Genomic DNA, 56,696 nt, shown 5'->3' on the forward strand with positions numbered 1-56,696 from the left:
GTATAAAATCGTTTGGGCCGTCGATGGATCTATCTACATGGCTTTCTGCTGCAAGATGCATAACAGCATCAGGATGATGTTCAGTAAAAACTCGTTCCAGCTCGATGCGGTTGCAAATGTCTACTTGTGCAAATACATAGCGAGCAGAGTTGCTTATCTTTTTAAGACTTTCTAAGTTGCCTGCATAAGTAAGCTTATCAACATTGATAGCGCTATCATTAGTGTGATTAATGATATATCGAATTACCGCTGAGCCGATAAACCCTGCTCCACCTGTTACTAATATTTTCATAAAGCTAGTTTCTCATCCCACCCTCATATAACACTTCATGTTATCATAACATCATCATCCAAAATGGATAAGCACACATAAAAATTTTAGTGATTCTCCCGTCTCAGATGGACGGAGTGTTTATGCTCCAGAGCCATTGCAACCCTGAGCTTGGCGATCACCTCGATTGAGTCCCGCCGGTAAGCAATAGTGCAGTAAAATTCGTTCAAGTCAGCCCCAACACTAATTTTATCAGCATAAAAATATCTAATAAAAATACGCGTCATACCATTGCTAGCTCAATTTTTCTAACCCCCACTATTAATAGTATAAATAGCCTATCTCATATAATTACCAGCAGCAACTTATAAATATAAAACCACCTTCCAAACCAAACCAAACCAAACCAAACCAAACTAACTGTAATACGAAATGGCTATTTAAACTCACCTTTGAAAATGGAAAGAACAACCTTTTTATTTTCTTCCCCATCAAGCTTACTATCACTTAATGAATCAACCAATTGCTTCCATCTCTTTTTTTTGAACTTTGACAGCTTTCTAAAATGATTATCTATCCACAATACTCTTCCATCGTCGTCTATTAAAAAGTTATTCAAATGAAAATCTCTGTGAACATAGCCATATTTCGCCAGGGTAACTGCTTCATTAGCCAGCCTAATCAAAAAATCAACTTTATCATCTTTTGACAAAGAGCGAAAATACGACAAACCGGGGGTGGCCTTAATTTTATTCTCTACCATTATGAATGCAGAGAATTCATTGAAAAGAGATAAAGATACTCCCCAAGAGTATAATTTTGGTGTATTTAAACCTGCTAGCCTTGCTATCTTATACCCCTTAAATTCCCTTTTGGCATCTGAACCAAATATAAAAACCCTTCTTACAAAATCTCTGAAAAACCAACGAAGTAAATCTCTATTCGCCTTATATTTATCCCTTTCCAATTTAATCAAAAATCTTTTATCAGACGAGAGATATAATTCACTAGCAAGGCCAGAGTGATCTTTGTATATCGAGAAAGTCTCTTTACCGCTCCTACCAAACCTTGAAAAACAAAAAAAACTACAATCTAGCGAGCCGAGCTTTGCTTTAAAAAACATCAACCAACCTCAACACCAATAAAATACAAACAAAAATCATAACCTTAATGCCAAAGCTTTATAATGCTGCTTACAAAGCTATTGAATCGAACTAATTTACGATTAAAAAACCTCAAGACTGAAATTTTTAATGAACTGTCCACCGCCTCGCTTAACTCTCCTAAAGAGCAAACATAAAAGTCAAGCTTTGGGAACTTAATACGCAAACAGTTTATTAAGTCGTCATTGAAAGCACATTCATTCTCATCAGCTTCAGGCTTAAACACAAACACTACAGTTCTTCCGCTCATCACAATATTTAGAAACCGCTCGATTCTTTTATTATATTTATCCTTAACCACCTGAAACATATTTGAATCATGAAAATCATGAGGAAAGATCATCCCATATTTTTCACAATATGCTGTAACAACCAACTTATCTGATTCAACTACAGCCCCTCCCTCACCTTCAAATACAAGAGCTTTATGTGGCTCAGAATAAGTTATATTATCCAGCTCCATAAAACCCTCAAAATCATTTTTAATGATCTTTATAACGGAGTCATTTGGAGCAATGCACCAATCAAAAGGATATGCAGCTTTTCTTAGCCCTGTATATCTTAAGAAATGAGCCACATCGCAATTATATCCCAGCGATACAAACTCGCACTCATTTTCATGTAACATCCTTTTTAGCGTAGCAATATTTTTATCTGCCGTCATATTATTACCACAATTCATAGTTCAAAATTCAGATTATGATACTATATGAGCACTAACATCGATAGATAAGAGATTATGAAACTGCTGGTTATTGGCCCATCCTGGGTCGGAGACATGGTGATGTCCCAAAGTCTTTACATCACCCTGAAAAAGCAGCATCCCGGGGCCGAGCTGCATGTGATGGCTCCGGCCTGGTGCTGCGCCCTGCTGGAGCGTATGCCTGAGGTCGACAAGGCCATCGTTATGCCTCTGGGGCATGGCGACCTCAAGCTGACTGAGCGCTTTCGACTTGGCCGAGCGCTTGCCAAAGAAGGCTATAACTGGGCCATTATTCAGCCCAATTCGCTCAAGTCGGCGTTGATCCCGTTGTTTGCCGGCATCAAAAAGCGCACCGGCTGGAAGGGCGAGTCCCGCTACGGCCTGCTCAATGATCTGCGCAGCAATAAACGGAACTTTCCGCTGATGGTGGAGCGTTATAATGCTCTTGCCTATCCCAAAGCTCAAATGAACAGCCATCAGGATATCCCTGAGCTGCCCTGGCCGGCTTTTAGCGTAGATGAACGTAATCAGCAAGCGGCACTCAATGAGCTGGATCTGGGCATCAACAGACCAATACTCAGCCTGTGCCCCGGCGCTGAGTTTGGTCCTGCCAAGCGCTGGCCGGAACAATATTATGCTGAAGTAGCCAAACAGCAGATTGCGCAGGGCCGGCAAGTGTGGATTTTTGGTTCAGCCAAAGATGTGCCGGTGGCAGAAGCCATCAAGCACTGCCTGCCGCCCGAGCTTCAGCAGCATTGTCATGTACTGGCCGGTAAAACCTCACTGCATCAGGCCATTGATTTAATGGCGCTGAGTACTGCCGTGGTGTCCAATGACTCTGGCCTGATGCATATCGCAGCCGCCCTGCAGCGACCACTGGTAGGCGTGTATGGCTCTACTTCTCCCCAATACACGCCGCCACTGGCAGAAAAAGTAGCGGTAGTGCATACGGATATTGAATGCCGGCCCTGTTTTAAACGGGAATGCCCACTGGGTCATTTAAAATGCCTGAAAGAGCTGCCACCCCAGCGGGTAATTGATGCCCTTGCCAAGCTTAAAGACGATTAATCATGCTTTATCGCCTGCTCTACAACCTGCTTATTCACCTGTTCAGCCCGCTGCTGCTGGCGTTGCTGTACTGGCCGAAGAAAGGCAAGCCAGGCTTTGGCCGGCGCTGGCCGGAACATCTGGGGCTGGTAGCACCGGCCAGCTGCCACCGGCCGGTATGGCTGCATGCGGTCAGTGTGGGTGAAATGGTCGCGGCTACGCCGCTTATTCGGCAACTTAAGGCTGAACACCCGGAATTGCCAATACTGGTGACCACTACCACTCGCACCGGTGCCGATCAGGCAGCAAAGCTGGGTGATCTCATCGAACACCGCTATGCGCCGCTGGATTTCCCCTGGGCGGCGGCGTTGTTTTTACGGCGAATAAAGCCCAGAGCACTGCTGATTATGGAAACCGAGCTTTGGCCCAACTGGCTGACCGCCTGCGGCAGACACAAACTGCCGGTCATAGTGCTCAATGCACGGCTTTCTGAGAGATCTGCGGCAAGATACCGGCGTTTTCATGGTATTTTCCGGCTTTTGTCAAAAAACATCACTCACATTGCCTGCCAGTACCAGGCCGATGCCAATCGCTTTGCCGGACTGGGCATGCCGCAAAACAGGCTCAGCACCACCGGCTCCATCAAGTTTGATATCAGCTACGACGATAATGTGCGGGAACAGGGCAAAATGCTGCGGGCACAGCTGGGAGCACAGCGTCCGGTATGGATTGCCGCTTCCACCCATGAAGGAGAAGACGAGCAGCTGCTGAGTGCTCATCAAGCATTACTGCAGTCTCATCCTGATGCTCTGTTGATACTGGTGCCCCGCCATCCGCAGCGCTTTGAAAAGGTGGCTGCGCTGGTGCAACAGCAGGGTTTCAGGCTGCATCGCCGCACTCAGAAAGTGCCGGAAACAAACCCTCAAGTCTATCTGGGCGATACCATGGGCGAATTGCCAATGATGCTGGCCGCCGCCGATATCGCTTTTGTGGGTGGCAGCTTAATCAAGCGCGGTGGTCATAATTTGCTGGAGCCGGCAGCGCTGGGCAAGCCGGTGCTGACGGGGCCTTCTACCTTTAACTTCAGTGATATTACCCGCGAGCTGTTACAGGCAAAGGGCGTCAGTATCGTGAGCGACAGCCAGGAGCTGGCTAATGCACTGGCTCAGTTGTTTGAGCATGAACCACAATGCAGTAGCATGGGTAACGCAGCCCTGAAGGTGGTCAGAGCCAATCAGGGTGCGCTGACGCGCACTCTGTCTGTTATCCGCACTCAGTTACCCTTGTAATATCCCTTCAGCAGGGCTTTCCAGTCCTGCTCGTCCCAATGAAACTCCTGGTGCAGGCCCTGCTCTTTACGGAACGAACGCAGCAGCCGCTCCATATTTTCTTTGGCCCAGCTGCCGGGCTGGCGGAAATGGCATTTGTCAAAATCAATCAGCCAGCTTTTGTCATTATCATCCAGCAGTATGTTATGGCTGTTAAGATCCGCATGGTACAAGCCGGCATTGTGAAAGCGCCGGATGGTATAACCAATGCCCTGCCACTGCTCTGTACTGAGTTCCCGCTCTTTAAGAATGGCAACCAGGTCCTGCGCTCCTTCAATGCGGGTAAGAATAATATCGGCACGGTAAACAAAGTTAGAGCGGATCATGCGTGCAGCACAGGGCTGCGGCACCGGCAGCCCTTTACGATGCAGTTTGGCCAGCACGGTAAATTCCGCCATGGCCCGGCTTTTGGACTCGGCCACATGCAGAAAGGTATCTTCCATTACCCGGCCAATCATGCCGCCGCGATAGTAATGGCGCAGCACCTTTTGGCCCACTTCATCTTCCACAAACCAGGTGGTGTTGCGCCCTACCGACTTGCCACGAATGGCGTTTTGTTCACGCCAGTAGTCAATTTCAAAGAAGTCACGATGAAAATCACCAAAACATTCCGGATCGTACCAGATAATTTCGGAGCCATGCTCAATGCGTTCCATTACCATCCCCCCAGCGAAAAGCTGAATTTTACATGGCTGAAAAGGCTTTGCATAATGCTCGGTCCGGAATCTACAAGAGTTTCTTTATGGCAGTGTTTACCTCGGCACCCGAATCCTTGTGTTTGCTGCGTTTATCCGCCATTGGCGACTGCTGTCATGCGGTTGCGCTGGTGCAGGCCATTCAGCGCCAGTGGCCCCAGACCCGCATTACCTGGGTGACCGGCAAGGTGGAAGCCCGGCTGTTAAGTCAGCTGCATAATGTTGAAATTATTACTTTCAACAAAAGTGACGGCTGGCGGGCCTATACCACCCTGTGGCAACAACTGCGCGGCCGCCGCTTTGATGCCCTGCTGCACATGCAGGCAGCCATACGAGCCAGCATTGCCAGCATGGGCATTCGCGCCCGCTACCGGCTCGGGTTTGAGCGGGAGCGGGCCAAAGATGGCCAGTGGCTGTTTACCAATCTGAAGGTAGCGGCTGAAGGAGAGCATGTGGCCGACGGCTTTATGAGCTTTGGCAAGACGCTGGGAGTAACGGATACCAGGCCCCGGTGGAGCTGGCCTATTGCACCTGAAGCACAAACACTGGCTGCTAAACACCGGGATCAGCGTCCATTGCTGCTGATTTGCCCCGCTGCCAGCAAGGCCTACAAGAACTGGACCGCTGAGGGCTATGCCGCGCTGGCCGATCATGCTCATCACAAAGGGATGAAGGTCATACTGATTGGCAGCCCGGCCAGAATGGAGCAGGATCTGGCAGCGAACATTCAGCAACTAACGGCAAATATCGACGAAAATCTGGTTGGCCAAACCAGCCTGCCCGAGCTGATGGCACTGATTAACAGCGCCAGCCTGGTGGTGGCCCCGGATACCGGCCCTGCCCACATGGCCACCCTTACCGGCACGCCCGTGCTGGGGCTCTATGCCCATCATAACCCGGCCCGTACTGGCCCTTATTATTGCCGGGATTATGTGGTTAGTGTGTACAAAGAAGCCCTGCTGGCAGAAACCGGTAAAACGCCCGCCGAGCTGCCCTGGCGAACCCGGGTAAAGGACGAAAATGCCATGCAGCGCATTACCATTGAGCAGGTCACCGCACAGTTCGACCGCATCTGCCACGACTTTAATCTGTTACAGGAGCCGTCATGAACCGTCCTACTCTCGCCGCCGTGCTGATCGTTAAAAACGAGGCCAACAACCTGGCCGACTGCCTTGCCACTCTCAGCTGGGTGGATGAGATAGTGGTGATGGACTCGGGCAGCACAGACAATACTCAGGCGGTGGCAGAGGCTGCCGGTGCCCGCTTTTTTGTGAATGAGCAGTGGCCGGGCTTTGGCCCTCAGCGCCGGCTGGCTCAGAGCAAGGTGAATTCCGACTGGGTGCTGTGGATAGATGCGGACGAGCGGGTCACGCCTGAGCTGCGCCAAAGTATAGAGGCAGTGCTGAATAACCCTTCCAGCAATACGGTTTATTCCATTCCGCGGCTGTCCTGGGTGTTTGGCCGTTATATTCGTCACTGCGGCTGGTATCCCGACAGAGTGCTGCGGCTCTACCCCAAGGCGCTGACCGGCTATAACGACGCTCTGGTGCATGAAAAGGTGGAGACTGGCCCGGGCATACACACAGTGCCGCTGACCGGTGATCTGCTGCATTACACCTACCGTGATTTACAGCATTATCTGGTGAAATCCGCCGGTTATGCTGCCGCCTGGGCCGAGCAACGCCAGCAGCGGGGCAAAAAAAGTTCACTCACTCAGGGCCTGCTGCACGGCATTGGCTGCTTTATGAAAATGTACGTGATTAAGGCGGGTTTTCTTGATGGCAGGCAGGGCCTGCTGCTATGCCTGCTGTCGGCGCATTCCACCTTTGTGAAATACGCCGATCTGTGGATCAGGACAGAAACGACGCCGCCCAGGGAGTAACCTTTTCAGCCACGGCGTTCACATTCACACTGCTCATGTCTTCCGCTTCGGCCCCTGCCGGCGGATGAAAGGCCAGATGGCGGCCCTCGCTGTTCAGCGGCCGCCAGCGCAGTGGTGTGGCGGAGCGGCGCAGGGGAAAGAAGCCCACCGTAGGCACGTTCAGCGCAGCGGCAATATGCAACGGTCCGGTACTGCCGGCCACAAACAGCTGGCCACAGGCCAGCAGCCGGCAAAAATCAGGCAGTGGCAGGTCACTGGCTACCACAGTTCCCTCACTCGCCATGCCGGCCACCTCCCGGGCCAGCGCTTCTTCTCCCGGGCCGGCGGTCAGTACCACTTGCGCCACAGGAAAGTCCGCCTTCAGCCGGTTAATAAGTCCGGCATATTGCCCCGTACTCAGATTATTGGCCGAGCCGCCGCTGCCCGCATGCACCAACAGCCAGGGCTGCTCAGCGTTAATGCCAAGGCGCTCAGCCTGCTGCTTACGAAAACCGGCCAGATCAGCAGCGTCAAAGCTCAGATAAGGGGCGACCGGCTCCACCGGCGCAATGCCATTTTTAGCCAGAAAGGCGCGCACCAGATCCAGATTGTATTCATACTCCGGTTTGGCCGACTCGGAGCGACGCTGTTTTACCCTGTGGTTATACAGCAGCTGGGCCAGCTTGGTGGCCGGTGCCCAGCGCTGAGCAATGCCCGCCTGCCACATCAGCCTGGCGTTGCGAAAATTAGAAAAAAGACAGATAACAGCGTCGAACTTGCCGGCTATAAGCTGCTTGAGCAGAATGCTCTGTGCACTGGCATCACCACCCTTGCCCGGATCAACCAGCACATCATCAATATTGGGGCAGAGTGCCGCCAGCGGCTGAGTATAGCCCGGCACCAGAGCAGTAATATGGCAGTCGAGGGACGCCTTCAGCATGGCAAACGCCGGCCAGGCCAGCATAAAGTCGCCGATCTTGTCATTACGTACCACCAGTATTCGTTTCATTCCGCGCTCCCGCTTGCTCATTTGCTGGGGTATTCTACCTTAAAGTTTTTTCTCTGTTTTTGTTTATAAGGAACCGACATGAGCATCAGGGTCATTTACCCCGGCACTTTCGATCCCATTACCAACGGCCATCTGGACCTGATTGAACGGGCATCACAACTGTTTGACGAAGTGGTTGTGGGCGTGGCTTTCAGCCCGAGCAAACGGCCCATGTTTGAGCTGGACGAACGGGTGGCGCTGGTGCAGGAGGTGATTGCCCATGCACAGCTGAGCAATGTGACCGTGGCAGGCTTCTCCGGCCTGCTGGTGGACTTTGCCAGAGATCATAACGCCACCGTGCTGGTACGGGGCCTGCGGGCGGTATCGGACTTTGAGTATGAATTTCAGCTGGCCAACATGAACCGGCGGCTGATGCCGGAACTGGAAAGCGTGTTTCTCACCCCGGCCGAAGAAAATTCCTTTATCTCCTCCACACTGGTAAAGGAAGTGGCCATTCATGGCGGCGATATCAGCCAGTTCGTGCCCGATGCCGTGCGCAAGGCCATCGCGCAAAAGCTAGCCTAACCAAAACCAATAACTGTCGCGCTTGCCTTGCCGTGCATAGTCGTCGGCCAAAGCGCACTACTTCTCCGGCACGCCGTAAACCCTTCCATGGGGGCTCCGCTGCGCCATCCTTGGCGCAGAGGGCACGGCGAAGCAGATACCCTTTGCCCTCCTCCTTAATCAGACACAGAGTGGGCTACCAACTTTCGGCAGGCAACACAGTAGCTGAACGAAGCAGCAGTGGGGATTGCTGTAGCCGACCATCACATGCCATGGACGGCATGTGCCGAGCGCCCCAAGGATGGGCTTGAAGCGTGTCGGCGGAATGCAACCGCACTGATGCTTCTTGTTGCACTTGTCCAATAGGTTAACGCTGGCAGCGCCCGCAAAACACAGTGCTGCGGCCATTCATGCGGATTTCTTTGAGCAGGCTGCCGCAGTGCACGCAGGGCTGCTCAGCCCGGCCGTATACCTGCAACTCCTGCACAAAATAGCCGGGCTTGCCGTCACTGCCGGTAAAGTCTTTTAACGTGGTGCCGCCCTGGCCGATAGCGCGGGCCAGTACGGTTTTAATTTCTTCCGTCAGTTTCACATAACGTGCCCGGCTGATACTGCCCGCTTCCCGCTGAGGGTGGATACCCGCCGCAAACAATGACTCATTAGCATAGATATTCCCTACCCCCACCACAGTATGGTTATCCATAATAAACTGCTTAACGGCCGTTTTGCGGCCTCGGCTGCGGGTAAACAAATGATCATGGTTAAAATCATCGGTGAGCGGCTCCGGGCCCAGCTTCGCCAGCAGCGGGTGTTGTTCTGAAGGCTCGCGGGTCCACAACAGGCAGCCAAAGCGGCGCGGATCGTTCAGCCGCAGCAGCTTGCCGTTGGCAAACTCAATATCGACATGATCGTGCTTTCCCGCTGGGGTGCCATGGGGCAGCACCCGCAGGTTGCCGGACATGCCCAGATGCAGAATGGCGGTGCCCCAGTCGGTTTCCAGCAACAAATATTTAGCCCGGCGGCGTATGCCGGTCACGGTGAGACCGGCCAGTTCCTGTATCTCTGCCGGCACCGGCCAGCGCAGGCTGGCATTACGCACCACCACCCGCATCACAGATTCCCCCAGCAGATGCGGGGTAATGCCCAGACGACTCACTTCCACTTCCGGTAACTCCGGCATCACTGTCTCCTTCAGGTAACCCGGCGGCAGTATAGCCGGTGCTGCGGGCATAAAAAAACCCGGCCGAAGCCGGGTTTTTAAGAGGGTAAAATCTTACTTGATTTTGCCTTCTTTGTAGATCACATGCTGGCGAACAACGGGATCAAACTTTTTGATTTCCATTTTTTCGGGCATGTTGCGCTTGTTCTTGGTAGTGGTATAGAAGTGACCAGTACCAGCGCTGGAGTTCAGGCGGATTTTCTCGCGAATACCTTTAGCAGCCATGAGTTATCTCCTTAGACCTTTTCGCCACGGGCACGCAGGTCAGCCAGGACACTGTCGATACCTTTCTTGTCGATAATACGCATACCCTTGGTGGTGATGCGCAGTTTTACAAAACGCTTTTCGCTCTCAACCCAGAAACGGTGAGTTTGCAGGTTGGGCAGGAAGCGACGCTTGGTGGCGTTATTCGCGTGAGAGCGGTTGTTACCAACAGCTGGCCGCTTACCAGTTACTTGGCATACTTTAGACATGTCAGTCTTCTCCAAAACTTACTTTTGCTCGAGCAATGATACCCCGATTGGCCGTCTTTCGGGGCAAAATAAGGCGGCAATTTATACAGCAAATTCAGCTCGAGATCAACAACAAGCCAAACGCGCGGCAATTAAAGCCAGCCACGTTCGGCAAAAGATACGGTTTCGCCATCGCCGACGACCAAATGGTCCAGCACGCGAATATCCAGCAGCCCCAGGGCGGCCTGTATACGCTCGGTGATCATGCGATCCGCCCGGCTGGGCTCGGCCACTCCGGACGGGTGATTATGCACCAAAATCACAGCGGCAGCACCCCGTTTCAGCGCCAGGGCGACGATTTCTCGCGGATAGACTGCCGCGGCATCCAGCGTGCCATAAAATAACTCGTTAAATTCAATCACTCTGTGCTGATTATCCAGCAACAGCAGCGCAAACACTTCCCGGGGCTGATCCCTCAGCTTGAGCTGCAGAAACTCCCGGGTTAAATCGGGGCTGGTGAGAGCGTGCTCCCGCTTTAACCGTTCATCCAGAAAACGGCGCATCAGCTCCATGCAGGCCTGCAACTGCACAAACTTGGCCGGCCCCAGCCCGGGCCCTTCACAAAACTGATGAATATCTGCCTGCAACAGCGCTCGCAACGAGCCAAACTGCTCCAGTAATACGCGAGCCAGAGTCACGGCGTCCATACCCCTGGTGCCAATACGCAAAAAAATGGCCAGCAGCTCGGCATCCGATAAGCTGGCCGCTCCCCGGCTCAGCAGTTTTTCCCGCGGGCGTTCGTCTTCCGGCCAGTTTCTGATGCTCATGCTGTTTCTCCTGTCAGAACCAACACATTTGAATCTGAAGCTTAAGCCTAGTCCAAAGACCACAGCCGTCAGTGATTGTGATAATCTTGCCGGCAAGATTTAAGGAGAACACCGTTATGTCTGTTGCAGGAAAACGCATTGTTATCGGCATGAGCGGCGGCATTGCTGCCTATAAGGTGCCCGAGCTGGTGCGCCGGCTGAAAGAGCGGGGAGCCGAGATCAAAGTCATCATGACGGCTTCAGCAGAGGCATTTATTACGCCGCTTACCCTGCAGGCTGTGTCCGGTGAGCCGGTATCCGATGCGTTACTCGACCCGGCAGCCGAAGCCGGCATGGGCCATATTGAGCTGGCCAAATGGGCCGACCTGCTGCTGATTGTCCCTGCCAGTGCCAATACACTTGCCCGGCTGGCTGCCGGCATGGCGGACGATTTGCTCACAACCGTCGCCCTGGCCACCGCGGCCCCGCTGGCGGTGGCTCCGGCCATGAACCAGCAAATGTATCGTCATGCAGCCACTCAGGCCAACCTGGCTACCCTGCGGGCCCGCGGCACTCATATCTGGGGCCCGGCACAGGGAGAGCAGGCGTGCGGCGATGTGGGCCCGGGGCGCATGCTGGAGCCCATGGCGCTGGTGGCAAACGTGGAGCAGCACTTTGCCCCCAAAGCACAGCCCCTGGCCGGCGTAAAACTCATGCTGACCGCCGGCCCCACCCGTGAAGCCCTGGATCCGGTGCGCTATATCTCTAACCACAGTTCGGGCAAAATGGGCTTTGCCCTGGCTGCTGCCGCCCGGGCATTGGGTGCCGAGGTTACGCTGGTCAGCGGCCCGGTTCACCTTGCCACCCCCGCCGGCGTGCATCGCATTGATGTGGAAAGCGCACAAAACATGTTTGACGCCGTGATGGCCGGCATTGCTGAGCAGAATATCTTCATTGCCTGCGCCGCCGTGGCCGATTATTCCCCCAAGATGGTGGCGTCGCACAAGATCAAGAAGACTCATGCCGATAATATGGTAGTGGAGCTGGCCAAAAATCCCGACATAGTGGCCACGGTCGCGGCTCTGCCACAAAAGCCCTTTACCATAGGGTTTGCTGCGGAAACTCAGGAGGTGGAGAAATACGCCCTTGATAAACTCACGCGCAAAAATCTCGACATGATCGCCGCTAATGACGTATCCGGCAGCGATCGTGGCTTTAACAGCGACCAAAATGCATTAACCCTGTTCTGGCCCGGCGGGCAGCATCGTCTGCCGCTGGCCGATAAAACCGCGCTGGCCGAACAACTACTGACACTGATTGCGAAGCGATACCATGACATCCATTGAACTGAAAATTCTAGACCCCAGAGTAGGCACCGACTTTCCCCTGCCCGCCTACGCCACCCCTGGCTCCGCCGGCATGGATTTGCGTGCCTGTCTGGATGAGCCGCTCACTCTGGCCCCCGGCGACACTCAGCTGCTGCCCACCGGCCTTGCCATTCACATTCAGGATCCGGGGCTGTGCGCCACCATTTTGCCCCGCTCCGGTCTGGGCCATAAACATGGCATTGTGCTGGGCAACCTGGTGGGATTGATTGACTCCGACTATCAGGGCCAGCTGATGGTATCCTGCTGGAACCGTGGTAAAGACAGTTTCACCATTGCCCCCGGAGAGCGTATTGCTCAGCTGGTTATTCTGCCGGTGGTACAGGCGCAATTCACGCTGGTGAACGACTTTGATCAAAGCGAGCGCGGAGAAGGCGGTTTCGGCTCTTCCGGCCGCCACTAACCGGACAGTTTCATGGCCAATACCACTGCAAATAAGAAAAACCGGCGGGAGCAAATTCTGCAGGCACTGGCGCACATGCTGGAAACCAGCCCGGGGCAGCGCATTACCACCGCCAAGCTGGCAGCAGAAGTAGGCGTGTCGGAAGCCGCGCTTTACCGGCATTTTCCCAGCAAGGCCCGTATGTTTGAAGGGCTGATCGACTTTATTGAAGAGGCGCTGTTCTCCCGCATTAATCTGATCATGCAGGATGAAAAAGACAGCAATCTGCGGCTATGCTACCTGCTGCAGCTGGTGCTGGGATTTTGTGAACGCAACCCGGGCATTACCCGGCTGCTGAACGGTGATGCGCTGCAGGGCGAACACGAACGCCTGCTGGCCCGCATCAACCAATTGTTTGAACGGCTGGAAACTCAGCTCAAGCAAATTATGCGGGAACGCCGCCTGTATCAGGGCGAGGGCTATGCCGAAAGCGAAACCGTGCTGGCCACTTTGCTGCTGGCTTATATGGAAGGCCGCATTAACCAGTATGTGCGCAGCCAGTTTCGTAAAAAGCCCACAGAACATTTCGACAGCCACTGGCAACTGCTGCACCGGCAGCTGGCAGCGGTGTAACCACGCTTTCCTTTATTTCAATAACAACGAGGCACGACAGAATGGAAACCGAACTACTTAATGCCGCTTTTTTACAGGATGCGCAAAGCTGGATAGTGAACAATCAGGAGCTGATTATTCGTTATACCGTCAATATTGCTGCTGCGTTAATCACTCTGATCATTGGCTTTATTGCTGTGGGCATGCTGACCGGGGGCATGAACAAGGTGCTCAAGGCACGCAATGTTGACAGCACTATTTCCGACTTTGTGACCAGCCTGCTCAAATATGGCCTGCTGGCCTTTGTGATTATTGCCGCCCTCAGCCGGGTAGGAGTGCAAACCGCGTCTTTTGTGGCCGTGGTGGGTGCTGCCGGTCTGGCCATTGGTCTGGCGCTGCAGGGGTCGCTGTCCAACTTTGCCGCCGGCGTGCTGCTGATTGGCTTTCGCTTCTTCAAGGCCGGCGACTACATTGAGGCCGCCGGCACTGCCGGCACAGTGCACTCGGTACAGATTTTTACCACTATTCTGATGACCCCGGATAACCGCATGATAGTGGTACCCAACTCCAAAATTCTTAATGACAGAATCGTCAACTATTCCAAAGAGAGCACCCGCCGGCTGGACCTGGTAATTGGCGTATCTTACAGTGCCGATCTTCAGCTCACCAAAGAGGTGCTCACCCGTATTATTGAAGAAGAGCCCCGCGTGCTGAAAGAGCCAGCCTGCCGCATTGCGGTAAGTGAGCTGGGCGCATCTTCGGTGGACTTTATCGTGCGCCCCTGGGTGAAGGCAGAAGACTACTGGAATCTGAAGTTCGATCTGCTGGAAAAAATAAAGAATGAGCTGGATGCCAATAATATCGGTATACCCTTTCCGCAGATGGATGTGCATCTGTTCAAGCAGGACAAGGCCTGAACATAAGGTCAGTTTACAAAAAAGCCGCTTTCAGCGGCTTTTTTATTGTTTGTTAAATACCGTACTGTTCCCGGTAGGCCTGCACCCGCTCCAGGTGCTCGCTCATCTCCGGCTGCTCGCTCAGATATTCGATCAAATCGCCAAGAGTAATAATGGCAGTCACTTCCGCGTTGTAATCCCGCTCCACTTCCTGAATGGCAGACAGCTCGCCCTTGCCCTTTTCCTGCCGGTCCAGCGCAATCAGCACACCGGCCAGTTCGGCACCGTTGGCCTGAATAATGTCCATGGACTCACGAATGGCGGTGCCGGCGGTGATCACATCGTCTACCAGCATAATGCGACCAGCCAGAGGGCTGCCCACCAGATTGCCGCCTTCGCCGTGGTCCTTGGCTTCCTTGCGGTTAAAGCAGTAAGGCACGTCCTGATCGTACACTTCCGCCAGCTGCACTGCGGTGGCACTGGCAATGGGAATCCCCTTGTAAGCCGGGCCAAACAGCACGTCATACTGAACGCCCGCATCTACCAGGGCAGCAGCATAAAAGCGGCCCAGACGGGCCAGATCACGGCCGCTGTTAAACAGGCCGGCATTAAAGAAATAAGGGCTCTTGCGCCCCGACTTCAAGGTAAATTCGCCAAATTTCAGCACCTGCTTGCTCATGGCGAATTCAATAAACTCTCGCTGGTAGGCTTTCATTCTGCTCTCCACAATGTCATTCAATAAGTTAAGAGGCTGGCCGTGTTCAGCCGGCAATCATCTGGCGCTGATACTCCACCAGCTCATTTACCGCCTTGCGCGCCAGCGCCAGCATGGCCAGCAGCTCGTCGTGGCTGAAAGGGGCCGCTTCGGCGGTGCCCTGCACCTCAATCATGTGGCCTTCGGCGGTCATTACCACGTTCATGTCGGTGTCGGCTTTGGAATCTTCGGTGTATTCCAGATCCGCCACCGGCTGGCCGTCCACAATACCCACCGAAATGGCAGCCACCAGAGTCTTGAGCGGATTGTGCACTATCATGCCCTCGGACTTCATCCAGTTCAGAGCATGGGCCAGAGCCACACAGGCACCGGTAATGGCGGCGGTGCGGGTGCCCCCGTCGGCCTGGATTACGTCGCAGTCCACGGTAATGGTGTATTCACCCAGCTTGTCCAGATCCATGGCGGCGCGCAGCGAGCGGCCAATCAGCCGCTGAATTTCCATGGTGCGGCCACCCTGCTTGCCCCGGGCGGCTTCCCGGTCCATACGGCTGTGGGTGGAGCGCGGCAGCATGCCGTATTCGGCGGTCACCCAGCCCTGGCCCTTGCCGCGCAAAAAGCGCGGCACGCCTTTCTCTACCGAGGCGGTACACAGTACCTTGGTGTGACCAAATTCCACCAGCACAGAGCCTTCTGCATGACAGGTATAGTTAGGGGTAATGGTAACGGGGCGAATTTCGTCTGCCGCTCGTCCTGACGCTCGTTCGGTCATGGTGTTCTCCTGTTGGTCTGAGTGGTGCTGCCCGGCGGGCAAACCGTGGCATTATAAAGAAAGCACCGGCCCAATGCATGCGGCCCGACATTGGCGACCGCGCCCGGCTGTGTCACACTTCATGATTACCTTTTAACACACAGCAGGAATCACATGATCCACAGCATGACCGCCTTTGCCCGGCAGGAGTTCAAACAGGACTGGGGCACCGCCGTATGGGAGCTTCGCTCGGTAAACCAGCGCTATCTGGAAACCTACACTCGGCTGCCTGAGCAGTTTCGTGGCCTGGAGCCCATGGTGCGGGAAAAACTGCGCGCCAGACTGCAGCGGGGCAAAGTGGAATGCGCCCTGCGTTTTGAAAGCAATCAGGCCAGCCAGGGCGAGCTGCACATTAACAGGGCGCTGGCCGAGCAGCTGATTGAAGGGGCCACCTGGGTCATGGACAAGGCCGGCCAGGGCTCTCTGAATCCGGTAGATATTCTGCGCTGGCCCGGCGTAATGGAAACCCAGGCGCAGGACATGGACGCCATCGGCAAGGCCCTGCTGGACGGGCTGGACACCGTTATTAACGACTTTCTGGCTGCCCGGGCCAGCGAAGGCGACAAACTCAAGGCCCTGATAGAACAGCGCCTGGCCGGCATTGAGCAGGAAGTGGCCAAAGTGAGCGCCAATATGCCCGCCATTATGGAATGGCAGCGCCAGCGCCTGCGGGACCGTTTTGAAGAAGCCAAAATTGAGCTGGACGCTCAGCGGCTGGAGCAGGAAATGGTGTTGCTGGCCCAGAAGGTAGACGTGGCCGAAGAGCTCGACCGGCTCACCGCTCACATCACCGAAACCCGCAAGATCCTGAAAAAAGGCGGCCCCTGCGGCCGGCGTCTCGACTTTATGATGCAGGAATTCAACCGTGAGTCGAACACACTTGGATCCAAGTCTATCAATGCCGACATCACCGCCAGCGCCGTGGAGCTGAAGGTGCTGATTGAGCAGATGCGCGAGCAGATCCAGAACATCGAATAGTTTTTTTACTCGTCCAAGAATGTCTTAGAAGCCCTGTTATTTACTTGTAAATAAAGGGCTTTTTTATTTCCCCCGTCCAAATCGGTTTGCAGATGTCCGTTACCGGTTGCTGTTTAAGTGGTGGGCCGTATGCACAAACATGGTGTGGGTAAGTGCCAGAAGCCCTCTCAAAAAGGGAAAGTCATGCTCAACCACACTTTTATGCGCGTAAAAATGTAACACTCATCACTTTTATGCGCATAAAAAAGTAAGATGAGTTATAGTTTAAGCCGTTAACAATCTTGACTGGCAGGAACTGGCAATGCAGCGCAACTTACTTAACGCCCTAATAGCATGGAAAAAACAACCTGTGCGCAAGCCATTGTTGATCGATGGTGCAAGGCAAACGGGTAAAACCTATCTGCTGCAAGAGCTGTTTGGTAACACCTTTGCCAACATCCTTCGTATCGACTTTCTTGAAAACCCCGCCTACAAAGAGGCGTTCGATGGCTCTCTGTCACCAGACGAGCTACTCATGAACATTGAACTTTTGACCAATCAGGCATTCAACCCAGAAACCGACTTGCTGATATTAGATGAAATTGGCGAATGTGAACGTGCCGTTACTTCGCTTAAGTATTTTGCTGAAAAAACACCGTCCTATTTTGTCGCAGCCAGCGGCTCAAACATTGGTTTGCTCAACACCTTCCCTGTAGGCAAGGTAGAGCAATACAATTTACGACCACTGACTTTTCAGGAGTTTATTTATGCATCAAACGAGCAAGCGCTGATCAAAGCGTTTAATAGTCAGGCAAGTACACCGGCAGCGCACACTAAATTGATGGATAAACTAACCGACTATTTTTTTACCGGTGGTATGCCGGAAGCCGTTTCTGCCTGGTATCATTTTAAAGATTCAAGCATTTTAGAGCGTGTTGAAAAAGTCACAAAAATTCATGCCGATTTAGTTGAAGGTTATCGTCGAGATTTTGGTAAGTACGCGGGCAAAGTCGATGCCACATTGATTGAGTCGGTATTTAATAGCATTCCGGTACAACTGTCACTTGTGAGCGATGAGTCGGTTAAACGCTTTAAATTTAAGCATGTGCATGAGCGTAAATCTCGTTATAGTGATTTTGAAACCGCGATCCATTGGCTTAACCGCTGCCGCCTAGCCTTGCCAAACTACCCTATTGAAGGATTACCGAAATCTCCGTTGGCGGCCTATAAAAAAGAAAATATGGTGAAACTGTTTCTGTTTGATGTGGGCCTGCTCAATCATATACTGGGCAGCAGTTATAAAGAGATTAAGCAACAAAACTATGAATACAAAGGCTATGTGGCTGAAAACTTTGTGCAACAAGAACTCACCGCTATTGGCATTGATCCAAATTACTCATGGAATGATGCTCGTGCCGAAATTGAATTCATTTTGGCAACCGACAAAGGCGATATCATTCCTGTTGAAGTCAAAAGTGGTAAGCGTACAAAAGCAAAATCGTTGGCATCCTACGTTGAAAAATGTGCACCCAGTAAAACCTTTAAGTTAACTGGCACACAAGGCTCATCAGCGTTAGAAAAAACCAACATAGTAATGCCTTTGTATTTCACCCAGTATTTACCACAGAGATGGTAAAAGCGTGTGGCCTTAACTCACGCAAATGACCTTAAACCTAATTCTATTCCATAACAGCGCTCCCGCTCAGGGGCTGTTCATACACCACAGGATCACACAGTGTTTTTTAATCTGCTCCGCATCTTGCTGCTGCTGCTGCTTACCGGCACTGTCAGCAAAATCACCTTAACCGCACTCAATCCTTACCAGTTACCACTGCTATTTAGTGTGGAAGGGCTTTACAGCCTGTGGTGGGGGCTGCGCCTGGATCTGACTGCCGCTGCCGCCCTGGCCACGCCCCTTGTCTTGCTGTTGCTGGCGGGAGCACGCGCCGGCATTATCAAGCCGCTGCTGTTTCTGGCTGCGGTCTGGCTTATTTTAACCACCACAGGCGATGCCATTTATATGCTGGAAGCAGGCCGGCATGTCACCTTTGAGGTATTTACCGGCAAAGGACTGGAGCAGGGCCTGCTGGCAACGGCTTTCACTACCTATCTGCCCCAGGTACTGGCAGCGACGGGCCTGACGGTGGCTGCAGCCTTCTTTGTCTGGCGTTTAGCGTTAGTGCCGCCTGCCGGCCGCAAACCAGCATGGGCATACAACACAGTCCTGCTCATGGCTTGGCTGGTGGTGGCGGCTACCGCCATTCGTGGCGGCTGGTCCGATGCGCCTCAGTCTCCCATGAGCGCCTATAAAATTGGCGACCCACAACAGGCTGGTCTGGCATGGAATGCGCCTTATGCGATTACGTATTATCTTTCCAAGGGAGAAAAGCGGGCAGCACAGCAATTAACCCCGCCCCCTTCTGAACGGGATCTTCGCATTCTGGCCCGCCAGTATCATGCCAGTGCTGAATTTACCGCTCCCGCCAAACGGGCCAATGTGCTGATGGTGCTGCTGGAAAGCTGGACCGCCGCCGATCTGTACAGCTATGCACAGCAAGTGGATGCTGCCCCCCACTTTGATCATCTGAGAGCCAGCAGCCTGACTACTCAGGCCATGTATGCCGACGGCTACCGTACCGTTGAAGGCATGTTTGCCACCTTTTGCTCTTTTCCCAACCCCATTGGCGGCGGTGTGGCCGGCACTCAGCTGCAGGGTGCCGACTACGCCTGCCTGCCCCGACTGCTGAAAGAGCAGGGCTGGGACACTCACTTTGTTCAGGGCAGCGGCAAGGGTATTGTGGGTGCCTTTGCGCAGACACTGGGTTTTACCCATTCCTATGGCAAGTCGGATTATACCTTTGAGGGCACAGAAAATTACTGGGGCTATATGGATGACGATATCTATCAATTTGCCCTGAACAAACTCGGTAGTCTTTCTGCGCCTTATCTGATGGCCATTAATACCGGCACCACTCACGACACCTTTTTGCCAAAGGAAAGTGATTATGTCTTTGGCAAAGGTGACCGCACGGCCCTGCGGCGTAATGTTATTCATCATGCCGATGGCGCGCTGCAGCGCTTTATGGATGCCCTGCCCGGCGTACTGACAGAGCCGACTCTGATAGTATTGCTGGCAGACCACACCGCCAGCATTGCACCGGAAGGCCTGCAACGTAATGCCATTCCCTTTCTGATGCTGGCAACCGACGGCACCCTGCCTGCCAGGCAATTGCCGGTGCAGGCAGGTCAGCTGGACATAGCACCCACCATTATTGACTGGCTGGGCGGCAATGTGCCCTGGTTTACCGGCCAGTCACTGCTGGCGAACAACTATCACGGGTTTGCTCATTACTCTTCCGGCCAGAGCGTAAGCCGCATTGAAAATGGCCGTCTGGTGCGCTTTGACGTGACCGCTGACGACCGGGCCGAGTGCTTTGCCATTGAAGAAAACGGGCTGGATTTGCAGGCTGACAACTGCGAAAGCACTCCTTACTCAGACATGCTGAGCCGGGCCAGAGCCTATACCCGCTATACCCAGTCACTGCTGTTTGCCGGCAAAACCCAAGACTTTGCCAGACAGCTGCTCAGTAAGTAACAGCACAGACGCAAGATTGATAACAACCTAAAAACGGGGCCCTGGCGTGCTAAAGTAATCTGGTCTTAAGGCCGTTAGTGCCACAGGAGCCCCCGTGAAGGCGCACATTGTTATTGCCAACCGACTCATCAAGCTTGCTGCCAACATCACCAAGGTGCTGAGCTATGCTTTTCATTACTTTTTTCCAGACAAGCGTTTTACCCTGCCGGCGCGCTCCGGGGCGCTGATTAAAGGCGCGGACAGGGCCATCCCCCGCATCATCTGGCAGACCAATTACACAGATAAAGCCACCCTGCCGGTTTATCTTAACTACCTGTTCAACCGCATTATGTCGCCCACCTTTGAGTATCGCTTCATGATCACAGAAGCGCGGGCTGCGTTTGTGAAAGCCAACTACTCTCCGGAGATTTTTGAAGCTTACTCCCGGCTGCAAATTGGGGCTTCTCAGGCCGATTTCTGGCGTATTCTGGTGCTGCAAAAGTACGGCGGAGTGTATCTGGATATTGATGCGCATGCCGTGTGGCCGCTGGGTTACACCATTCGCCCTGAGCATGAAGAGCTGTACATCATTCGCAAAAACAACGAACTCACCAATTACTTTATTGCCAGCAAACCGAATAACCCCAATCTGCAGAAACTGATTGAACAGGTGCTCACCAATATTCGGGAAAACACCATTCAGGGCGTATACAACCTGACCGGCCCGGGCGTATTCAACAGCGTGCTCAACTACCAACAAGTGCCCACCACCTGGTATCGCCACACCTGCAGCCAGGGCAGCTTTACCAACGAATATTTCCAGTACATCGACAAGCCTCAGGGCAAATGGACCAAGGAGCAACACAAGGTCGATGTGGTGCGGCAGGATCCACCAGCAAAAGAAAAACCCGGCAACGACTGATTTCCATCGCCGAGAGCAAACGTCTTTCCCTCGGCGTTAGTTTGCGTTGCTGTCACAATGCACAGCTTCCATGGTATGAATTGATACGCTCATACCATGGCCTCTTTATACACTTTCTCGACTTTATCAAAGCTGGGTACACCCTCTAAGCGGGTCAGCGTGGTGAGCTTCATGGAGTTTTTCATTGGCCTGTGCGGCACTTCTGTGACGGGTGCTTGCAATGTAAGCGGTTTGCCAAGCTCAAACAGATAATATAACTCGGCCGAGCCGGATTTTTTACCGGCTTGCTCTTCAGTAAGAGCATACCGCGGTAATAACCTGACCGACTTAACGGGCCATAGTTTATCAATTTGCTTGGTGCTGTTTTTAACCGCTGAAGTTGAGGCTAACGCCAAATAGCGGATTTCTTCAGCCACATGCTGTTTGAACTTTTGTAAAAAAGTGATCTGTGGCAAGTGATACCACAATGCCGTGCCTTGCTTAAACTTTTCAAAATAGCTGTTATTTCTTGTCCGTTGCCCGCCAAGGGCGGCGGTCATGGTGAGATCAGAGTATAATATCTGACGCATGCCGGAATAAGGTATACGCGCAGCTTCCTGCACATAGAATTGTTCTGCCATGCTTGTGACAGGGTACTCAGGCGCTTTGCCAATTTGCCCCTGCAAAAACTCCAGTAACCACTGATGGCCACAATAACCACTTTCAACCTGGCTTGGCAGCAGGGCAAAGGCACCAATACCTACTTCTTCAATGGAAGATGCATAAGGATTGGGCATGTTGGCCTGGTCAAAAAAGCCGGGATATAACGCAAAGGCACCAAACACTGGGCGACTTTTCTTTATTACATGGCCATTCGGGACCTTTGGCAGGTCAGACGATTGTTCAGACAAACGGATTAATGCATCACGGTAGCGATGCATTTGGTTAATGGCGTCGTCTGGCACATAGTCTGTTGAGGTAATGTCCTGGCTGCTGTCATCGTGTCTGTCTTTTTCGGTTTTAATGCGATATTTAGCATCAAACACCCAAATAAACCGTTTCTCTTCGGCAAAGGTGCTGTTTTTGGGCAGGGTAACTTCCAGCACAATATCCGGCCTTTGGTTTACCGCATATGAGCGTATTTCCTTACCCCGAGTGGTGAAACTAGGCTCGTGAACCAGCCTGGCAGCAACACCATCTTCACGCTGAAAACGAAACGCACCCGCAAGTCCGTCTTTCAGTTGATACTCAAAGTAATCTTTCAGCTCAAGCCTGGCTGCATTGCTTTCAACCAGAGTAAACCCAAGATCCTGCTCCAACATATTTTTAAGACACAAAAAACACCAAATTTCATAAATCTCGGCTACCGACTTCATGGAAATGCTGGACTGATGCCCAAATATATCCAAATAGAATTTCAGCTCCTGCCAGACGCGGTAAACAGCACTGTAGCCGGTTTTCTGCTGCAGCACTAAAGATTCACGACTAAGGCCTGTGTGCTTTCCTACCTCTTTTAAAAAGCTTTGGTGTAACATTTTTTGCAAGGGCTGCTGCCAGCTATGCAGCTCATTTAAGAAAGAATCGGAGAAACGCTGGTGCTCCGGGGCCTGGTTGCTGCCCCGTAGTTTTGCTTCAAACTCGGCCAATTGCCTTTTACTGTGACTGACCGCCATTTTGATAAAGCGATTTTCTGGCGTATCTACGCTCAGTTGTTTTTTCTCAATCCGGTAGCGCTTATCACTCTGACCATTGGCAAGATCCTGCTTTATCTGCTGGGCCAGTTTATGAGGAACGCGCCCCTTTAGCCTGGCGGCTTTATAATGTGCAAGCGTTGGCTGCAGCCGGCTGTGGGGTGCCGCGCAAATCACCTTTAAGCCCTGCTCAAAACGCTCTCTTAATGCGGTAAAGTTTGCCAGCCACATTAACGGAAAATGGCCACGCTGCTTGCTGCTTGCCGCATCTTGCTCGGTTTTTTCAACCAGGCTAAAACGCCATAGCGGATAAACAGCATCAATAGCGCGATACATGGCTGGCAAGTCCTGATGCAGCGCCATTTTGGTGGGCAGCACCTCAAAGGCAATATGCTGAGTGTGTGTTTGGCCATTCAGCTCAAACACTAAGGGTAAACGCAGCCAGCCCACATCATTGCCGGTGTTTATAGTGCCGGTTAAGCGGGCAGGCAGCGGCCCTCTTTGCCGTGCAAACCGAAAGGCGTTACAGACACTTTTACTTCTGTGCGCCAAGCGTGCATGGGTAACAGCACCAAAAAACACCCACTCAAACTGATATTGGGTATTCTCAAAAAATAATGGAGCACTCAGGGAAAGCTCGGCACATTTTTCAGGGCTGGGCACAGTGGTAACCAAGTCGTCAGGACCAGCCTGGCTTTCTGGATACAGGCTAATATCAAGCAACTCAGCCTTGGGCGAAAAGCGTAAAACATAAGCAGGATCAGCGGTTTCTAACTGTGCAGCATTATCCTCTCTATCAGCCTCGGGCGTTAATCTGGCCCGGCTCACTGCCGTAGTGTGATACACACTGGCGCGCTGGCTGATGTCATTGGCCCACACTGAAAACTCAAAATCGGACGTTTGTAATCTTATTAACTCTGGCATTCCCCGCCCCTCCTGTCGCTAACGGTAAGCATTAAGGCCAGAAGCTGGTAAAGGTGGCACTTGCTAACCGATCACTCATCCATTTGAGCTTACTTTTTGAGCGACAGGGAATGGACAGCACTTTTTCTTCGTCTGTTGTGCCTGCAATTTTTTCACGATAAAGGTCGGGCCGCTGGTTAGCATCATTTTCTTCAGCTTGCCAAATGGGCATTAACTGCTCGGCCAGCACTGCGTTCAACTCGGCCAACAGTGCCTTGCCGTTGGCTGTGGTGAGTTTATCGCTGTCGCCTTCAATGCGCGGCAGCACTTTGCACATCATAAAGTCATCCCACACGGCTTTTAGCGTCAAATCATCTTGTGGCTGGGTACTAACTACTGCCAGCAGTAACTCGTTAAGAGCACGGTAGGCAAGCTCAAACGGTGTGTTTTTAAGCACCTTATTCACCGCCGTTAAAAACGCAACGGTTTTAGTGCCATCGGGATCAATGGTATCAGCCAAATCGGCCTTATTTGCTTGTGACCAAATAGGATAGCTTAATGCTTTATGGCTTGTTTGAGGCAAGAAAAACTCATTATAATCATTTGGAAAAAACTCACCAAAATCAAAGCTCAATGCACGGTCTATTACCTTGCGGGAAAAGCCATGGGTAGTTTCATCCATATTGACAGTGCCGGCAACAATCAGATTAAAGGGAATGGCAATGCCATATTTTAAGAAATAAGCCCAAATATCTTTATCCGGATCAGCGGTTAAGTCCAGCCCCAGGTCTTTTGCCAGCAGATTCGACGGCTTTTCAAACCCTTGTTTATGGCCACTATCAAGAGAAGAAAACAGCTCACCTTTAATTAAAGGATCACAATCATAATAATAGTCCAACTTAGATTCAGGTTCTGGCTCTTTCCACTCTCGCGTTTCTAAAATTGAAAGATAATCGGAGAAATACTGCTCAACCGGTGCCAGGTTCATCTCATCCAGACACAGCCAGAAAGGCCTTATCTCAGCAAGCTTTCGACCACGCCAATCTGCAGGCTCACCATTTTCAAAGATGATTTCTTCTATTATCTCTTTCCACGCTTTTACAATAAAACGCAATACATCGGTTGCAATATACTGGGGCTGTTCACCTAACCGAGAAATGTAACCCAGCAAATCACTGGGCTCGTGCCAGTCTGGCCGAACTGAAGTTAAACAGTAGGTTTCTTCGATAGATCCTGTGGCTTTAGCCTGTTCACGCACAAAACGCGTTTTCCCTGTGCCTGAGATACCTGCCAGCAGGATGAAAGGTTTTGAAAAGCGCTGTGACACCACCTGGCTATCACTTTTATTCTCTTCAAGCACATCACTTATAAATGAGTATATATCGAGAAGCTCTTTAAGATCACTAATCAGCTCTTCTTCAGATGGCATATTATCGACGTGATAAAACTTTGCTCCTACCGATGCCCACTCATATGATTTAGCTCTATTTGTTTTTGCCTTTAAATCGACTACTGAATCCCAATTTTTCAAGCGGCCGTCTCTATCTAAAACTTTTAGCTTTAGTTCGCCAGCCTTACCCTTAGCTCCTTTAGTACCATATTTATCCTTTAAGTCAGCAGTACCAAACCCCAAAGATAAATAAGCTCCTGTACCGTCTGCCCTAAAAAGATAAACAGGATATATACCTGACTGCGTAGAAGTGGTTATAGATGGATTTAGTATTGACAACCAAGGCACTTCGGCCCAACTTCCTGTACCTGCGCTTGATTTGGTTATATATTCACCACCAACATCTGAAAGTATCTTATTAACATATTCAAGAAGATCATTTCTAATCAGGTTAGCGATGGGATGACCTGAATATTGCTCATTTTTAGCCTGCGGCCAACCTTCTAAAACTCTTTTGAATAAGTTAGTTAATCCCATTGTACCCTCATCGAGACGCTCGAAGCTGAAGAGCTATTTTCACAAGCAACGCCGATCTTACACGAAGCAGCAGTGGGGATTGCCGCAGCCGACCGTCAAATGTCAGGGATGACATTTGCCGAGCGTCCCATGGATGGGCCCGAAGCGTGTCGGCGGAGCGCAACCGCACTGCTGTTTCGCATGGAGATCACAAATATCGAGTGCTGAAAAGTCTTCTGCAGTCACCAACAGCTATATGCCTTTATATAAAGGGCTTCATGCTAGCAATGGCAGTTCAGGAGCACAATCAGGTTTGCCAGTACACTTTTTACACACACCGCCACATGGCAGGCAGGCCTTGGCTCTGGCCGTCCGCAACGCGTTAACTCTGCACCCGACGATCACTCCATGGTGGCACCTGCTTCACGAAATTTTATTTTGTTTCTCAGATTGCTCTGTACTTGTCGCAAAAAAGGACTCAAATTACTACTAACTTGCACACAGACAACCTTGTCTATTGTGCACATAAATACCAATAACGTTTATTCAAACAAGCGCACAAGCACCGCCGGCAAGGCATGCCGGTGTACTTCAGGGAGAAGAAGATGAATCGCTGGCACCGCCTTAGCATGCGTACCCGTTTGTTTACCGCCATGGCCTTGTTCCTGGCTGTGCTGGTTTTGCTGGTTGTTATTTTGCAATCTTCGTTTAACAGCCGGGACCGGCTGGCGCGTCTGCAGTCCGACGAGCTGCCCACTGCCCTGTCGGCCATCGCCGCACAAATTCAGTCCCGGTTAAATGTGGCCATTACCGGCTCTGAGGCGCTGGTTAACAATCCCTTTATTCTGGACTGGATTAAAGCCGGCTCACCGGCGGAGCAACTGCCCGCCATGAAGGCTGCCATGGCCCAGACTCTGAGTTCGCTAAGCGCCAGCGCTGTGTTTATGGCTACCAACTATGGGGGCCAGGTGCGTTATCATCATTATGAAAATGGTGAGCTGCACTGGCGTAGCATGTCGGCCGACAATGCCGACGACGCCTGGTATTTCGATTACCTGCAACGCAAGCAACCCTTTGAGCTGAATCTCGACACCAACGCCTTCAGTAATGAGCAGTTGCTGATGTTTGTGAACTACCGCAGCGAAGCCGAAAACTTACAGGGGCAGCCCCTGAACGTGGCCGGCGGTGCCATGAACATGGCGCAGCTGGCCGCGCTTATCAGAGAGTTTCGCATCGGGGCTGAAGGCCGCGTTATGCTGGTGCAGCCGTCGGGTCTGGTGGATATTCATCCTGATATGTCTCAGGCCGGAGCACTCGATTTAAGCCAGCAGCCGGCACTGAAAGCCCTGCTGAGCCAGCAGCAAGAGCAGGGCCGTATTATTCGCATGGAACAACAAGGAAAAGAGCTGTTTGTGGGTGCTCTGTGGATTCCGGCATTGCAGCGCTTTCTGGTAGCCGAAGTGCCCACCGCCGATATTTACGGGGAAATTCGCCGCAACGAGCTGTTTACCCTTGGTATAGCCGTGTTGTTGCTGACCGCCGGACTGGCCTTGCTTTATCCCATGGCCGGAGCCCTGATAGCGCCACTGAATGCGCTGCGCAGCCAGATCAGCGATATTGCCGGCCATCTGGATCTGAAAACACGGTTTACAACCCGGGATCAGGCGGAAATCGGCGAACTGTGCGAACAACTGAACCGGCTAATCGCCCGGCTGCGGCAAACCCTCAGCGAAGTGCATCACGTCAGTGACGAAACTGAAGCCGTGGTGACCCAATTGCATGGCGGTGCCAGCGAAGCCAGCGATTCATTCAATCAGCAGCAAACGGCACTGGAGCAGATTACTCAGGCCATGCACAACATCACCAGCCAGGTCACCGAGGTGGCCGGCAATGCCGGTCAGGCGGGACAATATTCGGAAGAAGGCAATGCCGTGCTCAAGGCAGCAGAGCAACAGCTGGAACAAAGTTATGTTGCCATCGGTCGTCTGGAGCAGGATATGCTGGACGCTAAAAACCACATGGAAGCGCTGCGCCGGCACAGTGACGACATTTTGCATGTACTGGAAGTGATCCGCAGTATTTCGGATCAAACCAATTTGCTGGCACTGAACGCCGCCATTGAAGCGGCCCGCGCCGGAGAGCATGGCCGGGGCTTTGCAGTGGTGGCCGATGAAGTGCGCCAGCTGGCTCAGCGCACCCAAAGCTCCACTACGGAAATTCAGAGTATTATTGATAACTTACGCACAGCCAGCATGCAGGTAGCCGAGCAGATGGACGTAAGCGCCAACAGCACCCATCAGGGTTTAAACAGCCTGACCAGCACTCGCGAACAACTGCACAATATGAGCCTGCGCATGGAAGAGGTGTTCGCCATCAATAACAGCATGAGCACCAGCACCCGCGCTCAGCAGGAGGCCATCAGCCAGATCCATGAAGGCCTGCAACATCTGGCCGAACAGGGTGCCCGGGCCAGCAGCATGGTGCAGCAGGCAGCCGGTGCCAGTCAGCATTTAAGCCTGCAGGTAGGTCAGCTGCGGGAAAAAGTCATGGTGTTTCAGTGCTGAGCCTGCCAGCCGGGCCAGCTCATTTCCAGCTCCATGGGTGGTGCAGCGGGGGCCTGGCCGCACATTTCCTGATAGGCCGAGGCCTGCACCAGCACGCATCGGGTCACCTTTAATCCGGCCAGACGCTGACGGACGTGCTCTATGCTGCGAAACGACAGCACACGGCCATTTTCTGCTAAAGTCCGGCGCTCTTCACCCAGCTGGGCTTCAAGAGTATAAAGGCTCATATCATGGGAGTGCACGAACAGGGTGTCTATGTTCGTGCCCCGGGTCAGCAGCGTGTTCAGTTCCCACATAAAAAACTCCTTTTTACAGGTTCAACACAAATTCTTTTATCAGACCGGTGTTCTGCCCCAAGGCTTACCGATCAGTTTCCGTAAAAAAATAACTCGGAAATTACGAAGTTTTCGGCAGGAAAAAACTGATAGAGCCGAACCGACGTGCTGATCATAATGAAATCTGCGTGGAGGGCACTTCCGCAGCAAGCTATAGTTACTTTTTAATTGGCCGTTGCCTTTGCAGCGGCCATTTTTTTATGCCGGTCTTTCTGGTAGGATTGGCCGCCCCTGATCCCAGCCGGTGGCTGGATACGTATCACGAACGGGCAAATACTATGGCGCACATCGGTACCCTTTTTATTATTTCTTCCCCCAGCGGTGCGGGCAAATCCAGCCTGATCCGGGCTCTGCTCGACCGCCCCAGTACCGATGGCCGGCTGCAGGTATCGGTATCGCACACCACCCGCGCCCCTCGCCCGGGTGAAGAAAACGGTGTGCACTATCACTTTACCGACAAGTCTGATTTTAAAACCCTGATCGACCGGGGTGCCTTTTATGAATGGGCCGAAGTGTTCGGCAACTATTATGGCACCTCCCGTGAATGGATTGATCAGCAGCTGGCAGAAGGCATTGATATTCTGCTCGACATCGACTGGCAGGGTGCCCGTCAGATTCGGGAGCAGTCGCCCGGGGCCAAGTCCATTTTTATTCTGCCCCCCAGCCGCGAAGAGCTGGAGCGCCGGCTGAACGCCCGCCAGCAAGACAGCGCCGACGTAATCAAGGGCCGTATGGCCAAGGCAGTGTCGGAAATGTCTCACTATCACGAATATGACTATTTGCTGGTGAACGACGATTTTGAGCATGCGCTCAATCAGCTCAGCGCCATTGTTCAGGCTGAGCGCGCTAACACCGGCAAGCAGGCCGCCCGTTACCAGAGCTTGCTTTCCCGGCTACTGGCGGAATAAGCTAATATCCATTAGAATTTTGCACCTTTTTTAATCATTGGAGTCTGTTATGGCCCGCGTTACTGTTGAAGATGCCGTAGAACAGGTTGGCAACCGTTTTGATCTGGTGCTGGTTGCAGCCCGTCGTGCCCGTCAGCTGGCTACTCAGGGCAAAGATGCGCTGGTAGAAGAAGAAAACGACAAGCCCACCGTTATTGCCCTGCGCGAAATTGAAGAAGGTCTGGTTAACCACGCCGTCATGGACGCCCAGGATCGTCAGGAACAGCAGGAAATGGAAGCCGCCGAGCTGGCAGCTGTGGCTGCCATTACCGAAGGCCGCGGCTAACACCGCCATTGCCTTGTTGACGGGCCCGCGCCATGCGGGCCCCTTGTTGCTGCAGCGCGTGTCAACGGCCTTGTTTGTCGGGGTATTCTCTTGTATCTGTTTGAACCACTGAAAGAAATCGCCGTCACCTATCTGCCGCCCGAGCAGATGGAGCAGCTTAAAGCTGCCTACATCGTTGCCCGCGATGCTCACCAGGGGCAAACCCGCTCCAGTGGTGAACCCTATATTACTCATCCCGTTGCCGTGGCCCGCATTTTGTGTGAAATGCACCTGGATCAGGAAACCCTGATGGCCGCGCTGCTGCACGACACCATAGAAGACACGCCGGTCACCTGGGAAATGCTCGAGCAGCAGTTTGGTGCCGATGTGGCCGAACTGGTGGAAGGCGTCTCCAAACTCGACAAGCTCAAGTTCCGGGATCGCAAAGAAGCCCAGACCGAGAACTTCCGCAAAATGGTGCTGGCCATGACCCAGGATATTCGGGTCATTCTGATCAAGCTGGCCGACCGCACCCATAATATGCGTACGCTGGGGTCTCTGCGTCCCGACAAACGCCGCCGCATTGCCCGGGAAACCCTGGAAATCTACGCCCCCATTGCCAACCGGCTGGGCATTCACAGCATCAAGAACGAGCTGGAAGAGCTGGGCCTGGAAGCCCTCTACCCCATGCGCACCCGTGTGCTGCGGGAGTCGGTGCGCCGGGCCCGGGGTAACCGCCGTGAAATTATCGAGTCCATTCTGGCCGAGATAAAAGGCCGGCTGGAAGACGCTCATATAGAGGCACAGGTAAAGGGCCGGGAAAAGAACCTGTTCTCCATCTATAACAAGATGGTGAAAAAAGAGCTGCAGTTTCACGAAGTAATGGACATCTATGCCTTTCGCGTGATCGTAAAAGACATAGATACCTGCTACCGGGTGCTGGGCCAGATGCACACTCTGTTCAAGCCGCGGCCGGGCCGGTTCAAGGACTATATTGCCATTCCCAAAACCAACGGCTATCAGTCGTTGCACACTTCTCTGGTGGGTCCGCATGGGGTGCCGGTGGAAGTGCAGATCCGTACCGAATACATGGATCAGATGGCCGATAAAGGGGTGGCGGCACACTGGGCCTATAAACAGGACAGTGAAGCCTCGGGCACCACGGCACAGGTGCGGGCCCAGCGCTGGATGCAAAGCCTGCTGGAGCTGCAGCAGAGCGCCGGTTCTTCCTTTGAGTTTATCGAAGGGGTCAAAACCGATTTGTTCCCCGATGAAATTTATGTGTTCACCCCGGAAGGCCGTATTCTTGAGCTGCCAAGCGGTGCCACCGCGGTCGACTTTGCCTATGCGGTGCACACCGACATTGGCCATGCCTGCGTGGGTGCCCGGGTGGATCGTCAGCCTTATCCGCTCAGCCAGCCGCTGCATTCGGGCCAGACCATAGAGGTGATCACCGCCCCCAGCGCCCGGCCCAACGCCGCCTGGCTCAACTTTGTGGTCACCTCCCGGGCCCGCACCAAAATTCGGCAGTTCCTCAAAAACCTGCGCACCGAAGAATCGGTACTATTGGGCAAGCGCCTGCTTAACCACGCACTGGGTGCCAAAAACCTGGAAGATATTCCGGTGGAGCGGGTGGAGCGGGTGCTGCAAGACACCAAACACGGCTCCATTCACAATCTGCTGGCCGACATTGGCCTGGGCAACGCCATGAGCGTGGTGGTGGCGCGCCGGCTGCTGGACGACACCCCGGGTGAAAGCCAGAAAGCGGTGAAGAAAATGCCCATTCGCGGGGCCGACGACATGCTGCTGAACTTTGCCAACTGCTGCCGCCCCATTCCCGGTGATCCCATAGTGGCGCACATCAGCCCGGGCCGGGGTCTGGTGGTGCACCTGGAGTCGTGCAAGAATATTCGCGGCTATAACAAAGAGCCCGATAAATACCTGCCGGTACAGTGGGATATGGAGCAGAACTTCGATTACGAATTCAAAACCGAAATCGCCATCGAAATCATCAACCATCAGGGCGCACTGGCGGAGCTGGCCAATGTCATTGCCGCCACCGGTGCCAATATTCACAGCATTGCCACCGAAGAAAAAGACGGCCGCGTTTATGTGGTGGATCTGCTGATCACCACCAAGAGCCGTATTCATCTGGCCAATATCATGCGCAAGATCCGGGTTACGCCCAACGTGCTCAAGGTGTATCGCCAGCGTAAGTAACACAGGTAAGAGGGCTACACTGGAAGCATTCTTATCATTCAAGAACCGACCGGAGCCCGCCATGCTTGCCCGCCTGTTTCTGCTTGGGGTTTGCCTTGTCATGAATACTGCCATTGCTCAGACCCGCTCCTTTACCACCGAGGCCGAACTGACCGGCCTCGGCCTGAATGGTCTGCAGCAATACTGGCAGGCCCACGCCACCGAAAGCCAGTTTACCGGCCAGCAGAACATCAGCCTGCCCTGGGCCGCGCTCACTCACCCCGAACATGAACGCACCCTGGTTATCGTGAACGGACGCACCGAGTCTTATCTCAAATATCAGGAGCTGGCCCGGGATCTGTTTGAAAACGGCTATAACGTTTACCTTTACGATCATCGCGGCCAGGGCCTGGCTCAGCGTCTTACCGCCGATCCCATTATGGGGCACATCACCGACTTTAATGACTATGTGCAGGATCTGGAGCAGTTTGTGCAGCAGGTGGTGCGGCCCGCCGGCCCGCAGCCGCTATATTTACTGGCCCACTCCATGGGCGGCACCATATCGGCGCAGTGGCTGGCGCAAACCCAAGTGCGGGTGCAGGCGGCGGCGCTGTCTTCACCCATGATGGGCATTTATCTCGGCCCTCTGCCACGCCGGCTGGCGGATGGGCTGGTGACTGTGCTCGGCACCGGCTGCCGCTGGCTGGGCCACGAAGCCTGTTATGCGCCCGGTCAGGGCGGCTATGAAGAAACGCCCTTTGCCGACAACGAGCTGACTCACAGTGAAGTGCGCTACCGGCTGTTCCGTGAGCTGTACCGGCAGCGCCCTGAGCTGCAGCTGGGCGGCGTCAGCCTGCAGTGGCTGGCACAGGGGCTGGCCGCCGGTGACCAGGCCATCGCCGATGCCGGCCGCATTGCCGCCCCTGTGCTGGTGCTGCAGGCCAGCAAAGACGTGGTGGTAGACAACAGCGCCCAGAGCCGCTTTTGCCGGGCACTGGGGCACTGTGCCGGCGGCGGCCCGCTGATCATAGAAGAGGCGTCTCATGAGTTGTTTATTGAGCAGGATCGCCAGCGCCAGCAGGCCCTTAACGCCATTCTCGACTTCTTTGAGCGCCATCCATAACCTCAGGAGCCTGATATGTATGACGTTATCGTCTCGGATCTGGACGGTACCCTGCTCAACAGCCAGCACCGTATTTCCGGCTACACCCAGGACGTGCTGCACGAGCTGACCCGCCGGGGCGTGGAGTTTATTGTGGCCACCGGCCGCCATCATGTGGATGTGCGCGCCATGCGTGATCAGCTCGGATTAAACGTCACTCTGGTCACCAGCAACGGGGCCCGCATTCACGACGCACAAGATAAACTGCTGCATAATCGCAGCATACCGCCGGAGATGGTGGAAGATCTGCTGTTTCGTTTTCGCCTGCCCGAGGTTCATCTTAACCTTTATCAGGGCGATAACTGGCTGGTGGAAGAGCCACTGCCAGTGCTGCTCGACTTCAGCCCCGACAGCGCCTTTCGCTATCGGGTTACCGACCTGCGCCGCCTGGGCATGGAGGGCATTGACAAGGTGTTCTTCGCCGGCGATCACGATCAGCTGGTAAAGGTGGAAGACATGCTGCTGGCCCACTTCGGCGACCGGCTCAATATCACGTTTTCGCTGCCCATTTGCCTGGAAGTGATGCACGGCGAGGTGAACAAGGGTTCGGCCATGGCCTCGCTGGCAAAGCAGCGCAACACACCGCTGGAACGGGTGATCGCCTTTGGTGACGGCATGAACGATTATGAAATGCTGCGCCGTGCCGGCAAGGGCGTAGTCATGGCTAATGCCCACACCCGGCTGCAGGACGCCCTGCCCCACCATGATCGCACCCTCAGCGCCGATGAAGACGGCGTAGCCCGCTATCTGGCGCGCCTCTATCAGCTTTGATCCGGATACTCTCAATGCAGCACATGGAACATTATATCGGCATTATGTCCGGTACCAGTCTGGACGGCATAGACGCCGTACTGGTGGCTACCAATGGCCGTGAAATCACGCTGAAGGCCAGCACCAGCGCACCCATTGAGCCCGCATTGCGGGAGCGGCTGCTGGCCCTCGCCAGCGGCGATGCCGTGACCGCCCGCGAGTGGGGCGAGCTGGATGTGGCGCTGGGGCAGGCCTATGCAGAAGTAACTCTGCAGCTGCTGGATGAAACCGGCATGACTGCCGGTGATGTCTGCGCCATTGGCTGCCATGGCCAGACAGTGTGGCACCAGCCCGATGCCGCACTGCCCTTTTCCCTGCAGCTTGGCGACGGCAACCGCCTTGCCGCCCTGACCGGCATTACCACCATTACCGATTTTCGCCGCAAAGACATGGCCCTGGGCGGTCAGGGTGCGCCGCTGGTACCGGCCTTTCATCAGCAAGTGCTGAGCCACCCCCAGCGGCTGCGGGTAGTGGCCAATATCGGCGGCATTGCCAATATCAGTGTGCTGATGCCGGGCCGTCCGGTGCTGGGTTACGACGTGGGCCCGGGCAATATGCTGATGGACGCCTGGTGCCGCCGGCATACCGGTGCCCCCTTTGACAAAGACGCTGCCCTTGGCCGCCGGGGCAAGGTGCTGCCCGCCCTGCTGAACAGCCTGCTGAGCGAGCCCTGGCTGACACTGCCGGCCCCCAAAAGCACCGGCCGTGAGCTGTTTAACGAGGCCTGGCTGAACACGCATCTTACCGGAGAGGAAGCCGTGGCCGATGTGCAGGCCACCCTGGCAGAGTTGACTGCCACCGCGCTGGTGCAGCAGCTGAGCGCCCTGCCCGCGGGCGAGCTGCTGGTGTGCGGCGGCGGCGGCCATAACCCGCTGTTAATGGCGCGGCTGACCGCCCTGCTGCCCCGCTGGCGGGTTGCCACCACCACAGAGGCCGGGGTGAATATGGACGCCATGGAAGCCATGGCCTTTGCCTGGCTGGCTTATCAGACCCTGCACCGCCTGCCCGGCAACCTGCCCGCAGCCACCGGTGCCAGCCGCCCCGCCGTGCTGGGTGCCATTCACTTTCCCGACTGACGAGACACTTATGCCCAACAACCCGCTGCTGCAGGATCTGGCCCGGCTGGCCTCTGAAGGCCGCAACCCCGCCACCCTGGACATAGACACCAAAAGCGCGCTGGAAATCGTGACCCTGATGAACCAGCAGGATCAGACCGTGCCCGCGGCCATTGCCGCCGTGCTGCCGGCCATCGCCGACGCCGTTGAACTGATTGAAACCGCCCTGCGCGGCGGTGGCCGGTTAATTTATACCGGTGCCGGCACCAGCGGCCGGCTGGGAGTGCTGGATGCGGCCGAGTGCCCGCCCACCTTCAGTGTGCCTCATGGCATGGTCACCGGCCTGATTGCCGGCGGCGAGGCGGCCATGTTCCGGGCTCAGGAAGGGGCCGAAGACAGCGAGCAGCAGGGCGAGCAGGATCTGCGCGACCTTGGCCTGACCAAAAAAGATGTGGTGGTGGGCATTGCCGCCTCAGGCCGCACGCCGTATGTGATGGGCGGCCTGCGCTATGCCAGCAGCCTGGGTGCCGGCACTGTTGCACTGGCCTGCAACGCCGGCTCAGCCATTGGCCGCGAAGCCGCCATTGCCATAGAGCCGCAGGTGGGCCCGGAAGTGATCACCGGCTCCACCCGGCTGAAGGCCGGCACCGCCCAGAAACTGGTGCTGAACATGCTCAGCACCGCCGCCATGGTGCGGCTGGGCAAGGTCTATCAGAACCTGATGGTGGATGTACACGCCAGCAATAAAAAGCTGGAAGCCCGCGCCATTCGTATTGTAATGCAGGCCACCGGCGAAAATGAGCAGGCCGCAGCACAAGCGCTGGCGGATGCCGGCAACGAGGTAAAACCCGCCATTTTAATGCTGCTTACCGGCCTGAGTGCCGATGAAGCCCGCCAGCGGCTGCAGCAGCATAATGGCGTGCTGCGCCGTGCACTGTGATCAGGCCACTTCCACCCGGTTACGGCCACCACTCTTGGCCCGGTAGAGCGCCTCATCGGCCCGTACCAGCAGCGCTTTGGCATTGTCGCCCGGACCAATCACGGTCACCCCAAAGCTGCAGGTGCGCTGACCAATAACCGGAAAGTCTTCGTTCGCAATGCGCTCCCGAAGGGCTTCTGCCAGTTGCTGCACCCCCTTGAGATCGGTGTTGGGGCAGAGGATCAGAAACTCTTCACCGCCCCAGCGGCCCGGGCAGTCACTTAGCCGGGTATGCTCCTGCATCAGCTTCGCCAGCCGGCACAGCACCTGATCGCCTACTTCATGGCCGCAGGTATCGTTTACCTGCTTGAAGTGATCCACGTCCAGCATAATCAGACCAAAACTAGTGCCATAACGGTGATACCGGTGAATTTCCTCAGCCAGCATCTGCTCGGTGCGGCCCCGGTTAATCAGCCCGGTCAGCGCGTCCGTGGTAGACAGCCGCTCCAGCTCCCGGTTTTTCTGCTCCAGAATTTCTCTGTGCTGTACCTGCTCGGTAATATCCACCGCCATGCCGATGTAGCGCACCTCCTCAAAACTGGTGCCTTCCACCCGCCGGGCCGCAAAGCGAAACCAGCGGGGTCTGCCCTCGGCGTCCAGAAAACGCCCTTCACTGCGCCACTCAGATTTTTGTCCGGCCACGGCGGCATGCCAGCTGTTCAGTATTTTTTCTTTATCATCCGGATGCAGCGCATGGGTCCAGCCATCCCCCATCAGCTGCTCTGTGGTTTGCCCCAACACATCGCTGTAATAACGGTTGGAATAAATATTATGGCCTTCGGCATCGGCCTCAAATATGCCCATGGGAGAAAATTCCGACAGCACCCGAAAGCGCCGCTCACTGGTACGCAGCGCTTCTTCCATTAATTTGCGCTCGGTAAAGTCGGCAATATTAATGGCCACACTTTCGGTATTCTGGCGAGTATCGGCAACCGGATGACCGCTTATCCGGCAAAAACGCCGGCCCTTGCCGGCAAAGGTCAGCCATTGCTCAATAACAAAAGGGCGGCCTGCCACGGCACCATCAAACAAGGGTTTTATCTGCTGATTGAACTCAGTCTCGCCATACAGCTCCTGCATGCTGTGGCCTTCAATCTGGTTGCGCTCTCTGTGGTGATATTCAAGATAGCGATTATTGACCTGCAGATAATGATAATCAGGGCTCACCAATGCCATCAGTTCGTCGGCAGCGTTCACTATTTCCTTGTAGCGCACCAGACGGGCTGCGGCTTCATGCTGCCCGGTCACATCCTGGCTGATGGCAAAATAGCTGGCAATGCGCCCGTCCAGATCCCGCACCGGCGTTATCATCACGCTTTCAATACGCTCGCTGCCGTCGCGCATACGGTTGATAAACTCTCCCTGCCAGGGTTGCTCCCGCTTCAGCTCCCGCCATAGCGCCCGGTAAGTGGCCGGCGGTGTGCGCCCCGATGACAGCATATTGGGCTTCATACCCAGCACTTCGTCACCGGAGTAACCGGTATGTGCCAGAAAAGCCTGATTTACATACACAATGCATCTGTTGAGGTCAGTGATCACAATGGGAGATGGCATTTGCTCAATGGCCTGATGCAGGTGCGCAAGATCATTCATTATCTGCCGTTCACGCCGGCTGCTGTTACGCCACTGGCGCAAAAATAACGCCGTCAGCACCAGAACCAGCAGCAAAACGCCCGTACTAATCGCCACCCTGAGATACCAGCCGTGCAGCACCCGGCTGCGTTCAATGGCGCTGAAGGCCCGCACCGGCTGCTGACTGAGCTGGCGAATGGCAAATAAATAGTCCTGCCCCTGCACCAGCTGAGTGCCAAAGCCGGAAAACTCTCCCGGTGCCTGCAGCTCCTGCAACTGGCGCAGCAATGTTTGCTGATGCGGTCCGGCCCCCGCCAGCAGCACAGACCGGTTTTGCATATCAAGCAGCATAAGATGCTGCCCCTCAAAGCCGTCTCCGCTTTCCAGCTCGGCAGCAATCCGCTCCTGATCCAACAGAGCAAGCAGCACGCCGCCGGCACCCGGGGCCGACACCCGCAGCGCCACCCCCAGCTGCCCCTGAGCAATACCGGAAAAAGAGCGGCTGCCTGCCCGCAGTCCGGCAGCAACCCAGGGCGGCATATCAGCCGTGCCCGCATCCTCTCCGGCGGTTGCCACCAGACTGCCCTTATCATCGAACAATGCCAGCCGGCTCAGTGCCGGAGCCCGGGCCAGGTTGTGCAACAGCAGCCGGCGCAGTTCCAGGCCGGATAATGGCTGGCCAGAATGTTGCTCCAGCTCATGGCTGCTTCGGCTCAGAGCATGCTCTGCCGACAGTAATGCAATGTCGGTGGCACTGCCAAAAGCGCGCAGCTGAGTTTGTAACCGCTCCCCTGCGCTGCGCAGTATATTACGATGATCCAGATACAGCCCCTGACCAAGAATAGCGGCCATCAGCGCCAGCAAGAGCACCACACTCAGCATAATGGTACGGCCGAGCCGGGTGATCCGCGGCCCGCTGGAAACGGAAAAGTGAAAGGGGCGGTGCAGCATTAGTCTGTCACCGCCTGCTGTGCCTGCTGCACCAGTTCAGTATCGATATTCATCTCCTTGATAATGGCCGGCTCCAGCCGGCGGGCAATACGTCGCCATTCCGCCAGGGTATCAGCATCGGGAGTGACAATTTCAATGCCGTTTTGCAGCAATGCCTGCCGGGCCTGCTGCTGGGCTGACGCGGCGGCCGTGCGTTGATCATCCACTATCTGCTCCCAGCTGTGGCGCACCTGCTGTTGTAAATCTGCCGGCAGGGACTGCCAGAAATCCCGGCTTATCATGGGTACATACTGGGCAAAATATTCATGGTCTTCAAAACCATAACGAATACCCCGGGTCCACAGGGCGGCGCTGCGCACGGTTTCGTGAGTAGACAGCAAACCCTGAACCCTGCCCCGCGCCAGGGCATTGGGCACATCGGGCCAGGGAATCACCACAGGATCGGCCCTGAAGGCATCCAGCCGGCTGCGGTTGGCAGCACCCCCGGGCACGCGCACACGCAGCCCGGTCAGCTGCTTGTGTTCGCTGATCCGCTGTTCGGTAAAATAAAGGTGGGCATAGCCCAGATCAAGCCAGCGCCCGGGCACAACCACATTCAGGTTGTTTTCAATGCGGCGGTTTATTTCCCGGCCTATGGCACCGTCCCGCACCCGGTAGTGCACCTCGGGCGGGCGGCCATAAAACAGCGGCAGCATATAAAGGCCGGCATCAGGCATATAGCGATCCAGCTGCCACATGCCGGGTACCGCCATGTCCACCTTACCGGTAGTGAGGGCGGCAATCACGTCCCAGTCACGGAACAGCTTAGCACCGTGATAGAAACGCACCTTAAGACGGCCGTTGCTGGCCTGCTCCAGTTGCGCGGCAAAACGGGCTATGGCTTTTGTCTGAACATGGTCGACGGTATTTTCTGCAGAAATGCGCAGCACGGGCACCTGGGCCTGAACCACACCAGCAGCACATAACCACAGCACGGCCATGGCGGCCTTTTGAAACAGCGAGGAGAGATAATCCATTAACACGCCTGAACAGGGAATAGACTGGCAAGGTTACTCCCGAGGCCCGTAGAAAACCTTGATACAGATTGGGTTTGGCACCGCCACGACGGACTTGTCAGCTGTCTTCTTCCCGGGCCAGACGGGCACGAAGTTTTTCTTCCCGTTTGCGGTACCAGTGGGCCTTGAACGCTGTCCACCAGTCGTCCGACAGCTCACCACCATAGGCTTCCAGCAGAGCTATCACCCGATCCAGAGTGAGCACGCCGGCATCATAATCAATATCCAGCCATTGCTTGCGCACTACCACCTTGGCCACACCGGGTTCAACGGAAAAGGCATCGGCCATTTTCTCGATTTGCAGCTGATTGAGATGATCCAGCTTGAGATGACGCCGCACCAGGGCCCGTTCGTCAATTTGCGCATTTAACGACATGTGCCGCTCCTTTGCGTGATGCTCTTCGACTCAGACCGAGTAAAGAGTAAAACGTGAACAAAGACAAGCTTTACAACATTACCCCGATATTGCAATGCGATTGCAATGCGAGCCCGGCTGTTTCACCATATTATGGAAACCGTTTCCATAATAACTGAGAGGCAAGTATGGACACCAGCGTCACACTGAAAGCCACTAATGGCCTGCCCGCCGTTTCTCTGCCCGCCATTGGTCAGGGCACCTGGTATATGGGCGAAGGCCTCAACCCCCGCGCCGCAGAAGTCAAGGCGTTGCAGCAGGGGCTGGATCTTGGGCTGACACTCATTGATACCGCCGAGATGTACGGTGACGGCGAAGCCGAAAAAGTGGTAGGAAAGGCCCTTGAAGGCCGCCGAGATGATGCCTTTCTGGTGTCAAAGGTATATCCGTGGAACGCCGGTCGCCGCAGCGCCATTGCCGCCTGCGAAGCCAGCCTGAAGCGTCTGGGCACCGATTATCTCGACCTTTATCTGCTGCACTGGCCCGGCAGTATTCCGCTGGAAGAAACCCTGGAGGCCTTTGAAAAGCTGCAGGCAGACGGCAAGATCAAACGCTTTGGCGTATCCAACTGTGACCTGGGCGAAATGCAGGAGCTGGCCTGGACAGAAGGCGGCGACCAGTGCGCGGTAAACCAGGTGCTTTATCATCTGGGCTCACGTGGTATTGAGCATGCTTTGCTGCCCTGGCAGCGGGAGAACAGCATACCCACCATGGCTTATTGCCCGCTGGCCCAGGGCGGCCGGCTGCGCCGGGAATTATTCGGCAACGCCGAACTGAACACCATCGCCGGCGATCTGGGCGTTACGGTGCCGCAGCTGCTGCTGGCCTGGGCCATTCGCCCGGTAAACGGCCAGCGGGATGTCATTGCCATTCCCAAGGCGGTGCAACCAGCGCATGTACAGCAAAACGCCGATGCTCTGACACTGACCCTGAGCGATGAGATACTGTCCCGGCTGAATAACGCCTTTCCGGCCCCCAACCGTAAAACCCCGCTGGATATTGTGTAACCAACAACAGCCGGCGTCACCGCCGGCTGAATGTACAAACTTTATTGTCAGTGCACAGTTACACCACCTGCCCGCAGACCCAACCGGAACTCCACGCCCACTGAAAGTTATAGCCCCCTAGCCAGCCGGTCACGTCCATTACTTCACCGATAAAGTAAAGGTTGGGGACTTTCTTGGCCTCCATGGTTTTGGATGACAGCTCGTTGGTATCTACCCCGCCCAGGGTCACTTCGGCGGTACGATAGCCCTCGGTGCCGCCGGGCTGTAACGGCCAGGCAGCCAGCCGCTGTTCAATGGCAGCCAGCTCTTTGTGGGTATATTGCTTGAGCGGTTTACTGACCAGCTCGCCCCGTGCCAGCAGAGCATCCACCAGTCGTTTGGGCAAATAACGGGCCAGCCAGGTTTTCAGCTCCTGATTGGGACTCTCGGCCACCGCTCCGGTCAGGCTGCCTTCGGTCAGCAGCTCAAAACACACCCGCTGGCCGGGCTGCCAGTAAGAAGAAATCTGTAACACCGCCGGACCGGACACGCCTCTGTGAGTAAACAGCAGGTTTTCGACAAAGCGGGCACCGCACTCACTTTTTGCCACCACAGGTAAACTGACGCCGGACAGGCCCTCAAGCGTTTGTTTGTCTTCCGGCTGCAGAGTAAAAGGCACCAGACCGGCGCGGGTGGGCAGCACCTTGAGGCCAAACTGCTCCGCCAGCCGGTAGCCAAACGGAGAGGCTCCTATCTTGGGCATGGACAGCCCCCCGGTGGCCACCACCAGAGACTGGCAGCGGTAAGGTTCACCGGCAGTGGTCACCGCAAAGCCTTCCCCCATTGGTTCTACATTCAGCACCTCGGCACGCAGCCGTATGGTCACACCGGCGGCATCGCATTCGGCTACCAGCATGTCGACTATGTTCTGTGCCGAGTCGTCACAAAACAGCTGCCCTAAGGTTTTCTCGTGATAAGCAATACCGTGCTTTTCCACCAGGGCAATAAAATCCCATTGGGTATAGCGGGCCAGGGCCGATTTAACAAAATGAGGATTGCCACACAAATAGGCCGCCGGCTCTGTGTAATAGTTGGTGAAATTACAGCGGCCACCGCCCGACATAAGAATTTTGCGGCCGATGCGCTTGCCATGGTCCAGCACCAGCACCCGGCGGCCCCGCTTGCCGGCCTCGGCAGCACACATCAGGCCGGCGGCACCGGCACCGATCACAATTACATCCCAGGCCTGCATGGCGTTTCCTCATTGTTGGCAAAAGCCACATTTTACCTGCCGTGCCGCCGCACGGCTATGCCAGCCCGCAGCGCTGTGGGTATAATTGCCGGATGAGCGACGTCGCATCCCTTTTTAATCAGCTGAGCACACAGCTTGCCCGCCATAGCGGCGACTGGCAGCTGATGCCCTTTGCCTGCCGCACCATGCCCTGGCCGGAGCTGGCCGCTGTGCTTGAGCGCCTTGATGAAGACCAACTGGATCAACTGGAAAGCAATCCGCAGCAAGCGCTTGAGCTGCTGGCACCATGGCGGCCTGAATTGTCCGCATTGCATGCCTTTACCGCTCCCGTGCTGGCCCGCGCTGCCGATTATGCCACGCCCCGCTGGAGCAATGGCATTCCTGGCCGCAAATGGGCGCAGATAAAAGATTTTGCCGCCAATATCACAGCAGAACACGCCATTTTTGAGTGGTGCGCCGGTAAGGGGCATCTGGGCCGCTTGCTGGCGATGGAGCAGCAGCAGCCGGTCACCAGCCTGGAGTGGAACCAGGACTTGTGCCGCCAGGGCGAAACACTGGCCGGCAAGCTGACACTGCAGCACCACTTTCACTGTGGCGATGCCCTGGCCCCCGACGCCGCAAGCTTGTTCAAGCCTAAGCAGCAGGCAGTGGCCCTGCACGCCTGTGGCGAGCTGCATTTACGCTTTTTGCGCCATGCGGCCCGGGCCGGCACGCGCGCTCTGGCGCTTTCACCCTGTTGTTATCATTTAATTGGAGGCAACCATTATGTGCCCCTGTCGATCGCCGGTCGCCGGCATGATCTGCAGTTAAACAGGCACGATCTGCGCCTGCCGCTGCAGCAACAGGTTACCGGTGGCGAGCGGGTACGCCGGCTGCGCCATATTGAGCTGACCTGGCGGCTGGCCTTTGATGAGCTGCAACGGGAACTGACCGGCAGCCGGGATTATCTGCCGCTGCCGGCCTTTCCCAAGCAATTGCTGAGCGGCGACTTTGCCGGCTTTGTGAACTGGGCCTGCGATAAGAAGGGGCTGGCAGTACCCGCCAGCCTGCACAGTAAACACTGGCTTGCAGCCGCCAATGTCCGCCGGCTGCTGGTCAAGCGCATTGAGCTGGTGCGCCACTGCTATCGTTATCCGCTGGAGCTGTGGTTGCTGCTGGACAGAGTGCTGTTCCTCACTGAGCAGGGTTACCGGGTCATGCTCGGCACCTTTACCGATATTCATAACACACCACGTCGCTATCTTATTCAGGCCTGGCGTGAGTGACCAAGGACAGGAGACGCTTTATGCCATCCCCGGTACGTTTTATTCCACCCAGCGCCTTTGAACTGCTGATGATGGTGCTGTCCATTGTCTCGCTGGTGGCCATTATTCTGCATCAGTTCGGCCCCTTCACCGCCGATGAAAAGCAGCTGCTGCTTTATCTCGATACCAGCATCTGTATGATTTTGCTCAGTCATTTCTTCTACGGCCTGTTTCAGGCACCCAATAAAAAACGCTTTTTAAAAGTGCACTGGATTGACTTCGTGTCTTCCATTCCGGCCATTGATGTATTGCGCTACGGCCGTATTTTTCAGGTGCTGCGGGTGCTGCGTATGCTGCGGGTGGCCAACCAGGTCATTCGTCATCTGCTGAAAAACAGCGGCAGTACCATGATGGCCTCCATGCTGCTGGTGCTGGTGGTCGTGATCAGCGGCAGCGCCATTGCCATTCTGATGACAGAGGCTGGCCACCCCGACTCCAATATTGAAACCGCCGAAGATGCCATCTGGTGGGCACTGGTCACCATTTCTACCGTGGGCTACGGAGATCACTATCCGGTTACCACCGCCGGTCGCATTATTTCCTCTGTGGTGATTTTTGCCGGCGTGTCTCTGTTCGCGGGCATTTCCGGCCTGGTTGCTTCCGCTGTGCTGTCTCCCAGAGCTGACGATCAGCAGAAAGCCACAGATACAAACCGGCAGGAAGGTGAGCTGCTCAGCCGCCAGCTGGGAGACCTGCATACGGAAGTGACGTCACTGCGGGAAGAAATTCATCAGCTTAAAACCCTGCTGGCAGAAAGCCGCTCAAAGCCCTGATACCCTAGACTTTATGGTACTTGTACAGACGGGCTTGAATGACCTATGCTGGCTGGGTTGCAAAACTTTCGTGCAGCTCACGGTTTGTTAACTAACGGATTGATAGAGTTGATAAAAAAGGAGATTTGTCATGACTGAGCCGTATCAGTACAAACACATTCTTGCTGCGGTTGATATGACCGAAAGCAACCGCAAGGTGATTGCCAAGGCAGTTGACCGCGCCCGCGCCAATAACGCCAAGCTGTCGGTCATTCATGTAGACGTAGACCTCAAGGATCTCTACACCGAGATGATCGATATCGACATCGATAACATTCAGGATCAGGTGGTGGCCGATGCCAAGCAGCGGCTGGAAGAGTACCTGGGTGCCATTGATTATCCCATCGAGAAAAAGCTGGTGATCTGCGGTGACCTCACACTAAAAGTAAACGAAGCCGTAGAGCAGCACGGTGTGGACTTGCTGATCTGTGGCCATGAGCAAAGCTTCTGGAGCCTGCTCACCTCCTCTGCCCGTCAGCTGATGAACACAGTGCCCTGTGATCTGCTGGTGGTCCCCCTGCCCAAACATTAATCCTGCCGGGCGGTTACTGACCGCCCGCTTCCTTTAACAGCCCTCTGAACCATACCAGTGCCGGATCAAACTCGGTGAGCGGATGCTGGGCCAGCACATAGGTGCTGTGCAAGGGTTCGCTTAAGTTGTGTGCCTGCAACGGATAGTAATAACAAAGATCCCGTCCTATCAGCTCGGGGACCATGGCCAGATAGCGCCCGGTAGCCAGCAGCCGGGGCAGCGCCTCAAAACTGGGCACCCAAACGCCAATGTGGCGCGCCAGCCCCTGTTCACTCAACCAGCTTTCTACCAGGGTCTGGTTATGCCCCCAGTTAGAGGTAGACACATGGCTCCAGCTGACCAGCTCTGCCGGTGACAAGACATCAGCAAGACCGCTGTTTTTAACCGACAGGCAGACCATGGGATTATGAAACCAGATATCGGTAAGCAACCGCTCCGACAGGTGGTCGGCACCGGCAAAGCTCACCACCAGATCCAGCTCCGCCCGCGCCAGCGTGTCTTCATAATCGGAGTTCACCAGCTCGCTGACCGCCAGCCGGCAGCCCGGTGCCCGCGCATAAAGCAACTCCACCAGCTGTGGCACCACGCCGTGCTCAATGGAAGATGGCACTGCCAGCCGAAAGGTCCGGACAGAGCTTGCCGGATCAAACCCTGCCGACTGCCGCACTCCCTGCTCCAGCAGAGCCAGTGCCTGACGCACCGGCGCAGCCAGCGCCTGAGCGCGGTGAGTGGGCCGCATTTCTTTGCGGGTCATCACAAACAGGGGATCGTTCAGGGTCTGGCGCAGCCGGCCAAGGGCATGGCTGACCGTAGACTGGGACAAATTAAGCCGCTCGGCAGTACGGGTGACGTTGCGCGATTGCATCAACACATCAAACACTCGCAGCAGGTTCAGATCCAGCCGCTGAAACAGATTATCCATCGATATTAACCATACCTTTATGACAACAATTCATTTTTACCATAAGCAAAGCGGCCATAGAATGCCGCCCATCAAGTTTATCGTCGGCGTGGTGATGAGCGTCTTTAAGGCGGTTTGATCAAACAGTGTTTGGGCATGGTGGCATCATGGGGGGTACTGCCTGTCTCGGGTTACGCAAGCAACACGAAAAGCGAACGGTTAATGATCGAACAATCCTGTTTGCCACGCTGACAACCTTTTCGGGCTTGTGTTGCAAGCTCAGCAAGTTCTGCGTGTGGTGTTGAACCACTTTTGTTTGGGGACGTCATTCTCTCCTTTATGACAAACCTGCTATTGGTCCCGGGCCGGCGTATTACGCCGGCTTTTTTTATGCTCGGGTTTACGCCATCATGTCGGCCACCTTTACCAATGAACACACTTCACCCATGTCTTATCTGGTTTTTGTTACCCTGCTGTGGGCCTTTTCCTTTAGTTTAATCGGCGTTTATCTGGCGGGCAGCGTAGACAGTTACTTCTCGGTATTCAGCCGCATAGTGCTGGCCGCCCTGCTGTTTGCACCCTTTCTGCGCTGGCGGCAACCGCCCCGGCTGGCCGCCGGCCTGATGCTGTGCGGGGCCCTGCAGCTGGGCATTATGTATTTGTTTTATTACCAGTCATTTTTGTTGCTGACGGTGCCGGAAGTACTGATCTTTACCGTGCTTACCCCTGTCTATGTGACCCTGATTTATGACCTGCTGCACCGGCGCTTTCGCCCCGGCTATCTGTTTACCGCCGTGCTGGCAGTGCTGGGAGCCCTGATCATTCGCTTTAATGGCCTGACCAGCGACTATCTGCTGGGGTTTGCCGTGGTGCAGGGGGCTAACCTCTGCTTTGCACTGGGTCAGGTAGGCTACAAGGTGCTGCAGGAACGCTATCCCGCCACCAGCCCTCAGCATCACCGCTTTGGCTATTTTTATCTGGGAGCCCTGCTGGTAGTGACTCCCACCTGGCTGTGGCTGGGCGGCGACAAATACCCGGCCACCTCCCTGCAGTGGAGCATTTTGCTGTGGCTGGGGCTGGGTGCCTCCGGGCTGGGCTATTTTCTGTGGAACAAGGGGGCCACTCTGGTCAATGCCGGTGCCCTGGCCATCATGAATAATGCGCTGGTACCTGCGGGTCTGCTGGTCAATCTGCTTATCTGGAACCGGGATGCCGATCTGCTCCGGCTGGCCTTGGGCGGAGCCCTTATTCTGGCGTCGCTGTGGCTGAATGAGGGCTTGATCAAGGTTTCCAGACCCGCTTCTGACAGGTAACGCCTTCGGTCACAAAACCGGCATCCGGCATCGGCCGGGCCATGGCTTTTATGAAAAGTCTCTTTACACTCAAAGCCATAAAAACGTGCGAGGAGAGCATCATGTTCAAGGGCATTTTACTGGAAGAATCCGGCAAGCAGACTCACGCCAGCCTGCAACGTCTGAATGAGCAGCAACTGACCACCGGCGATGTACTGGTAAAGGTGGACTACTCCACCCTTAACTATAAAGATGCGCTGGCCATTACCGGCAAGGGCAAAATCGTACGCAACTGGCCTATGGTGCCCGGCATCGACTTTGCCGGCACCGTGCTGGCATCCGACAACCCGGCCTATCGCATTGGTGAGGAAGTGTTGCTCACCGGCTGGGGCGTGGGCGAACAAACCTGGGGTGGCCTGGCAGAAAAAGCCAGCGTTAACGCTGACTGGCTGATTCACTTGCCGGCAGAAATGACCGCCAAACGCGCCATGGCCATCGGCACCGCCGGTTTTACCGCCATGCTGGCGGTGATGGCACTGGAGCAGGCCGGCGTAAAACCGGACCAGGGTCCTGTTCTGGTCACCGGTGCCACCGGCGGTGTGGGCTCTGTTGCGGTGCGGCTGCTGGCCAAGGCCGGCTATGAAGTGCATGCCTCTACCGGCCGCCCCGAGCACAGCGACTGGCTGAAAAGCCTGGGTGCCCACGAGATTATTGATCGCATTCAGCTCGATCAGGAACCGGCTGCGCTGGAGTCACAGCACTGGGCCGGTGCCATCGATGCCGTGGGCGGCCGTACTCTGGCGCGCATTCTCAGCCAGACCAGAATGTACGGTGCCGTGGCTGCCTGCGGCCTGACCGGTGGCGTGGCCCTCAACACCACCGTCATGCCCTTTATTCTGCGGGGGGTACAGCTGCTTGGCATCAACTCGGTACATATTCCCAAAGAAAAACGCATCGCCGCCTGGCAGCGGGTGCATGAAAGCCTGCCGGTCAATTACGAGAATGACGTCACGGAGCTGACCCTGGAGCAGGCCATCGATGCTGCCCACGACATGATGGCGGGCAAGCTCACCGGCCGGGTGGTGATCCAGCCCTGAGGCCTGTTTTTCCTGTTCTATGCTAAAGAGCCCTTTGGGCTCTTTTTTTGTTACAATATAACAAAATAGGCTATATGGATGATGCAATGACCGTTTCTGTTCCTACTCACCTGATTATGGGCTTTCTCGGCACCGGTAAAACCACCCTGCTGCGCCACCTGCTGGCCAACAAACCCAAGCAGGAGCGCTGGGCGGTGCTGGTGAATGAGTTTGGTGAGGTAGGCATAGACGGTGCTCTGCTGACGGAGCAGGGTGCCATGATTAAGGAAATTCCCGGTGGCTGCCTGTGCTGTGTGGCCGGGCTGCCGTTTCAGATTGGGCTGAACGCCCTGCTGCACAAGGCCAGGCCAGACCGGCTGTTTATTGAGCCCACCGGCCTGGGCCATCCCAGCCGGGTAATGGACATACTGACCAACGAGCATTACCGCAACGTGCTCAGCCTGCAGGCGGCCTTTTGTCTGATAGACCCGCGTCAGTGGCAGGATCCCCGTTACCGCGACCATGAAACCTATCAGGATCAACTGGCTCTGGCCGATGTGGTGGTGGCCAATAAAACCGACCTGTGCAGCAAGGCCGGGCTGGAACAGCTGCGCCGGGATATTGAGCAGAGCCCCGGGCCCGCACAGGCACTGGTGGAAACAGTGCAGGGGCAAATCGATCTGCACTGGCTGGCGCAGCCTCATGCCACTGAGCGCCGGGCGGCTCATCCGCAGGCTCATGCCGGTAAAGCACAACGGCCGCTGGTGGCGGCTCCAGAGCCCAAACTCACCCGGGGCCAGCCCTGGCGGCGTTACGCCAGCCAGGGAGATGATCACTTTACCGTGGGCTGGCGTTTCCATACGGATGTGCTGTTTGATCCGGACGCAGCCAAAGCCTTCTGTGAAGCTCTGCCGGTGGCCCGGCTCAAGGCCGTGCTGCATACCCGGGATGGCTGGTGGGCCTTTAACCAGACCGATCAGCTCAGCATGTACCGGCTGGCTCCGCAAAAGGAAAGCCGGCTTGAGCTGATAGACGCCTCGCCGCTGGCCATGCACGATTTACACCAGCAGCTGATGAAAGCCGTGGTCTATCTGCCAGCTTCATAAAACTGTCACTCCGGTGACTTATTCTGCCGGCCTTGACTGACAAAGGAAGGTCCGCATGAAAGTTTCGCTGTTTTCATTATTATCATCCCTGGGACTGATGGTCCTGGCCTTGTTGCTGGCGGGTTCCTTTTATATGGGCGACCGCCAGCTTACTCGGGATAACAATGCTCGCAGCAGTCTGGAGCAATTGCGCCGCCATGCCAATATCGATTTATACCGTACTATTTCTGCTTATCTGAACACCGGAGACGCCAGTCTGCTGACAACCGCAGAGCAGCAGCTGAATCACCTGGCCAGTGCTTTGTCCGGGCTGCCTGCAGGCGAACCGGCTTATCAGGCAGTGCAATCACTGTCCCGGCAACTTACTCTGGATTTTCGCGAAGCAGGCAAGCTGGCAGGCAACAGCCAGCAGCTGCTGCTGCATGCCGAGCAGGAAATGGCCGATCAACTGCGTGCCCTTGCCCGTTACGCCGGCGCAGCACACAGCCTGTCTGACCGCTATCAAGGCTTGATCGCCGAAATGCTGGCAACCCTGCCCCGTCTGATACACCAGCGTCAGAGCTATATCAGCACAGGTAACGAACAGCTGAGAAAAAGTATCGATTTTCAGTTAAACGAGCTGAAAAACCTTAATAAACAACTGCAGGACCTGCCTTTGCTGGGTATTTATCACACTCCGCAAGCAGACGAATTTGCACTGCGCCAGCCTGAACCGGAAGAAATGGGCGAAGGCCCGAAAAGAGAGCTGAACAGCCTGCTGCAGCGCTATGCCGGTGAGCTGGCCACCACACAAGATGGTCAGCAGCAGGGTGCTGATGCCGCCGCCGCCCTGAGTGCCGGCCTGAGCGAGATTGAAAGCCAGCTTGACACCCTGGTGGCTGCGCGTGAAGCAGAACGCCTGCAGACCTATCAGCAGCTCAGTCTGATATTGCTCGGACTGTGCGCCGCCTTGCTGCTGTTTGCCCTGCTCAGCTATCTGTTTCAGCGCGGCCTGGTGGTGCGCCGGCTTAATGAACTGCGCAATGCCTTTGCTCAGCTGCTGAATAAGGGTGAGCTTACGCCCCTGCCGGTGACTCATCCCAACAGCGAACTGGGCCAGATTGCTCAGAGCGTTAACGGACTGCAGGCACTGCTGCAGCATCAGCAGCAGGAGCGGGCCGGCCAGCTGCAGCGGGTGTCGGCGGCGCTGGAAGGGATGGTGGCCGAAGTACAGGATATTCAGCAGCAGGCACACAGCAATGACGGCACCCTGCAGGGCAGTCTGAACATGGTAAATGAACTGAACCATCTGGCCGCACAGATGCGCAGTGCCAGCGACGATATTGCCCATACCGCCCATAACAATCTGGAAGCCATGAGCATCAGCCGCCGGCAGACAGAGCAACTGACCCGCAGTGCAGCAGAAAGCCGCCAGGCCGCACTGACCGGCCGTGAAGCCCTGATCAGCCTGAGCCGCTCGGTAGACGATGCCGCCACCATTATCGGCGTGATCCGCCAGATTGCCGAGCAGACCAATCTGCTGGCCCTGAATGCCGCCATTGAGGCCGCCAGAGCAGGCGAGCAGGGCCGTGGCTTTGCAGTGGTGGCCGACGAGGTCCGCAAATTATCAGGACATACTCAGGGCTCACTGGAAGAAATTGCCGGCATTATGGAGCGGCTGGGCGATTCCAGCACAGCATTAAACAACACCATAGACCGCATGATGCAGGCAGCAGAAGATCAGCACCGGCAAACCCAGACGCTGCTGGAGGTAACCGAGCAGGTCAGCGACACTTCCCGCGCCACAACATCAGTGGCGGAGCAGGGTGCAAAACATGCCGACAGCCAGGCTGCCGAGCTGGGCCGCTTTATGGCACTCATGGATGAGCTGAAAACCCGCTCAGCGGCTGTATCAGACAGAGCCGAACAGGTGACCGGCCATATTCGCCATCAGGCACAAACCATTACCCGGCTGCTGGAGCCGGCTTAAAGCTGGTTCAGCGGCACCTTGAGATAACGGCGGCCCTGTTCATCGGGCTCGGGCAAATGACCGGCGCGAATATTCACCTGAATGGACGGTACAATCAGCCGGGGCACTGCCAGGGTGGCATCACGCTCATTACGCATGGTTACAAACGCGTCCTGACTGATGCCGTCGTGCACATGAATATTGTGCTGTTTCTGCTGCGCTACCGTGGTGCGGCACTCATGCTCCCTGCCCTTGGGATAGTCGTGACACACATAAGTATCGGTGCCGTCCGGCAGCGCCAGCAGCTGCTGAACGGACTGGTACAGGCGCTCGGCGCTGCCTCCGGGAAAGTCACAGCGGGCGGTCCCCACATCGGGCATAAACAGGGTATCGCCCACAAATACCGCCTGCTCATTCACCACATAGGCTACGTCCGCCGGAGTGTGCCCGGGCACATGCATCACCCGCACCGTCAGTTCACCCACATTGAATTGCTCGCCGTCATGAAACAGATAATCAAACTGGCTGCCGTCGGGCAGCAGTTCTTTTTCCAGCCCGAATACTCGCTGAAAAATGCCCTGCACCTCACGAATGTGCTCGCCAATGGCAATGCGGCCACCCAGCTGCTGCTGAATAAACGGCGCTGCCGATAAATGATCCGCATGAGCATGGGTTTCCAGAATCCACTCCAGGGTCAGGCTCTGCTCACGCACAAAATCCACCAGCTGCTGTGCCGTGGTGGTGGCAGTGCGGCCGGAGTGATAATTAAAGTCGAGCACAGGATCGATAACCGCAGCCCGGCCACCGCTGTGGTCATAGATCACATAGCTGAAGGTTTCGCTGTCCTGATCCAGAAAAGCGCGTACACAAGGCTGAGACATGGTGTTCTCCTGCAAACCAGATTCATTAATTAGTTAAAGCTAATTTAAAATTGCCGCACTGGCAAGTGTTTGTTACCACTTCTCAACTCGTTTGTAACAGTTTGATAAAAATCAACTTTTCTTTTTAGTTTTCAGCTCTTGCTTTGATCTGAATCAAATTGGCATATCAAATGCAAAGCTAATTTAGATTCAGCTAACAAGAGAGCTAACCATGAAATTTCCCCACATCACCCTGTCCAGGGAGATCGTAACCATATTGCTGCTAAAGCTGCTGGTTATTTTTGCCATCAAATGGGCCTGGTTCAGTGAGCCGGTCGATATGCAGCAGAGTAATGCCGCCATAGAGCAGCACTGGTTCGAGTCCCGATCTACAACGGAGGCCGACTATGATCGGTGAAGACGTCGTTGACCTGTCGCGGTTACAGTTTGCCATCACCGCGTTTTACCACTTTCTGTTTGTTCCCCTGACCCTGGGCCTGACGTTTATGCTGGCCATTATGGAGTCGGTTTATGTTCTGACCGGCAAGCAAATCTACAAGGACATGACCAAATTCTGGGGCAAACTATTTGGGATCAATTTTGCCCTCGGTGTGACCACTGGTATTACTCTGGAGTTTCAGTTTGGCACCAACTGGGCGTACTACTCCCATTATGTGGGGGATATTTTTGGCGCACCACTGGCCATTGAAGGCCTGATGGCGTTCTTTCTGGAATCCACCTTTATCGGCTTGTTCTTTTTTGGCTGGGACCGACTGACCAAAGTGCAGCATCTGGTGGTGACCTGGCTGGTAGCACTTGGATCCAACTTGTCCGCGCTGTGGATTTTGATTGCCAACGGCTGGATGCAGAACCCGGTGGGTGCCGAGTTCAACTTTGAAACTATGCGTATGGAAATGACCTCGTTCAGCGAGCTGATTTTCAACCCGGTAGCTCAGGTGAAATTTGTGCATACCGTATCAGCGGGCTATGTGACCGGTGCCATGTTTGTGCTGGCCATCTCCAGTTATTTTCTGCTTAAAGGGCGGGATATTGCGTTTGCCAAACGCTCCTTTGCTATTGCTGCTTCCTTTGGTCTGGCTTCCATTTTGTCGGTGATCCTGCTGGGTGACGAGTCTGGCTATGAGCTCGGTGACGTACAAAAGACCAAGCTGGCTGCCATTGAAGCCGAGTGGGAAACCCATGCGCCACCCGCCGCCTTTACCCTGATTGGGCTACCGAACGAAGAAGAAATGCGCACCGATTATGCGATTCGCATTCCCTACGCCCTCGGACTCATTGCCACCCGCTCTTTGGATGAACCGGTGATTGGTATCAAGGATCTGAAAAAAGAACATGCAGCTCGCATTCGTAATGGCATTCAGGCCTACGCCGTGCTGCAACAGCTTAAAAACGGAGAAGATACCCCCGCCAATCGAGCCCGCTTTGATGATCTCAAGGATGATCTGGGTTATGGCCTGCTGGTGAAACGCTTTGCCCCTGAGGTAACCAATGCTACCGAAGCCCAGATTCAGCAGGCGGTAGACAACTCCATTCCAAGAGTGGCCCCCATGTTCTGGACCTTCCGCATTATGGTAGGGCTGGGCGTGCTGATGCTGTTCATTTTTGCCATGGCGTTTTATGAAAGCAGCCGGCATCGCATTGGCGAAAAGCGCTGGTTACTAAAACTCACCCTGTTTTCTCTGCCCGCCCCCTGGCTGGCTTGTGAAATGGGCTGGTTTGTGGCCGAGTTCGGCCGTCAGCCATGGTCTATTGCCGAGGTACTACCCACTGCCATGTCGGTATCCACGCTGTCGCGTGGCGATGTGATTGGCAGCCTGATCGGCTTTATTGGCTTTTACACTCTGCTGTTGATTGCCGAAATGTACCTGATGGTGCGCTATGCCCGCCGTGGCCCCAGCGTGCTGGAAACCGGCCGTTATCACTTTGAACTGCAGCCCTGGGAGGCCTGAGCATGGATTATGAACTGCTGAAACTCGTCTGGTGGGCACTGATTGGTGTGCTGCTGGTAGGCTTTGCGATTACTGATGGCTTTGATATGGGGGCCGGTGCCATGCTGCCTTTTGTGGGCCGTACTGATCTTGAGCGCCGGGTGGCCATTAATGCCCTTGGGCCGCACTGGGACGGGAACCAGGTCTGGTTTATTACTGCCGGCGGTGCGCTGTTTGCTGCCTGGCCCATGGTATATGCGGTGGCATTTTCAGGCTTTTACTGGGCCATGATGCTGGTGCTGTTTGCGCTGTTCTTTCGCCCGGTAGGCTTTGAATATCGCTCCAAGGTAAAAGATGATCGCTGGCGTCGGGCCTGGGACTGGGGCATTTTTGCCGGCTCTGCCATTCCAGCGCTGGTATTTGGCGTGGCCATTGGCAACCTGTTTCTGGGCGTCCCCTTTGAACTGGATAACCTGATGCGATCCCGTTATGACGGAGGTTTGTTTGGCCTGCTTAACCCCTTTGCACTGCTGTGCGGCGTGGTCAGTCTGAGCATGCTGATGCTACATGGCGGCAACTATCTGCAATTGCGTACCGATGGGGCCGTTGCCGAGCGGGCTCGCCGCATTGGCCAACTGGCGGGGCTGGTTGCCATCAGCAGTTTTGTACTGGCTGGGTTGTGGCTGAAGCTGGGCATGGCAGGCTATGTGATCCAGGCCATGGGTGAACCCGGTGCTGTGCTGGTGCCCACCGCTAAAGAAGTGTCATTGGTACCGGGTGCCTGGCTGGCCAATTATGAGCATTTTCCGCTGTTGTGGCTGGCACCCGCTGTGGGACTTGCCGGTATGGCGCTGTCGGTGCTGCTGGGCAGCGCACGCCGACCAGGCTGGGGCTTTACCTACTCGGCCCTGGCCTGTGCCGGCGTTATTTTCACCGCAGGCGGATCGCTGTTTCCCTTTGTGCTCACGTCCAGCCTGAGCCCCAATCATAGCCTGACCCTGTGGGATGCGGTATCCAGCGAAAAAACCCTGGGCATTATGCTGGTGGTGGCCATCATTTTTGTGCCTATCGTGCTGGGCTACACCCTCTGGTGTTATCGGAAAATGTGGGGCCGGGTAACTGAGCAGCACATTAAGCAAAATTCTGTCGGCAGTTATTAAGGAGTCGTTATGTGGTATTTTGCGTGGATTCTGGGCATTTTACTGGCCTGCAGCTTTGGCATTATTAACGCCTTGTGGCTGGAATTTTCCGAGTTTGGCCCGGACGAGGACCATGATCATTAACAGCAAGTTACGTCCGGTATCGGCGCTGCTTGCACTGGCCGGCGTGGCCCTGATCTGGAGCCGGGTGGTGGCGGGACAGGTCCCGCCCCATGGCTGGTTATCATTGATGATGATCGCCATGGCCTTATGTGTAGTGCATGCCGTGGGCTGGCAATGCCGAAAACGGTGGGAGCTGTGGCTGTTTGCTCCTCCTCTGCCTTGGCTGCTGTGGGGCCTGGCAGCCAGTGTGATGCTGTAACGCGAGTTTACAGCGCCGCCTTCACATATAGATCAAAGCGGTTGTTCTTGCTGCTGATTTGCGCAGAAGGGGCTATTTCGTCAAGAAAGCCGGCATAATCGGGCCGTTTGACCACCACCCGGGCCCGGGCCAGTGCCAGTGCCGGGGTCAGCTGGTGGTCGGCGTCTTCGTCGGCCCCTACCAGAGAGTGAAACACTCGCATTTCTTTCTTGACCAGTGCCGCTTTTTTCTTGTGAGGAAACATGGGGTCGAGGTAGACCACATCGGGCTGCTGCTGAATGTCGGCAAGCGTGCAGCCAAAGGGCAGCAGCTGCAGCCGCTCCCGCACCCAGTGGCCAATGCCAGCATCGGCGGCCGCCCGGCGCAAACCGTCTTCCAGTAATGCATGCACTACAGGGTGGCGCTCGCATAAGGTTAGGGTGCAGCCCAGAGAGGCCAGCACAAAGGCATCCCGGCCCAGGCCGGCGGTGCCATCCACGACGCGCGGGTTATGGCCATGTTTGAGCCCCACCGCCTTGGCAATGCTCTGGCCCCGGCCACCACCAAATTTACGCCTGTGGGCCGCCGCGCCCTCAACGAAATCCACAAACACCGCCCCCAGCTTGGGCTCGTCCAGCTTGCGCAGCTCCAGCCGGCCTTCGGTGAACACCAGGGCAAAGGGGGCGGCCGCAGTCACATCGCTTAACCGGGTGCGCAATAGATTGGCCTGAGGCTCAAGGGTGGTGTCCTGCAGTTCAATCTGCAGCGGGTATTGTGTGTCCGGCATAGGTTTCCAGAAAAATCAGCAGCTCGCGCAGGGGCATGGGTCTGGCAATCAGATAGCCCTGCAGAAAATGGCAGGGCTGGGTAGAAAGGTAGGCGGCCTGAGCCGGTGTTTCCATGCCTTCTATCACCACTTGCATGCCAAGATCGCCGATAATGCGCAAAATCCCTTCCAGCAGCAAGCCATCTTTATGATTACCGGGCAGATGATCGATAAAGCTCTTGTCAATTTTGACCAGATCAATGGGAAAGGCGCGCA

Annotated in this window: 56 protein-coding genes (2 of these 56 cut by a window edge); 34 read left to right on the forward strand and 22 right to left on the reverse strand. The window is 55.1% G+C overall.

Translation table 11 applies throughout. The features are described 5' to 3' along the window. From rfbB to R0I78_RS07640, 3 genes are all read right to left on the reverse strand, one after another. Positions 1-292: the 5' portion of a dTDP-glucose 4,6-dehydratase gene (gene rfbB, locus R0I78_RS07630; protein ID WP_317074908.1), read on the reverse strand. It extends 839 nt beyond the left edge of the window; only the first 292 of its 1,131 coding nucleotides appear in the window; the start codon lies at positions 290-292; its stop codon lies beyond the left edge, outside the window. A gap of 415 nt (positions 293-707) precedes the next feature. Continuing rightward, a complete protein-coding gene (locus R0I78_RS07635; RefSeq protein ID WP_317074909.1) occupies positions 708-1,394 on the reverse strand; it encodes a hypothetical protein in 687 nt (228 codons plus the stop codon). Between the two features lie 44 nt (positions 1,395-1,438). Further along, on the reverse strand, positions 1,439-2,098 hold the full coding sequence (locus R0I78_RS07640) for a DUF1796 family putative cysteine peptidase (protein ID WP_317074910.1): 660 nt from the start codon (positions 2,096-2,098) through the stop codon (positions 1,439-1,441). Positions 2,099-2,173: 75 nt separating this feature from the next. Here R0I78_RS07640 and waaF point away from each other — a divergent pair, with 75 nt between their 5' ends. After that, a complete protein-coding gene (gene waaF / locus R0I78_RS07645; RefSeq protein ID WP_317074911.1) occupies positions 2,174-3,205 on the forward strand; it encodes a lipopolysaccharide heptosyltransferase II in 1,032 nt (343 codons plus the stop codon). A 2-nt stretch (positions 3,206-3,207) separates the two neighbouring features. Further along, on the forward strand, positions 3,208-4,473 hold the full coding sequence (waaA, locus tag R0I78_RS07650; protein WP_317074912.1) for a lipid IV(A) 3-deoxy-D-manno-octulosonic acid transferase: 1,266 nt from the start codon (positions 3,208-3,210) through the stop codon (positions 4,471-4,473). Here the strand turns inward: waaA and R0I78_RS07655 are convergent. After that, a complete protein-coding gene (locus tag R0I78_RS07655) occupies positions 4,458-5,168 on the reverse strand; it encodes a 3-deoxy-D-manno-octulosonic acid kinase (RefSeq protein WP_317074913.1) in 711 nt (236 codons plus the stop codon). The two genes, waaA and R0I78_RS07655, sit on opposite strands and share 16 nt — an antisense overlap. Positions 5,169-5,254: 86 nt before the next feature. Between R0I78_RS07655 and R0I78_RS07660 the strand changes: the two genes are divergently transcribed. Both R0I78_RS07660 and R0I78_RS07665 read left to right on the forward strand, forming a co-directional pair. Next, positions 5,255-6,316 (forward strand): glycosyltransferase family 9 protein, encoded by a 1,062-nt coding sequence (locus tag R0I78_RS07660; protein ID WP_317074914.1) that lies wholly within the window; start codon positions 5,255-5,257, stop codon positions 6,314-6,316. Then, the gene (locus tag R0I78_RS07665; protein ID WP_317074915.1) at positions 6,313-7,089 is read left to right on the forward strand and encodes a glycosyltransferase family 2 protein; all 777 of its coding nucleotides are present in this window, start codon (positions 6,313-6,315) and stop codon (positions 7,087-7,089) included. The genes R0I78_RS07660 and R0I78_RS07665 overlap by 4 nt, the downstream gene beginning before the upstream one ends. On the opposite strand, the gene R0I78_RS07670 is transcribed toward R0I78_RS07665, so the two are convergent. Beyond that, positions 7,058-8,077, reverse strand: coding sequence for a glycosyltransferase family 9 protein (locus R0I78_RS07670; protein WP_317074916.1), 1,020 nt, complete (start codon positions 8,075-8,077; stop codon positions 7,058-7,060). The two genes, R0I78_RS07665 and R0I78_RS07670, sit on opposite strands and share 32 nt — an antisense overlap. Before the next feature lie 78 nt (positions 8,078-8,155). On the opposite strand from R0I78_RS07670, the gene coaD reads away from it, so the two are divergent. Then, positions 8,156-8,641 carry a pantetheine-phosphate adenylyltransferase gene (gene coaD, locus R0I78_RS07675; RefSeq protein ID WP_317074917.1) on the forward strand — a complete coding sequence of 162 codons (486 nt, stop codon included), beginning with the start codon at positions 8,156-8,158 and terminating at the stop codon, positions 8,639-8,641. A gap of 346 nt (positions 8,642-8,987) precedes the next feature. On the opposite strand, the gene mutM is transcribed toward coaD, so the two are convergent. The 4 genes from mutM to radC all read right to left on the reverse strand — a co-directional run bounded on the left by mutM (position 8,988) and on the right by radC (position 11,118). Continuing rightward, the gene (gene mutM / locus R0I78_RS07680; protein ID WP_317074918.1) at positions 8,988-9,800 is read right to left on the reverse strand and encodes a bifunctional DNA-formamidopyrimidine glycosylase/DNA-(apurinic or apyrimidinic site) lyase; all 813 of its coding nucleotides are present in this window, start codon (positions 9,798-9,800) and stop codon (positions 8,988-8,990) included. A gap of 93 nt (positions 9,801-9,893) precedes the next feature. Then, positions 9,894-10,064, reverse strand: a complete 171-nt coding sequence (gene rpmG / locus R0I78_RS07685; RefSeq protein ID WP_019934506.1) for a 50S ribosomal protein L33 — start codon at positions 10,062-10,064, stop codon at positions 9,894-9,896. An 11-nt stretch (positions 10,065-10,075) separates the two neighbouring features. Next, on the reverse strand, positions 10,076-10,312 hold the full coding sequence (gene rpmB, locus R0I78_RS07690) for a 50S ribosomal protein L28 (RefSeq protein ID WP_014291125.1): 237 nt from the start codon (positions 10,310-10,312) through the stop codon (positions 10,076-10,078). A gap of 131 nt (positions 10,313-10,443) precedes the next feature. Continuing rightward, a complete protein-coding gene (gene radC, locus R0I78_RS07695) occupies positions 10,444-11,118 on the reverse strand; it encodes a RadC family protein (protein ID WP_317074919.1) in 675 nt (224 codons plus the stop codon). A 116-nt stretch (positions 11,119-11,234) separates the two neighbouring features. Here radC and coaBC point away from each other — a divergent pair, with 116 nt between their 5' ends. The 4 genes from coaBC to mscS are packed head-to-tail and all read left to right on the forward strand — an operon-like array spanning position 11,235 to position 14,393. Then, complete coding sequence (gene coaBC, locus R0I78_RS07700) at positions 11,235-12,443, forward strand: bifunctional phosphopantothenoylcysteine decarboxylase/phosphopantothenate--cysteine ligase CoaBC (RefSeq protein ID WP_317074920.1); 1,209 nt, start codon at positions 11,235-11,237, stop codon at positions 12,441-12,443. Then, a complete protein-coding gene (dut, locus tag R0I78_RS07705; RefSeq protein WP_019934509.1) occupies positions 12,430-12,885 on the forward strand; it encodes a dUTP diphosphatase in 456 nt (151 codons plus the stop codon). Before coaBC ends, dut begins: the two co-directional genes overlap by 14 nt. Positions 12,886-12,897: 12 nt before the next feature. Then, entirely contained in the window at positions 12,898-13,497 is a 600-nt protein-coding gene (gene slmA / locus R0I78_RS07710) for a nucleoid occlusion factor SlmA (protein WP_019934510.1), read from the forward strand. Positions 13,498-13,538: 41 nt separating this feature from the next. Next, the gene (gene mscS, locus R0I78_RS07715; RefSeq protein WP_317074921.1) at positions 13,539-14,393 is read left to right on the forward strand and encodes a small-conductance mechanosensitive channel MscS; all 855 of its coding nucleotides are present in this window, start codon (positions 13,539-13,541) and stop codon (positions 14,391-14,393) included. A 52-nt stretch (positions 14,394-14,445) separates the two neighbouring features. Here mscS and pyrE read toward each other — a convergent pair whose 3' ends face one another. Together pyrE and rph are read right to left on the reverse strand one after the other, a co-directional pair. Continuing rightward, positions 14,446-15,087: an orotate phosphoribosyltransferase gene (gene pyrE / locus R0I78_RS07720; RefSeq protein ID WP_317074922.1), complete on the reverse strand. Its 642-nt coding sequence runs from the start codon at positions 15,085-15,087 to the stop codon at positions 14,446-14,448. 46 nt (positions 15,088-15,133) lie between these two features. Continuing rightward, positions 15,134-15,856 carry a ribonuclease PH gene (gene rph / locus R0I78_RS07725; RefSeq protein ID WP_317074923.1) on the reverse strand — a complete coding sequence of 241 codons (723 nt, stop codon included), beginning with the start codon at positions 15,854-15,856 and terminating at the stop codon, positions 15,134-15,136. Positions 15,857-16,009: 153 nt separating this feature from the next. Between rph and R0I78_RS07730 the strand changes: the two genes are divergently transcribed. The 4 genes from R0I78_RS07730 to R0I78_RS07745 all read left to right on the forward strand — a co-directional run bounded on the left by R0I78_RS07730 (position 16,010) and on the right by R0I78_RS07745 (position 21,348). Beyond that, on the forward strand, positions 16,010-16,873 hold the full coding sequence (locus tag R0I78_RS07730) for a YicC/YloC family endoribonuclease (protein WP_317074924.1): 864 nt from the start codon (positions 16,010-16,012) through the stop codon (positions 16,871-16,873). 301 nt (positions 16,874-17,174) lie between these two features. Beyond that, complete coding sequence (locus R0I78_RS07735) at positions 17,175-18,488, forward strand: ATP-binding protein (RefSeq protein ID WP_317074925.1); 1,314 nt, start codon at positions 17,175-17,177, stop codon at positions 18,486-18,488. A 99-nt stretch (positions 18,489-18,587) separates the two neighbouring features. Then, entirely contained in the window at positions 18,588-20,447 is a 1,860-nt protein-coding gene (locus tag R0I78_RS07740) for an LTA synthase family protein (protein ID WP_317074926.1), read from the forward strand. Positions 20,448-20,541: 94 nt separating this feature from the next. After that, a complete protein-coding gene (locus tag R0I78_RS07745) occupies positions 20,542-21,348 on the forward strand; it encodes a glycosyltransferase family 32 protein (protein ID WP_317074927.1) in 807 nt (268 codons plus the stop codon). Between the two features lie 89 nt (positions 21,349-21,437). Here the strand turns inward: R0I78_RS07745 and R0I78_RS07750 are convergent, their stop codons facing one another. Together R0I78_RS07750 and R0I78_RS07755 are read right to left on the reverse strand one after the other, a co-directional pair. Then, positions 21,438-23,942 (reverse strand): restriction endonuclease-like protein, encoded by a 2,505-nt coding sequence (locus R0I78_RS07750; protein ID WP_317074928.1) that lies wholly within the window; start codon positions 23,940-23,942, stop codon positions 21,438-21,440. A 31-nt stretch (positions 23,943-23,973) separates the two neighbouring features. After that, the gene (locus tag R0I78_RS07755; RefSeq protein WP_317074929.1) at positions 23,974-25,848 is read right to left on the reverse strand and encodes an MrcB family domain-containing protein; all 1,875 of its coding nucleotides are present in this window, start codon (positions 25,846-25,848) and stop codon (positions 23,974-23,976) included. A gap of 584 nt (positions 25,849-26,432) precedes the next feature. Between R0I78_RS07755 and R0I78_RS07760 the strand changes: the two genes are divergently transcribed. Continuing rightward, positions 26,433-28,391 (forward strand): methyl-accepting chemotaxis protein, encoded by a 1,959-nt coding sequence (locus R0I78_RS07760; protein ID WP_317074930.1) that lies wholly within the window; start codon positions 26,433-26,435, stop codon positions 28,389-28,391. Here R0I78_RS07760 and R0I78_RS07765 read toward each other — a convergent pair. Further along, positions 28,382-28,687, reverse strand: a complete 306-nt coding sequence (locus R0I78_RS07765) for a DUF6482 family protein (RefSeq protein ID WP_019934517.1) — start codon at positions 28,685-28,687, stop codon at positions 28,382-28,384. The genes R0I78_RS07760 and R0I78_RS07765 overlap by 10 nt on opposite strands. A 317-nt stretch (positions 28,688-29,004) precedes the next feature. Between R0I78_RS07765 and gmk the strand changes: the two genes are divergently transcribed. The 7 genes from gmk to murQ all read left to right on the forward strand — a co-directional run bounded on the left by gmk (position 29,005) and on the right by murQ (position 36,104). Continuing rightward, positions 29,005-29,634, forward strand: a complete 630-nt coding sequence (gmk, locus tag R0I78_RS07770) for a guanylate kinase (RefSeq protein WP_026344763.1) — start codon at positions 29,005-29,007, stop codon at positions 29,632-29,634. Positions 29,635-29,683: 49 nt separating this feature from the next. Continuing rightward, on the forward strand, positions 29,684-29,959 hold the full coding sequence (gene rpoZ / locus R0I78_RS07775; RefSeq protein ID WP_019934519.1) for a DNA-directed RNA polymerase subunit omega: 276 nt from the start codon (positions 29,684-29,686) through the stop codon (positions 29,957-29,959). 90 nt (positions 29,960-30,049) lie between these two features. Beyond that, the gene (gene spoT, locus R0I78_RS07780; RefSeq protein WP_317074931.1) at positions 30,050-32,158 is read left to right on the forward strand and encodes a bifunctional GTP diphosphokinase/guanosine-3',5'-bis pyrophosphate 3'-pyrophosphohydrolase; all 2,109 of its coding nucleotides are present in this window, start codon (positions 30,050-30,052) and stop codon (positions 32,156-32,158) included. 61 nt (positions 32,159-32,219) lie between these two features. Next, positions 32,220-33,260 carry an alpha/beta fold hydrolase gene (locus R0I78_RS07785; RefSeq protein ID WP_317074932.1) on the forward strand — a complete coding sequence of 347 codons (1,041 nt, stop codon included), beginning with the start codon at positions 32,220-32,222 and terminating at the stop codon, positions 33,258-33,260. 15 nt (positions 33,261-33,275) lie between these two features. Further along, complete coding sequence (locus tag R0I78_RS07790) at positions 33,276-34,070, forward strand: Cof-type HAD-IIB family hydrolase (RefSeq protein WP_317074933.1); 795 nt, start codon at positions 33,276-33,278, stop codon at positions 34,068-34,070. 14 nt (positions 34,071-34,084) lie between these two features. Continuing rightward, positions 34,085-35,185, forward strand: a complete 1,101-nt coding sequence (locus tag R0I78_RS07795; RefSeq protein WP_317074934.1) for an anhydro-N-acetylmuramic acid kinase — start codon at positions 34,085-34,087, stop codon at positions 35,183-35,185. Positions 35,186-35,195: 10 nt separating this feature from the next. Then, the gene (gene murQ, locus R0I78_RS07800; RefSeq protein ID WP_317074935.1) at positions 35,196-36,104 is read left to right on the forward strand and encodes an N-acetylmuramic acid 6-phosphate etherase; all 909 of its coding nucleotides are present in this window, start codon (positions 35,196-35,198) and stop codon (positions 36,102-36,104) included. On the opposite strand, the gene R0I78_RS07805 is transcribed toward murQ, so the two are convergent. The 3 genes from R0I78_RS07805 to R0I78_RS07815 all read right to left on the reverse strand — a co-directional run bounded on the left by R0I78_RS07805 (position 36,105) and on the right by R0I78_RS07815 (position 40,097). After that, positions 36,105-38,666 carry a PAS domain S-box protein gene (locus R0I78_RS07805; RefSeq protein ID WP_317074936.1) on the reverse strand — a complete coding sequence of 854 codons (2,562 nt, stop codon included), beginning with the start codon at positions 38,664-38,666 and terminating at the stop codon, positions 36,105-36,107. After that, entirely contained in the window at positions 38,666-39,682 is a 1,017-nt protein-coding gene (dctP, locus tag R0I78_RS07810) for a TRAP transporter substrate-binding protein DctP (protein WP_317074937.1), read from the reverse strand. Before dctP ends, R0I78_RS07805 begins: the two co-directional genes overlap by 1 nt. A gap of 97 nt (positions 39,683-39,779) precedes the next feature. Continuing rightward, positions 39,780-40,097 (reverse strand): hypothetical protein, encoded by a 318-nt coding sequence (locus R0I78_RS07815; protein WP_019934527.1) that lies wholly within the window; start codon positions 40,095-40,097, stop codon positions 39,780-39,782. 167 nt (positions 40,098-40,264) lie between these two features. On the opposite strand from R0I78_RS07815, the gene R0I78_RS07820 reads away from it, so the two are divergent. Further along, positions 40,265-41,143 (forward strand): aldo/keto reductase, encoded by an 879-nt coding sequence (locus tag R0I78_RS07820; RefSeq protein ID WP_317074938.1) that lies wholly within the window; start codon positions 40,265-40,267, stop codon positions 41,141-41,143. Positions 41,144-41,201: 58 nt separating this feature from the next. Here the strand turns inward: R0I78_RS07820 and R0I78_RS07825 are convergent, their stop codons facing one another. Further along, a complete protein-coding gene (locus tag R0I78_RS07825) occupies positions 41,202-42,374 on the reverse strand; it encodes an NAD(P)/FAD-dependent oxidoreductase (RefSeq protein WP_317074939.1) in 1,173 nt (390 codons plus the stop codon). A 92-nt stretch (positions 42,375-42,466) separates the two neighbouring features. Here R0I78_RS07825 and R0I78_RS07830 point away from each other — a divergent pair, with 92 nt between their 5' ends. From R0I78_RS07830 to R0I78_RS07840, 3 genes are all read left to right on the forward strand, one after another. After that, positions 42,467-43,639 (forward strand): methyltransferase, encoded by a 1,173-nt coding sequence (locus R0I78_RS07830; protein ID WP_317074940.1) that lies wholly within the window; start codon positions 42,467-42,469, stop codon positions 43,637-43,639. A 20-nt stretch (positions 43,640-43,659) separates the two neighbouring features. Continuing rightward, complete coding sequence (locus tag R0I78_RS07835) at positions 43,660-44,451, forward strand: ion transporter (RefSeq protein ID WP_317074941.1); 792 nt, start codon at positions 43,660-43,662, stop codon at positions 44,449-44,451. A 130-nt stretch (positions 44,452-44,581) separates the two neighbouring features. Continuing rightward, entirely contained in the window at positions 44,582-45,022 is a 441-nt protein-coding gene (locus R0I78_RS07840) for a universal stress protein (RefSeq protein ID WP_019934532.1), read from the forward strand. Between the two features lie 13 nt (positions 45,023-45,035). Here R0I78_RS07840 and R0I78_RS07845 read toward each other — a convergent pair whose 3' ends face one another. Further along, positions 45,036-45,944, reverse strand: a complete 909-nt coding sequence (locus tag R0I78_RS07845; RefSeq protein ID WP_317074942.1) for a LysR family transcriptional regulator — start codon at positions 45,942-45,944, stop codon at positions 45,036-45,038. Between the two features lie 425 nt (positions 45,945-46,369). Between R0I78_RS07845 and R0I78_RS07850 the strand changes: the two genes are divergently transcribed. The 4 genes from R0I78_RS07850 to R0I78_RS07865 all read left to right on the forward strand — a co-directional run bounded on the left by R0I78_RS07850 (position 46,370) and on the right by R0I78_RS07865 (position 51,366). Continuing rightward, positions 46,370-47,236, forward strand: a complete 867-nt coding sequence (locus R0I78_RS07850; protein WP_317074981.1) for a carboxylate/amino acid/amine transporter — start codon at positions 46,370-46,372, stop codon at positions 47,234-47,236. 101 nt (positions 47,237-47,337) lie between these two features. Continuing rightward, positions 47,338-48,312, forward strand: a complete 975-nt coding sequence (locus R0I78_RS07855) for an MDR family oxidoreductase (RefSeq protein WP_317074943.1) — start codon at positions 47,338-47,340, stop codon at positions 48,310-48,312. An 86-nt stretch (positions 48,313-48,398) separates the two neighbouring features. Then, positions 48,399-49,397: a GTP-binding protein gene (locus R0I78_RS07860; protein ID WP_317074944.1), complete on the forward strand. Its 999-nt coding sequence runs from the start codon at positions 48,399-48,401 to the stop codon at positions 49,395-49,397. Between the two features lie 55 nt (positions 49,398-49,452). Beyond that, a complete protein-coding gene (locus R0I78_RS07865; protein ID WP_317074945.1) occupies positions 49,453-51,366 on the forward strand; it encodes a methyl-accepting chemotaxis protein in 1,914 nt (637 codons plus the stop codon). Here R0I78_RS07865 and R0I78_RS07870 read toward each other — a convergent pair. Beyond that, the gene (locus R0I78_RS07870) at positions 51,363-52,226 is read right to left on the reverse strand and encodes an MBL fold metallo-hydrolase (RefSeq protein WP_317074946.1); all 864 of its coding nucleotides are present in this window, start codon (positions 52,224-52,226) and stop codon (positions 51,363-51,365) included. The two genes, R0I78_RS07865 and R0I78_RS07870, sit on opposite strands and share 4 nt — an antisense overlap. Positions 52,227-52,437: 211 nt before the next feature. Between R0I78_RS07870 and cydP the strand changes: the two genes are divergently transcribed. From cydP to R0I78_RS07895, 5 genes are read left to right on the forward strand one after another with little or no spacing between them, the layout of a single operon-like run. Beyond that, entirely contained in the window at positions 52,438-52,623 is a 186-nt protein-coding gene (gene cydP, locus R0I78_RS07875; RefSeq protein ID WP_317074947.1) for a cytochrome oxidase putative small subunit CydP, read from the forward strand. Beyond that, positions 52,613-54,175, forward strand: a complete 1,563-nt coding sequence (locus R0I78_RS07880) for a cytochrome ubiquinol oxidase subunit I (protein ID WP_317074948.1) — start codon at positions 52,613-52,615, stop codon at positions 54,173-54,175. The genes cydP and R0I78_RS07880 overlap by 11 nt, the downstream gene beginning before the upstream one ends. 2 nt (positions 54,176-54,177) lie before the next feature. Further along, a complete protein-coding gene (cydB, locus tag R0I78_RS07885) occupies positions 54,178-55,314 on the forward strand; it encodes a cytochrome d ubiquinol oxidase subunit II (protein ID WP_317074949.1) in 1,137 nt (378 codons plus the stop codon). 9 nt (positions 55,315-55,323) lie between these two features. Further along, a complete protein-coding gene (gene cydX / locus R0I78_RS07890; protein WP_317074950.1) occupies positions 55,324-55,437 on the forward strand; it encodes a cytochrome bd-I oxidase subunit CydX in 114 nt (37 codons plus the stop codon). Beyond that, entirely contained in the window at positions 55,427-55,675 is a 249-nt protein-coding gene (locus tag R0I78_RS07895) for a hypothetical protein (protein ID WP_317074951.1), read from the forward strand. Before cydX ends, R0I78_RS07895 begins: the two co-directional genes overlap by 11 nt. Before the next feature lie 7 nt (positions 55,676-55,682). Here R0I78_RS07895 and R0I78_RS07900 read toward each other — a convergent pair whose 3' ends face one another. Both R0I78_RS07900 and R0I78_RS07905 read right to left on the reverse strand, forming a co-directional pair. Further along, positions 55,683-56,441, reverse strand: a complete 759-nt coding sequence (locus R0I78_RS07900; protein WP_317074952.1) for a class I SAM-dependent methyltransferase — start codon at positions 56,439-56,441, stop codon at positions 55,683-55,685. Beyond that, positions 56,410-56,696: the final stretch of a putative bifunctional diguanylate cyclase/phosphodiesterase gene (locus tag R0I78_RS07905; RefSeq protein ID WP_317074953.1), read on the reverse strand. Its footprint extends 2,116 nt past the window's final position; 287 of the gene's 2,403 nt are visible here — the last part of the coding sequence; its start codon lies off the right edge, out of view; it ends in the stop codon at positions 56,410-56,412. Before R0I78_RS07905 ends, R0I78_RS07900 begins: the two co-directional genes overlap by 32 nt.

Origin of the sequence: Oceanimonas sp. CAM02 (genome assembly GCF_032842915.1) — a bacterium.
GTDB lineage: Bacteria > Pseudomonadota > Gammaproteobacteria > Enterobacterales > Aeromonadaceae > Oceanimonas > Oceanimonas smirnovii.

Coding starts and splice junctions, on each gene's coding strand:
- R0I78_RS07635 (WP_317074909.1), bottom strand. CDS start 1,394: ATGTTTTTTAAAGCAAAGCTCGGCTCGCTAGATTGTAGTTTTTTTTGT.
- R0I78_RS07640 (WP_317074910.1), bottom strand. CDS start 2,098: ATGACGGCAGATAAAAATATTGCTACGCTAAAAAGGATGTTACATGAA.
- waaF (WP_317074911.1), top strand. CDS start 2,174: ATGAAACTGCTGGTTATTGGCCCATCCTGGGTCGGAGACATGGTGATG.
- waaA (WP_317074912.1), top strand. CDS start 3,208: ATGCTTTATCGCCTGCTCTACAACCTGCTTATTCACCTGTTCAGCCCG.
- R0I78_RS07655 (WP_317074913.1), bottom strand. CDS start 5,168: ATGGAACGCATTGAGCATGGCTCCGAAATTATCTGGTACGATCCGGAA.
- R0I78_RS07660 (WP_317074914.1), top strand. CDS start 5,255: ATGGCAGTGTTTACCTCGGCACCCGAATCCTTGTGTTTGCTGCGTTTA.
- R0I78_RS07665 (WP_317074915.1), top strand. CDS start 6,313: ATGAACCGTCCTACTCTCGCCGCCGTGCTGATCGTTAAAAACGAGGCC.
- R0I78_RS07670 (WP_317074916.1), bottom strand. CDS start 8,077: ATGAAACGAATACTGGTGGTACGTAATGACAAGATCGGCGACTTTATG.
- coaD (WP_317074917.1), top strand. CDS start 8,156: ATGAGCATCAGGGTCATTTACCCCGGCACTTTCGATCCCATTACCAAC.
- mutM (WP_317074918.1), bottom strand. CDS start 9,800: ATGCCGGAGTTACCGGAAGTGGAAGTGAGTCGTCTGGGCATTACCCCG.
- rpmG (WP_019934506.1), bottom strand. CDS start 10,064: ATGGCTGCTAAAGGTATTCGCGAGAAAATCCGCCTGAACTCCAGCGCT.
- rpmB (WP_014291125.1), bottom strand. CDS start 10,312: ATGTCTAAAGTATGCCAAGTAACTGGTAAGCGGCCAGCTGTTGGTAAC.
- radC (WP_317074919.1), bottom strand. CDS start 11,118: ATGAGCATCAGAAACTGGCCGGAAGACGAACGCCCGCGGGAAAAACTG.
- coaBC (WP_317074920.1), top strand. CDS start 11,235: ATGTCTGTTGCAGGAAAACGCATTGTTATCGGCATGAGCGGCGGCATT.
- dut (WP_019934509.1), top strand. CDS start 12,430: ATGACATCCATTGAACTGAAAATTCTAGACCCCAGAGTAGGCACCGAC.
- slmA (WP_019934510.1), top strand. CDS start 12,898: ATGGCCAATACCACTGCAAATAAGAAAAACCGGCGGGAGCAAATTCTG.
- mscS (WP_317074921.1), top strand. CDS start 13,539: ATGGAAACCGAACTACTTAATGCCGCTTTTTTACAGGATGCGCAAAGC.
- pyrE (WP_317074922.1), bottom strand. CDS start 15,087: ATGAAAGCCTACCAGCGAGAGTTTATTGAATTCGCCATGAGCAAGCAG.
- rph (WP_317074923.1), bottom strand. CDS start 15,856: ATGACCGAACGAGCGTCAGGACGAGCGGCAGACGAAATTCGCCCCGTT.
- R0I78_RS07730 (WP_317074924.1), top strand. CDS start 16,010: ATGATCCACAGCATGACCGCCTTTGCCCGGCAGGAGTTCAAACAGGAC.
- R0I78_RS07735 (WP_317074925.1), top strand. CDS start 17,175: ATGCAGCGCAACTTACTTAACGCCCTAATAGCATGGAAAAAACAACCT.
- R0I78_RS07750 (WP_317074928.1), bottom strand. CDS start 23,942: ATGCCAGAGTTAATAAGATTACAAACGTCCGATTTTGAGTTTTCAGTG.
- R0I78_RS07755 (WP_317074929.1), bottom strand. CDS start 25,848: ATGGGATTAACTAACTTATTCAAAAGAGTTTTAGAAGGTTGGCCGCAG.
- R0I78_RS07760 (WP_317074930.1), top strand. CDS start 26,433: ATGAATCGCTGGCACCGCCTTAGCATGCGTACCCGTTTGTTTACCGCC.
- R0I78_RS07765 (WP_019934517.1), bottom strand. CDS start 28,687: ATGTGGGAACTGAACACGCTGCTGACCCGGGGCACGAACATAGACACC.
- gmk (WP_026344763.1), top strand. CDS start 29,005: ATGGCGCACATCGGTACCCTTTTTATTATTTCTTCCCCCAGCGGTGCG.
- rpoZ (WP_019934519.1), top strand. CDS start 29,684: ATGGCCCGCGTTACTGTTGAAGATGCCGTAGAACAGGTTGGCAACCGT.
- R0I78_RS07785 (WP_317074932.1), top strand. CDS start 32,220: ATGCTTGCCCGCCTGTTTCTGCTTGGGGTTTGCCTTGTCATGAATACT.
- R0I78_RS07790 (WP_317074933.1), top strand. CDS start 33,276: ATGTATGACGTTATCGTCTCGGATCTGGACGGTACCCTGCTCAACAGC.
- R0I78_RS07795 (WP_317074934.1), top strand. CDS start 34,085: ATGCAGCACATGGAACATTATATCGGCATTATGTCCGGTACCAGTCTG.
- murQ (WP_317074935.1), top strand. CDS start 35,196: ATGCCCAACAACCCGCTGCTGCAGGATCTGGCCCGGCTGGCCTCTGAA.
- R0I78_RS07805 (WP_317074936.1), bottom strand. CDS start 38,666: ATGCTGCACCGCCCCTTTCACTTTTCCGTTTCCAGCGGGCCGCGGATC.
- dctP (WP_317074937.1), bottom strand. CDS start 39,682: ATGGATTATCTCTCCTCGCTGTTTCAAAAGGCCGCCATGGCCGTGCTG.
- R0I78_RS07815 (WP_019934527.1), bottom strand. CDS start 40,097: ATGTCGTTAAATGCGCAAATTGACGAACGGGCCCTGGTGCGGCGTCAT.
- R0I78_RS07820 (WP_317074938.1), top strand. CDS start 40,265: ATGGACACCAGCGTCACACTGAAAGCCACTAATGGCCTGCCCGCCGTT.
- R0I78_RS07825 (WP_317074939.1), bottom strand. CDS start 42,374: ATGCAGGCCTGGGATGTAATTGTGATCGGTGCCGGTGCCGCCGGCCTG.
- R0I78_RS07830 (WP_317074940.1), top strand. CDS start 42,467: ATGAGCGACGTCGCATCCCTTTTTAATCAGCTGAGCACACAGCTTGCC.
- R0I78_RS07835 (WP_317074941.1), top strand. CDS start 43,660: ATGCCATCCCCGGTACGTTTTATTCCACCCAGCGCCTTTGAACTGCTG.
- R0I78_RS07840 (WP_019934532.1), top strand. CDS start 44,582: ATGACTGAGCCGTATCAGTACAAACACATTCTTGCTGCGGTTGATATG.
- R0I78_RS07845 (WP_317074942.1), bottom strand. CDS start 45,944: ATGGATAATCTGTTTCAGCGGCTGGATCTGAACCTGCTGCGAGTGTTT.
- R0I78_RS07850 (WP_317074981.1), top strand. CDS start 46,370: ATGTCTTATCTGGTTTTTGTTACCCTGCTGTGGGCCTTTTCCTTTAGT.
- R0I78_RS07855 (WP_317074943.1), top strand. CDS start 47,338: ATGTTCAAGGGCATTTTACTGGAAGAATCCGGCAAGCAGACTCACGCC.
- R0I78_RS07860 (WP_317074944.1), top strand. CDS start 48,399: ATGACCGTTTCTGTTCCTACTCACCTGATTATGGGCTTTCTCGGCACC.
- R0I78_RS07865 (WP_317074945.1), top strand. CDS start 49,453: ATGAAAGTTTCGCTGTTTTCATTATTATCATCCCTGGGACTGATGGTC.
- R0I78_RS07870 (WP_317074946.1), bottom strand. CDS start 52,226: ATGTCTCAGCCTTGTGTACGCGCTTTTCTGGATCAGGACAGCGAAACC.
- cydP (WP_317074947.1), top strand. CDS start 52,438: ATGAAATTTCCCCACATCACCCTGTCCAGGGAGATCGTAACCATATTG.
- R0I78_RS07880 (WP_317074948.1), top strand. CDS start 52,613: ATGATCGGTGAAGACGTCGTTGACCTGTCGCGGTTACAGTTTGCCATC.
- cydB (WP_317074949.1), top strand. CDS start 54,178: ATGGATTATGAACTGCTGAAACTCGTCTGGTGGGCACTGATTGGTGTG.
- cydX (WP_317074950.1), top strand. CDS start 55,324: ATGTGGTATTTTGCGTGGATTCTGGGCATTTTACTGGCCTGCAGCTTT.
- R0I78_RS07895 (WP_317074951.1), top strand. CDS start 55,427: ATGATCATTAACAGCAAGTTACGTCCGGTATCGGCGCTGCTTGCACTG.
- R0I78_RS07900 (WP_317074952.1), bottom strand. CDS start 56,441: ATGCCGGACACACAATACCCGCTGCAGATTGAACTGCAGGACACCACC.